Raw genomic sequence first — 56,637 nt, 5'->3', positions numbered from 1 at the left:
TTGTGCACACTGGTGAAGTCGACCTTGTTCAGGCCGTTGCCGATGATCGCTACGCGGCCCTTGCGCTGCATCTGCATCAGCCGCGGAAAAATACTGGCGTCACCGGCCCCGGTGACGAAGCGCGGGCGCAGCGCCAGCACCTCCAGGCCGAACTCCTGGGCACCGAACACCTTCTGCTCGGCGAGGTACTTGGTCTGCGCATAGTGATCGTGGAAGCGGCGCGGCACCTGGTCTTCACGGATATCCACACGCGACCGGCCGTTGAAATAGATCGACGGCGAGGACAAGTGCACCAGGCGGCGCACATGTTCCTTGAGGCAACCCTCGACGACGTTCTCCGTGACCACCACATTGCCTTGGTGAAAGTCCTGATAACGCCCCCAGTTACCCACCGCGCCGGCGCAATGCACCACGGCCTCGACGCCTTGGCACAGGCGTCGGGCCAGCTCGGCATCACCCAGGTCGCCGGGAATGAACTGCGCGCCGCGCTTGACCAGGTGCTCCACCCCCTCGGCGCGTCGGCCGCTGACCCGCACGTCCAGGCCCTGCTCCAGGGCAAAACGCGCAAAGCGCCCGCCAATGAAGCCGCTTGCGCCAGTGACCAGAATTCGCATGTATGACTCCGCCTTGATTTCAGATGCAACAGACGCCAGCTGCGGCTACAAGGGCACCAGCCAGTGCCGGGCCGTGTGCCGCAGGTGCTCGGTCAATTGCGCGAGCAGATGGCCACCGTTGCGCCAATGATGCCAGTACAACGGCACGTCGATGGGCGTATCGGTGCAGATTTCCACCAGTAGCCCGTTCGCCAGCTGCTCGCGGGCCTGCAACTCGGGCACCAGCCCCCAGCCGAGGCCGGCCTCGGTCATGTGCAGGAAACCTTCGGACGACGGGCACAGATGGTGCAGGAAGCCGTCCTGTATGCCCAGCGATGCTAGGTAACGGTGCTGCAGGAAATCGTCCGGGCCGTAGACAATGGCGGGTGTGCGGGCCAAGCGCTTGACCTCGAACCCCAGTGGAAAATACCGCGCCATGAACCCGGGACTTGCCAGGGCACGGTAGCGCATGGCCCCCAGCGGCAGGCTGCGTGCCCCGGCCACCGGCCGCTCGCTGCCGCACAGGCAGGCCGCCACTTCACCGGCACGCATACGCTTGAGGCCGACCTCCTGGTCTTCCACCACCAGGTCAGTCAACAACTGATGCTCGGCGCAGAACACCCCGACCGCACCCGCCCACCAGGTCGCCAGGCTGTCGGCGTTGAGGGCGATGCGCAAGCGCTCGGGCATGCCTTCCTCATCCAGGGCCGGCACCTGGCGCTGCAAGTCGCGCTCAAGCAGACGCACCTGCTGCACATGGTTGAGCAACTGACGGCCAACCTCGGTCGGGCTCGGCGGTGTTGCACGCACCAGCACGGGTTGGCCGACCCGCGCTTCGAGCAGCTTGATGCGCTGCGAGATGGCCGATTGCGACAGCCCCAGCACCTGCGCGGCACGCTCGAAACCGCCTTGCTCGATCACTGCCGCGAGGGCGGCCAGCAGCTTGTAGTCGAACATCGATTTTCCTAATGACGGATCAGCTTTATTTGTTTTTCTTATACAGCGCCAATCCGCACAATGGCCAGCATCTTCTTGGGAGTATCTGCCATGTGGCAAAGCTATCTGAACGGCATGTTGGTGGCCTTCGGCCTGATCATGGCCATTGGCGCACAGAACGCCTTCGTCCTGGCCCAGAGCCTGCGGCGTGAACATCATCTGCCGGTGGCGCTGCTGTGCATTGTCTGCGACGCCCTCCTGGTGGCGGCCGGGGTGTTCGGGCTGGCCACGGTGCTGGCACACAACCCGACCCTGCTGGCCATTGCCCGTTGGGGCGGCGCTGTGTTTCTGCTCTGGTACGGTGCCAAGGCGCTGCGCAGCGCTTGTTCCAAACAGAGCCTGAAGCACCAGGAAGGCCAGGGCATGCGCTCGCGTCGCGCGGTGCTGATGAGCGCCCTGGCAGTGACCCTGCTCAACCCCCACGTGTACCTCGATACCGTGCTGCTGATCGGCTCGCTTGGCGCCCAGCAGACCGTGCCCGGCGCCTATGTGGCCGGTGCCGCCAGTGCCTCGGCGCTGTGGTTCACGACCCTGGCGATCGGCGCGGCGTGGCTGGCACCCTGGCTGGCACGTCCGACCACCTGGCGCATGCTCGACCTAATGGTGGCGGTGATGATGTTCGCCGTGGCTGCGCAGTTGATCTTCAACTGACCTCAAGGGCCCTGTCGCCGGCAAGCCGGCTCCCACTCGTGCAGCCAGCGCGGTCGTTGTGGGAGCCGGCTTGCCGGCGATGGGGCCACACCGCCGGTCGGCAGCCGACAACCACCGCGGAACCTCTATTCCCTATGTTTGTTGCGTGGTTATGCGCGGGGGCTGATGCTATGATCGACCTCTTGCGTCGCAAAGAGTACAAACTCGCCGACGCACATAGGGCCGCCCGTGATCGGCCTTGCGCAAACCGCGAACTAGACCTGAATCAGGAGATCCACCATGGCTTTTGAATTGCCGCCGCTGCCGTACGCCCACGATGCCCTGCAGCCGCACATCTCCAAGGAAACCCTGGAGTTTCACCACGACAAGCACCACAACACCTATGTCGTGAACCTGAACAACCTGGTCCCAGGCACCGAATTCGAAGGCAAGACCCTGGAAGAGATCGTCAAGACCTCTTCGGGCGGCATCTTCAACAACGCCGCTCAAGTCTGGAACCACACCTTCTACTGGAACTGCCTGGCACCAAACGCCGGCGGCCAGCCTACCGGTGCTCTGGCTGATGCCATCAACACCGCTTTCGGTTCCTTCGACAAGTTCAAGGAAGAGTTCTCCAAGACTTCGATCGGTACCTTCGGTTCCGGCTGGGGCTGGCTGGTGAAGAAAGCTGACGGTTCCCTGGCCCTGGCCAGCACCATCGGCGCCGGCTGCCCGCTGACCAGCGGCGACACCCCGCTGCTGACCTGCGACGTCTGGGAACACGCCTACTACATCGACTACCGCAACCTGCGTCCGAAGTACGTCGAGGCGTTCTGGAACCTGGTCAACTGGACCTTCGTTGCCGAACAGTTCGAAGGCAAGACCTTCAAGGCCTGAACCCTCGAGCCTTGAACAGAAAACCCGGCCTTGAGCCGGGTTTTTTTATTGGATGGCCGACCTCTTGGCGGCAAATGCCACACCCGCGGCCAACGCTCTTGCTCACCCGGCATAGCACGCTAACATCAAACATCTGGACATTCGCTACAGCGCACTCAAGTTGCAGGCTGAGGTAACCGATACACTGCTCAGGAGAGCCGCACCGGCCGATAGTGTATTGCCTATGATGATGGCAAAATGATGCCGCGCGCATGGATTAAGGAAACCCCATTGAAGCTGGAATTGCGGAACAGCTTATCGGTCAAGTTGCTCAGGGTCGTGCTCCTGTCGGCGCTGGCGGTCGGTGTCGTCCTCAGTTGCGCGCAGATCGTCTACGACACCTACAAGACCCGCCAGGCCGTCAACAACGACGCCCAGCGCATCCTCGACATGTTCCGCGACCCTTCAACCCAGGCGGTGTACAGCCTCGACCGGGAGATGGGCATGCAGGTGATGGAAGGCCTGTTCCAGGACGAATCGGTGCGCCAGGCTTCCATCGGCCATCCCAACGAAACCATGCTTGCCGAGAAGTCGCGCCCGCTGCAGGACATGTCCATGCGCTGGCTGACCGACCTGATCCTCGGCCAGGAACGCACCTACACCACCGAACTGGTCGGTCGCGGCCCCTACAGCGAGTACTACGGCGACCTGAGCATCACCCTCGACACCGCGTCCTACGGTGAAGACTTCCTGATCAACGCCATCATCATCTTCATCTCCGGGGTGCTGCGTGCCCTGGCCATGGGCCTGGTGCTGTACCTGGTCTATCACTGGCTGCTGACCAAGCCGCTGTCGAAGATCATCGAGCACCTCACCCAGATCAATCCCGATCGCCCCAGCCAGCACCAGATCCCGCTGCTCAAGGGCCACGAGAAGAACGAGCTGGGTATCTGGGTCAATACCGCCAACCAGCTGCTGGCCTCGATCGAACGTAACACCCATTTGCGCCACGAGGCCGAGAACAGCCTGCAGCGCATGGCCCAGTACGACTTCCTCACCGGCCTGCCCAACCGCCAGCAGCTGCAGACGCAGCTCGACAAGATCCTTGCCGACGGTGGTCGCCTGCAGCATCGCGTGGCCGTGCTGTGCGTGGGCCTGGATGATTTCAAGGGCATCAACGAGCAGTTCAGCTACCAGGTCGGCGACCAGTTGCTGCTGGCCCTGGCCGACCGCCTGCGGGCCCACAGCGGTCGCCTGGGAGCCCTGGCGCGCCTGGGTGGCGACCAGTTCGCCCTGGTCCAGGCCAACATCGAGCAGCCCTACGAGGCCGCCGAGCTGGCCCAGAGCATCCTCGACGACCTCGAAGTGCCGTTCGACCTCGACCATCATCAGATCCGCCTGCGCGCCACCATCGGCATCACCCTGTTCCCGGAAGATGGCGACAGCACCGAAAAGCTGCTGCAGAAGGCCGAACAGACCATGACCCTGGCCAAGGCTCGTTCGCGCAATCGCTACCAGTTCTACATCGCCAGTGTCGACAGCGAAATGCGCCGGCGCCGCGAGCTGGAAAAAGACCTGCGCGAAGCCCTGCCACGCAACCAGCTGTACCTGGTCTACCAACCGCAGATCAGCTACCGCGATCACCGCGTGGTCGGTGTCGAAGCGCTGCTGCGCTGGCAACACCCGGAGCTGGGCATGGTCCCGCCGGACCAGTTCATCCCGCTGGCCGAGCAGAATGGCAGCATCATCAACATCGGCGAATGGGTGCTCGACCAGGCCTGCCGGCAACTGCGCGAATGGCACGACCTTGGCTTCAGCGAACTGCGCATGGCCGTCAACCTGTCCACCGTGCAGCTGCACCACAACGAGCTGCCGCGGGTGGTCAACAACCTCCTGCAGGCCTACCGCCTGCCTCCGCGCAGCCTCGAGTTGGAAGTGACGGAAACCGGCCTGATGGAAGACATCAGCACCGCCGCGCAGCACCTGCTCAGCTTGCGCCGCTCGGGTGCAATGATCGCCATCGACGACTTCGGCACCGGCTACTCGTCGCTGAGCTACCTGAAATCGCTGCCGCTGGACAAGATCAAGATCGACAAGAGCTTCGTCCAGGACCTGCTCGACGACGATGACGACGCCACCATCGTTCGCGCCATCATCCAGCTGGGCAAGAGCCTGGGCATGCAGGTGATCGCCGAAGGGGTGGAAACCGCCGAGCAGGAAGCCTACATCATTGCCCAAGGCTGCCACGAGGGTCAGGGCTACCACTACAGCAAGCCGCTGTCGGCGCGCGAACTGACCCATTTTCTCAAGCAGGCACAGCGCAATCAGGTTTCCGCGCTGTAGCCCCTGCTCCGCGTGTTTACAGACCATGACGCACATTTGCATGAATTGCGTGCCGGCCTCTTTACAGCAAATGCAAATCTTTCGCATGATGTTGCGGTTTCGCGTGCCACGGCGCACGGCTTAACCCCTTGGTCCAACCACACGACGCAGGAAAACCAATAATGATTCGAATGCCTCTGGCCTCCGCCAGTCTGCTGGCCATCGCCATCGCCCTCGCCGGTTGCGGCGAAGGCAAGGACGACAAGGCCGCCGCCCCGCAAGCACAGGCACCTGCTGCTGCCAGCACCCCCGCCGCGGCGCCTGGGGCTGTCGACGAAGCGGCCGGCAAAGCCGTGGTCAAGCATTACACCGAGATGGTCTACGCCGTGTACAGCGACTCGCTGAGCACTGCCAAGACCCTGCAGAGCGCCATCGACGCATTCCTCGCCAAGCCTAGCGACGACACCCTGAAAGCCGCCAAGGCCGCCTGGGCCGCCGCACGCGTACCGTACCTGCAGAGCGAGGCGTTCCGCTTCGGCAACACCATCATCGACGACTGGGAAGGCCAAGTGAACGCCTGGCCCCTGGACGAAGGCCTGATCGACTACGTCGACAAGAGCTACGAGCACGCCCTGGGCAACCCGGCAGCCAGCGCCAACATCATCGCCAACACCGTGGTTCAGGTCGGCGAAGAGAAGGTCGACGTCAAGGACATCACGCCCGAGAAGCTGGCCAGCCTGAACGAACTGGGCGGTTCCGAAGCCAACGTCGCCACCGGCTACCACGCCATCGAATTCCTGCTCTGGGGCCAGGACCTCAACGGCACCGGCCCAGGCGCGGGCGCCCGCCCGGTTTCCGACTACCTCGAAGGCAAAGGCGCCACCGGTGGCCACAACGACCGTCGTCGCGCCTACCTGAAGGCGGTGACCGACCTGCTGGTCAAGGACCTCGAAGAGATGGTCGGCAACTGGGCACCGAACGTCGCCGACAACTACCGCGCCACCCTGGAAGCCGAGCCTGTGGCCGACGGCCTGCGCAAGATGCTGTTCGGCATGGGTAGCCTGTCGCTGGGCGAACTGGCCGGTGAGCGCATGAAGGTGTCGCTGGAAGCCAACTCGCCGGAAGACGAGCAAGACTGCTTCAGCGACAACACCCACTACTCGCACTTCTACGACGCCAAGGGTATCCGCAACGTCTACCTGGGCGAGTACACCCGTGTCGACGGCACCAAGCTGACCGGTCCGAGCCTGTCGTCGCTGGTGGCCAAGGCGGACCCTGCCGCCGACGCTACCCTCAAGGCCGACCTGGAAGCCACCGAGGCGAAGCTTCAGGTGATCGTCGATCACGCCCTCAAGGGTGAGCACTACGACCAGCTGATCGGCGCCGACAATGCTGCCGGCAACCAGATCGTGCGTGACGCCATTGCCTCGCTGGTCAAGCAGACCGGTGCCATCGAGCAAGCTGCAGGCAAGCTGGGCATTGCCAACCTGAACCCGGATACCGCCGACCACGAATTCTGATTCGGGCGGTTGTGGTTCTGAAAATGAGGCGGCCTTCGGGTCGCCTTTTTTCTTTCAGGTTTACACGCCCCCTGTAGGAGCGGCCTTGTGTCGCGAAAGGGCCGCGCAGCGGCCCCAGCGATTTCGACGATGATGCTGAAACCCTGGGGCCGCTGCGCGCCCCTTTCGCGACACAAGGCCGCTCCTACACCAATTTCATGTAGCAATTGCAAATTGCTCTTATTCAAACTTCCATGGCCTGCTAAGCTTGCACGCCGGTTTTTCAGTCCTTCCACGCCCAGGATTTTGCATGTCCTTGTCGCTGTCCCGACTCTCCCCTCTGCTGCTGGCCCTTGCCCTCGCCGCCTGTGACGACGCCCCGCGTTTCACCCAGGCCGAGCCCGGCGAAGCGTTGTCAGCTGGCCAGGCGACCGTCCAGCGCAGTGACCGCAATGCCTTTTCCCTGCCCTCGGCCAACCTGTCGCCCGAGCGGCGCGTGGACTTCGCCGTCGGCAACAGTTTCTTCCGCAACCCCTGGGTGATCGCCCCGTCCACCACCACCGCGCGCGACGGTCTGGGCCCGTTGTTCAATACCAATGCCTGCCAGAACTGCCATGTGCGCGATGGCCGCGGCCATCCGCCGGAGCCTGACGACAGCAACGCGGTATCGATGCTGGTGCGCCTGTCGATTCCCGACCAGCCGTACCTGGCCAAACAGATCGAGCGCCTGGGCGTGGTCCCCGAACCGGTCTATGGCACCCAACTGCAGGACATGGCCATCCCCGGCGTGCCCCCCGAGGGCAAGGTGCGGGTGAGCTATGACCACGAGACCGTCACCTTCAAGGACGGCCACCCGGTCGAACTGCGCCGGCCCACGCTGCAGATTACCCAGCTCGGCTACGGCCCGATGCACCCCGACACCCGCTTCTCGGCCCGCGTGGCACCGCCGATGATCGGCCTTGGCCTGCTCGAAGCCATCCCCGAAGCCGCCATCCTGGCCAACGAAGACCCCGATGACCACAACCGCGACGGCATTCGTGGCCGCGCCAACCGGGTCTGGGACGATGCCCAGGGCAAGACCGTGGTCGGCCGCTTCGGCTGGAAGGCCGGGCAGCCCAACGTCAACCAGCAGAACGTGCATGCCTTTGCCGGTGACATGGGCCTGACCAGCACCCTGCAACCGCAGGATGACTGCACGCCGGCTCAAACCGCCTGCCAGGCCGCAGCCAATGGCAACGGTGCCGGCGACGAGAAGGAAGTCAGCGACAACATCCTGCGCCTGGTCACCTTCTACACCCGCAACCTCGGCGTACCGGCCCGGCGCGATGTCGGCGCCCCGCAAGTGCTGGCCGGCAAGAACCTGTTCTTCCAGGCCGGCTGCCAGGGCTGCCACACCCCGCAATTCACCACCGCCACCGACGCCGTCGAACCCGAGCTGGCCGGGCAACTGATCCGCCCCTACAGCGACCTGCTGCTGCACGACATGGGCCCGGGCCTTGCCGACGAGCGCACCGAATTCGCCGCCAACGGCCAGGACTGGCGCACCCCTCCCTTGTGGGGCATCGGCCTGAACGAGGCGGTCAGTGGCCACACCCAGTATCTGCACGACGGCCGCGCCCGCAACCTGCTCGAAGCCGTGCTCTGGCACGGCGGCGAAGCACAGGCGGCGCGCGACCAGGTCTTGACCTTCAATGCCGAGCAGCGCGCTGCGCTGCTGGCGTTCCTGAACTCACTTTAAAACGCGCAAGGAGCCGGGCATGTTCCGACCCAAACTGTTGTTCACCAGCCTCGCCGCACTCGCTCTCGGCGCGTGCTCGCCGCAGGACCCGCAGGCCGTGACTTCCGCCGCCATCGCCAAGCAGGTGATCCTGCCGACCTACAGCCGCTGGGTCGAAGCCGACCGCCAGTTGGCCAGCAGTGCCCTGGCTTACTGCGAAGGCAAGCAGAGCCTGGAAACCGCGCGTGCCGACTTCCTCAATGCGCAAAAGGCCTGGGCCGAACTCCAGCCATTGCTGGTCGGCCCGCTGGCCGAAGGCAACCGCGCCTGGCAGGTGCAGTTCTGGCCCGACAAGAAGAACCTGGTCGGCCGCCAGGTCGAGCAACTGGTCAACAGCGACAAGCCGGTCGACGCCGCCTCTCTGGGCAAGGCCAGCGTCGTCGTACGCGGCCTGTCGGCCTACGAGTACATCCTGTTCGACAGCAAGCCGGACATCGCCAGCGCCGAGCAGAAAGCCCGCTACTGCCCGCTGCTGGTCGCCATCGGCGAACACCAGAAGGCCCTCGCCGAAGACATCCTCAAGGGCTGGAACAGCACGGACGGCATGCTCTCGCAGATGACCAAGTTCCCTAACCAGCGCTACGCCGACTCCCACGAAGCGATCGCCGACCTGCTGCGCGCCCAGGTCACCGGCCTGGACACCCTGAAGAAGAAACTGGGCGCGCCGATGGGCCGCCAGAGCAAGGGCATCGCCCAGCCACTGCAAGCTGAAGCCTGGCGCAGCCATTCGTCACTCAAGAGCCTGGAAGCCAGCCTCAAGGCCGCCCAAGCGGTCTGGGTCGGCGTCGACAACCAAGGCCTGCGCGGCCTGCTTGGCAGCGATCAGAAAGCCCTGGCGCAAAAAATCGACGACGCCTACGCTAGCGCCCTCAAGCTGCTGGCCGACAACCAGAAGACCCTGGGCGAGCTGCTGGCCGACGACGCTGGCCAACAGAGCCTGAACCAGATCTACGACGCGCTCAACGTCGTCCACCGCCTGCACGAAGGCGAGCTGGCCAAGGCGCTGAACATTCAACTGGGCTTCAATGCCAACGACGGTGACTGATGATGCTGCGACGCCAGGCGATCAAACTCGGTAGCGTATTGCTCAGCGCCCTGACCCTGGGCGGCTGGAGCCTGCTGCGCAACAAAGGCAGCGAACCCCTGCTGCTGTCGGCGCGTGACGATGGCGACGGCAAGCATTACGCGGTCGGGTTCCGCCTGGACGGCACCCAGGTGTTCAGCACCCAGGTGGCCCAGCGTTGCCACGCCATCATCAATCACCCCAGCCTGCCGATTGCCCTGTTCGTCGCGCGCCGCCCCGGTACCGAAAGCTATTTGGTCGACCTGCGCGACGGGCGCTTGCTGCAAACCGTCAGCTCGCAGCCGAACCGTCACTTCTACGGCCACGCGGTGATCCACAACGGCGGTGAATGGCTGTACGCCACCGAGAACGACACCACCGATCCCGGCCGTGGCGTACTGGGCGTCTACCGGTTCGAAGGTGAGCGCCTGGTGCACACCGGCGAAATCCCGACCCACGGCATCGGCCCGCACGAAGTGGCCTGGCTGCCCGACGGCGAAACCCTGGTGGTGGCCAACGGCGGCATCCGCACCGAGGCCGAGAGCCGGGTCGAGATGAACCTCGACGCCATGCAGCCCAGCCTGGTGCTGATGCAGCGCGACGGCACCTTGCTGAGCAAGGAAACCCTGGCCCAGCAGATGAACAGCGTGCGCCACCTGGCCGTGGGCAGCGACGGCACCATCGCCGCTTGCCAGCAGTTCATGGGCGATGCCGATGAAACCGCCGAACTGCTGGCGATCAAGCGCCCGGGCGAGCCGTTCAAGGCCTTCCCAGTGCCAGAGCGGCAGCTGCAGTCGATGGCCCAGTACACCGCCAGCGTGGCCATCCACAGTGACCTGCGCCTGGTGGCGCTGACCGCGCCGAGGGCCAACCGGCTGTTCATCTGGGACCTGGACAGCGGCGCGGTGAAGCTCGATGCGCCGATGCCGGACTGCGCCGGGGTCGGGGCGGTGGAGGATGGCTTCGTGGTGACCTCCGGGCAGGGGCGTTGCCGGTTCTATGATTGTCGCAAGGCGGAGCTGATCGGGCAGCCGATGAACCTGCCTTCCGGGTTCTGGGATAACCATCTGCATCTGGCCTGACACTCAGGCGATAGGCCCGCACAGACAATCCATTTCCCCCCCAGCCAAAAACAGTCAATACTTCCCCCATCCGCACGTGGGCAGGATCGCCCGTTGTCGTGTCAAAACGAATAACAACCACGTATCCAAGGAACCGGACTTATGCTGCGCCGCCGCATGCTCATCATGTTGGCCGTCGTTTTGCTGATCGTGCTGGCCCTGGGGGGTTACAAGGCATTCTCGATCTACCAGCAGATCCAGATGTTCTCTGCCCCAAAGCCGCCCATCACCGTGGCCGCAGCCCTGGCCGAAGAGCGCCAGTGGCAGGAGCGCCTGCCCGCCGTCGGCAGCCTCAAGGCCCTGCAGGGCGTAGAGCTGAGCCTCGAAGTGGAAGGTATAGTCAAATCCTTGCACTTCGACTCTGGCCAGAAGGTCAAGGCCGGGCAACTGCTGCTGCAATTAAACGACGACCAGGAAACCGCCTTGCTCGGCACCGCCCAGGCCGACCTGGGCCTGGCCAAGGTCGACTTCGGCCGTGGCAGTCAACTGGTGGGCGACTCGGCCATCTCCCGTGGCGAGTACGATCGCCTCACCGCCCAGTACCGGCGCAACCAGGCCGTGGTCGATCAGCTCAAGGCGTCGAAGACCAAGAAAAGCATCAGCGCCCCGTTCAGCGGCACCATCGGCATCCGGCAGGTGGATGTCGGCGACTATTTGGCCGCCGGTACGGTGATTGCCACCTTGCAGGACCTCTCCAGCCTCTATGTCGACTTCAACGTACCGGAACAGGCCCTCCCCCACCTGAGCCTCGGCCAGCAGGTACAAGTACAGGTGGCCGCGTATCCGGGCCAGACCTTCTCCGCCAGCCTCAGTGCAATCAACCCCAAGGTCGAGGAAAGCACGCGCAACTTGCTGGTGCGCGCGACCATGGCCAACCCCGACGGCAAGCTGCTGCCGGGCATGTTCGCCAACCTGCTGGTGCTGCTGCCTGACCCTCGCCCGCAGGTGGTGGTGCCGGAGAGCGCCATCACCTACACGCTGTATGGCAACTCGGTGTACGTTGCCACGCCCAGCAAAGACAAGGACGGTAACCCGCAACCCGATGACCAGGGCCAGGCGCAGCTGACCGCCGAACAACGCACCGTGCAGACAGGCGAGCGCCGCGATGGCGTGGTGGTGGTCGCCAAGGGGCTCAAGGCCGGTGAGCAGGTGGTGACCGCCGGGCAGCTCAAACTCACACCCGGCGCGGCCATCCGCATCGGCCAGGACACCGTGCAGGGGCCTGAACAGGGCACCCCGCGCGCGGACTGACCAGGAGGCAGGCATGGCGTTCACCGATCCCTTCATCCGCCGCCCGGTACTGGCCAGCGTGGTCAGCTTGCTGATTCTGCTGCTCGGCTTCCAGGCCTGGAGCAAGCTGCAGATCCGCCAGTACCCACAGATGGAAAACGCCTTGATCACGGTGACCACCGCCTATCCGGGAGCCAACGCCGAAACCATCCAGGGCTACATCACCCAGCCGTTGCAACAGAGCCTGGCCAGCGCCGAAGGCATCGACTACATGACCTCGGTGAGCCGGCAGAACTTCTCGATCATCTCCATCTACGCGCGCATCGGTGCCGACAGCGACCGACTGTTCACCGAGCTGCTGGCCAAGGCTAACGAAGTGCGCAACCAGCTGCCGCAGGACTCCGAAGACCCAGTGCTGAGCAAGGAAGCCGCCGATGCCTCGGCGCTGATGTACATCAGTTTCTACAGCAAGGAAATGAGCAACCCGCAGATCACCGACTACCTGTCACGGGTGATCCAGCCGAAGCTGGCCACCTTGCCGGGCATGGCCGAAGCGGAAATCCTCGGCAACCAGGTGTTCGCCATGCGCATCTGGATCGACCCGGTGAAGCTGGCCGGTTTCGGCCTCTCGGCCGTCGATGTGACCAATGCCGTGCGCCGCTACAACTTCCTCTCCGCAGCGGGCGAGGTGAAAGGCGAATACGTGGTCACCAGCATCAACGCCAGCACCGAGCTCAAGTCGGCCGAGGCCTTTGCCGCGCTGCCGGTCAAGACAGCAGGCGACAGTCGGGTGCTGCTGGGCGATGTGGCACGGGTCGAGATGGGCGCGGAGAACTACGACACGGTCAGCTCGTTCGACGGCATCCCGTCGGTCTATATCGGGATCAAGGCCACCCCTGCCGCCAACCCGCTGGAGGTGATCAAGGAGGTTCGGCGGATCATGCCGGAGCTGGAGAGCCAGTTGCCGTCGGCGCTCAAGGTGTCGATCGCCTATGACGCCACGCTGTTCATCCAGGCTTCCATCGACGAAGTGATCAAGACCCTCGGTGAAGCGGTGCTGATCGTCATCGTGGTGGTGTTCCTGTTCCTCGGTGCCCTGCGCTCGGTGCTGATCCCGGTGGTGACCATTCCGCTGTCGATGATCGGCGTGCTGTTCTTCATGCAGATGATGGGCTACTCACTCAACCTGCTGACACTGTTGGCGATGGTGTTGGCCATCGGCCTGGTGGTGGACGACGCCATCGTCGTGGTGGAGAACATTCACCGCCACATGGAAGAAGGCAAATCACCGCTCGACGCAGCCCTGGAGGGCGCCCGGGAAATCGCCATGCCGGTGGTGTCGATGACCATCACCCTGGCAGCGGTGTATGCGCCGATCGGCTTTCTCACCGGGCTCACCGGCGCCTTGTTCAAGGAGTTCGCCTTGACCCTGGCTGGGGCAGTGATCATCTCTGGCATCGTCGCCCTGACCTTGTCACCGATGATGTGCGCCCTGCTGCTGCGCCAGGAGCAGAACCCCAGCGGCCTGGCCCATCGCCTGGACCAGCTGTTCGAACGCCTCAAGGAGCGCTACCAGCGCCTGTTGCATGCCACCCTGGACAGCCGCCCGGTGGTGCTGGTGTTCGCCGTGATCATCCTGTGCCTGATCCCGCTGCTGCTCAAGTTCACCCAGAACGAGCTGGCGCCCAACGAGGACCAGGGCGTGATCTTCATGATGAGCAACGCGCCACAACCGGCCAACCTCGACTACCTCAATGCCTACACCGACCAGTTCACGCCGCTGTTCAAGGCCTTCCCCGAGTACTACTCGTCGTTCCAGATCAATGGTTTCAATGGGGTACAAAGCGGTATCGGCGGCTTTCTGCTAAAGCCCTGGAACGAGCGCGAGCGCACACAGATGGAGCTGTTGCCGGCGGTGCAGGCCAAGCTCGAGGAAATCGGCGGCCTGCAGATCTTCGGCTTCAACCTACCGTCGCTGCCAGGCACCGGCGAGGGTCTGCCGTTCCAGTTCGTGATCAACACCGCCGGCGACTACCCGGCCCTGTTGGAAGTCACTCAACGGGTCAAGGAACGCGCCCAGGCCACGGGCAAGTTCGCCTTCCTCGACATCGACCTGGCCTTCGACAAGCCTGAGGTGGTGGTGGATATCGACCGGGCCAAGGCGGCGCAGATGGGCGTGTCCATGGACACCCTGGGCGGTACCTTGGCGACCTTGCTGGGCGAGGCGGAAATCAACCGGTTTACCCTGGAAGGCCGCAGCTACAAGGTGATCGCCCAGGTCGAACGGCCTTACCGTGACAACCCTGGCTGGCTCAACAATTACTACGTGAAGAACGATCAGGGCCAGTTGCTGCCGCTGTCGACCCTGATCACCCTCAGCGACCGCGCCCGCCCGCGCCAGCTCAACCAGTTCCAGCAGCTCAACTCGGCGATCATCCAGGGCGTGCCGATGGTGAGCATCGGGGAAGCGCTGCAGACCGTGGCTGATATTGCCCGCGAGGAAGCACCCGAGGGGTTCTCCTTCGATTACGCCGGTGCCGCGCGCCAATATGTCCAGGAAGGCAGTGCGCTGTGGGTGACCTTCGGCCTGGCGCTGGCGATCATCTTCCTGGTGCTGGCGGCACAGTTCGAGAGCTTCCGTGATCCACTGGTGATCCTGGTGACGGTGCCGCTGTCGATCTGCGGGGCACTGTTGCCGCTGTTCCTGGGCATCTCCAGCATGAACATCTACACCCAGGTAGGGCTGGTAACGCTGATCGGGCTGATCAGCAAGCACGGCATCCTGATCGTCGAGTTCGCCAACCAGTTGCGTGAGGAAAAAGGCCTGAGCGTGCGAGACGCTATCGAGGAAGCGGCGGCCATTCGCCTGCGGCCGGTGCTGATGACCACGGCGGCAATGGTATTTGGCATGGTGCCGTTGATTCTGGCGACCGGCGCCGGGGCAGTGAGCCGATTCGATATCGGCACAGTGATTGCGACAGGGATGTCGATCGGGACCTTGTTCACATTGTTCGTGTTGCCGTGCATTTACACGCTGTTGGCGCATAAGACAGCAAGCAAGGAGCCTGTGGTTGCCTGACCTGGCCTCATCGCCGGCAAGCCGGCTCCCACAGGTATTGCGGTGCTGCTTACCCGGTGGGAGAAAGCAAAAGGCCCCGCAATGGCGGGGCCTCTTGTGCTCGAACCAGGTTCAGCCGGAAGACCGTAACCCTTGGTGCATGCCGAACAGGAACAACAACAGGTCCTGGTCAGGCCGGGCCTGTGCCTGGTGTTGTTTCACGACCCGCGGCAGTGCGCACTGGTCTGCCATCTCAGCCTTGCTGAAGACCACCGGCCGCGGCTCTTCCCAGGCAGCTACCGCTACCGTCGTCACGGCCAAGCCAGCTACCAGAAACAAAGCTCGAGCGATTTCTAGTTTCATTGCCCTAACCCTTTGACAGCGCTGCCAAACGCCATCTGGTAAAAATAGAGCAGCGACTGCCATTCTGCTTCGGTGAACGACGAATGGCGGCGCAACTGGCGTAGGTCATTGCCCGCCGCACGCTGAGTGCTGATGCGCCGACGGCACTTCTCAAGATCGAGCAAGGCCACTTCGACACGGGCCTGTTCGCCCTCGCCGATCACCTTGATGAACACGTGCTTGCCATACAGGCAACCATGCTGCCAATGCCCCAGGTGCATGCGCGCCAGGTTGTCGGCCAAATCCTTGAGCATGCGCTCGTGCACCACTTGCGGATAACGCTCGCGCGCGCCCTCGGCGTGCCAGGTATCGAGTTCGACGAAGCCATCCAGCGCCTCGCTGACCAGCAGCGCGCGCCATTGATGATCGGCATCGCGCTCGGCACCACAAAAGACAATGCGCGGCACGCGTACGCCCAGCTGTTCGAAGCTGTTCAGTGCGTCGAGTTCACGCAGTACGGTCGGCCGCCCGAACGGGTGCAGCAGGCTGCGATAGATATGTCCGACCTGGCGCTTTGAATACAGCAACTTGCCGTTGCCATCGCTCAGCCGTTGCACACCACTTTCACCACCACGACGCTGGTTGGGTTCCTCGACCCATTCGCCCTGCTGGCGCCAGTAAAAATCGAACTGCGACTCCCCACGCTGGGCTACAGCCATCAAACATTACCCCTTACGCAATACATAAACCCGCCACATGGCATAGAACGGCAGGAAGTCGAGGCGTTCCTGGATTCTGAAGCCGGCGGCCTTGAACTCTTGTTCAACCGTCTCAACCGGTAACACAAAACGGTTCTGGAAACTGTCCTGCTCGGCTTTGACACTGCGGCGTTCCTCGAGTTTCTTGCGTCGCCAGGCCTTGAAGTTGCCGTCCACCCACAATGACAGGATTACGCTGTCGCGGCTAACCCTTTGAAACTCAGACAGAATTGCCTTGCGGTGAGCGGACTCGCCAATGTGGTGAAGCAGCCGCATGCAGAAGATGCTGTCGACCGAGTTGTCCGGAAGATCGATGTCGAACGCCGAAGTCTGCAAAGGGCGTACCCGCGCCACCACCTCCGGCGGTTGCGCGGCACAGGCTGTCGCGATCATCGCCTCGGAGTTGTCGGCACCAATGATCACCCGGTTCGGCTTTTCCGCCAGCAGGGGCCAGAAGCGGCCTGCGCCGCAAGGCAGGTCAAGCACCAACCCCGGTTCTCCGGCCAGCGCCAGGGCACGGCGTGCCAGCTGTTCGTCGCGCTTGTGGGACATGCGACGAGCCAGGCCATCCTGGTGCTTGAGGAAGTACTCTTGAGCATGTTGCTGGTCGTACTTCTCGGAAAATTCGAGTTTGATCGGGCTGCGCATTGGGCATCTCCTGGCTTCCAGTGCGCTGAATGTAGGTAACGAAGCGTGGGAAACAGGTTATGCCAATGTGAAAAAATTGTTATCCGCCCAACAACATGTTTCAGCGAATTTCTAAAGCGCCGTGGGGTCGATTTTCTCCGCACTCCGGCTCAAGTCGACCTGGAAGCGGCATCCATGCGGTGCAGTCGAGGTCAGCGTCACACGCCAACCCTGGTCGTCACAGATCCGTTGCACCAGCGACAGCCCCAGCCCAAGGCCCTCGCCGCGCCGCTCGTCACCGCGCACGAAGGGCTGGAACATCGCCTCGCGCTGCTCTTCAGGGATGCCCACGCCACTGTCTTCGACACTGAAGCCGTTGGGCTGCAGGCTCAGCCGGATATAGCCGCTGTCCGTGTAATGCGCGGCGTTGCGTAGCAGGTTGCCCATCACCGATTGCAGGAAGGTTGCGTTGTACAACAGAGGCCCAGCGCTGACCCGACCGTCGTAATACAGTGCCAGTCCCTTCTGTTCGATAGTGTCGCGCCACACCCCGATCAGGTCATCGGCCACTTCCCGCAAGTTCGCCTGGGAGGCCACAGCCCCTTGGTCGCGCTGGGCGCGGGCGAGCATCAGGAAGGTCTTGACCAGCTCGCGCATTTCTTCAGTGGCACGGGCGATCCGCTCCACCTGGCTGCGCGAACGCGTATCCAGGTTGGGGTTCTCGATGAGCAGCTCGCATGAGGTGGCCAGCACCATCAGCGGCGTGCGCAACTCATGGCTGACATCACTGGTGAACAGCCGCTCGCGGGTCAGTGCGTCGCGCAGCCGGCCCAGGGTATCGTCGAAGGCCACGGCCAACTGGCCGACTTCGTCCGCTGCGTAATCCGGCGCCAGCGGCGGGGCCAGGCCGAGCAACTGGTCGCGATGACGCACCTGGCGGGCCAGGCGGATCACCGGTGCCATCACCCGACGGGCCAGCAGCCAGCCCAGCACCACCGCCAGCACCAGGCTGAGCACGAAGCCAACCACGACCACGGCGAACAGCACCCGCTCGCGCTCTTCGAAATCGCTCTGGTCCTGCAGCAGCACGTAGCGCCGGCCATCCACGATCTCGACCATGGCGTGATAGGACAGCTGGTCGCGAAACACCTCATGAAAGCCCTCACTGAGGTGACGCAGGTCCTTGGGCAGCTCGAAGTCGTCACGCCCACCGCTGAAGTAGAACAGCTGGTCGGGGCGTGGCCGGTGGCTCCAGTCGCTGACGCTGTCCATGCGCAACAGACGTTGCAGGTCGCCCCCCAACACCGAGGAAATCAAGCGTTCCTCGACCAGGTGGACAGTGGCGACGATACCAAAGGCGAAGGCCCCTGCCACCAGCGCGCTCATCAGCGCAAAGGCGATGATGATGCGCTGCGCAAGGCTTTGCTTAAACTCCATCGCGACCCTCGGCGAGGCGATAGCCGACGCCATGGACGGTATGCAACAGAGGCTTTTCGAAGGGTTTGTCGATCACTTGGCGCAACTGGTGCACATGGCTGCGCAGGCTGTCGCTGTCGGGGCAATCGTCTCCCCACAGGGCTTCTTCCAGCACTTCGCGACGCAGCACATGCGGGCTCTTCTGCATCAGCACGGCAAGCAGCTTGAGGCCGACCGGGTTGAGCTTGAGCAGGCGGCCCTGACGGGTGACTTCGAGGGTGTCGAGGTCATAGCTGAGGTCCGCGACCTGCAAGGTGCGGCGCCCACCTCCCTGGGCCCGGCGCAGTACCGCTTCGATACGCGCGGCCAGCTCCGAGAGGGCGAACGGCTTGAGCAGGTAATCGTCGGCACCGGAGCGGAAACCCTGCAGGCGGTCGTCCAACTGGTCACGGGCGGTCAGCATGATCACCGGGGTGTCGCGACGGGCATCTTCGCGCAGGCGCTTGCACAGGGTGTAGCCATCGATGCCGGGCAACATGATGTCGAGCACGATCAGGTCGTAGTGTTCAGTGGCAGCCAGGTGCAAACCGGACAGGCCGTCCTGGGCACAGTCGACGGTGTAGCCTTTCATGCCAAGGTAGTCGGCGAGGTTGGCGAGGATATCGCGGTTGTCTTCAACCAAAAGAATGCGCATCGGGTTCTCCTGTGCGGCGCTTCGCGTGGGTGCGCGGCAGGCGCAGCTTAAGGCCATCGCCCGGCCTGTACCAGCCCCACGGTTAATTCAGCGAAGTTGACAGTTTTTTCACTGATCCTTCACGGACACAGGATAGCGGGCACTCGACAATGCCCCGTCTTATTCGTGCCCTGGAGCCGTCATGCATCCTCCCCTTCGACCTCGTCCGATCAACACCTGGCTGTACCTTGGCATTCCGCTGGCCCTCGCAGTGGCCTTGATCCTGCTAGAACTGACCTCGGTCGACATGGACTTGGCCAACCTGTTCTTCGATCAGGCGGCCGGCCAATTCATCGGCCGCCATAGCTACCTGCTGGAAAACATTCTGCATGACCGCGTCAAGCAAGGGGTGATTCTGCTCGGACTGCTGTCAGTGGTCGCCTTTGCCGCGAGCTTTTTCTGGAAACGCCTGTTCGGCTGGCGCCGCGAGCTCGGCTGCCTGGTACTGGCGCTGAGCGTGTCCACAGCCTTCGTCACACCCCTGAAGAAGGTTACCCAGGTGCAGTGCCCATGGAGCCTGACCCAGTTCGGCGGCAAGGAAACCTACAGCAAGCTGCTGGAGCCGCGTCCGGCTACCAACAAGCCTGGGATGTGCTGGCCAGGTGGGCATGCGGCGACCGGCTTCTGCCTGTTCGGCCTGTTCTTCATGCTGCGTGACCGGCGGCCACGGCTGGCGCGGGTGGCGTTTGCGGTTGCCTTGGTGGCCGGCGCGGTGCTGTCGGTGGGGCGGATGATGCAGGGCGCGCATTTTCTTTCGCACAACGTGTGGACGGCAGTGTTCTGCTGGTTGATCGGGTTGGGGTCGTATTATCTGGTGCTGTATCGCAAGAGGATGGCTGAAGTGCCAGCCGCCGAGCGCAGCGTGGCCTGAACGAGGGGCCGCTTTGCGGCCCATTGGCCCTCACAGGAAAACGAAAAAGCCCCGCACTAGGCGGGGCTTTTTCTTGGTGCAGGGAGTAAGGCTGGCTTACATCATGCCGCCCATGCCACCCATGCCGCCCATGTCTGGCATGCCGCCGCCAGCTGGGGCTTCGCTCGGAGCGTCAGCAATCATGGCTTCGGTGGTGATCATCAGACCGCCGATCGAAGCAGCAGCTTGCAGGGCCGAACGGGTGACCTTGGCTGGGTCCAGGATGCCCATCTCGATCATGTCGCCGTATTCGCCGGTAGCAGCGTTGTAACCGAAGTTACCCGAACCTTGCTTGACCTTGTCAGCGACAACGCTTGGCTCGTCGCCGGCGTTGGCAGTGATCTGGCGCAGCGGCGCTTCAACAGCGCGACGCAGCAGGGCGATACCGACGTTCTGGTCTTCGTTGTCGCCTTTGAGGTCGATGATCGCGTTCAGGGCGCGAACCAGGGCAACACCGCCGCCAGGCACCACGCCTTCTTCAACGGCTGCACGGGTAGCGTGCAGGGCGTCTTCAACGCGGGCTTTCTTCTCTTTCATTTCAACTTCGGTGCCGGCACCGACCTTGATCACGGCAACACCGCCAGCCAGCTTGGCCAGACGCTCTTGCAGCTTCTCACGGTCGTAGTCCGAGGACGTTTCTTCGATCTGGGCACGGATCTGCTTGACGCGCGCCTGGATGTCATCTTCAACGCCAGCGCCGTCGATGATGGTGGTGTTTTCCTTGGACAGGATGACGCGCTTGGCGTTACCCAGGTGCTCCAGGGTAGCGGTTTCCAGGGACAGGCCGATTTCTTCGGAGATGACCTGGCCGCCGGTCAGGACAGCGATGTCCTGCAGCATGGCCTTGCGGCGGTCGCCGAAGCCTGGAGCCTTGACCGCTGCAACCTTGACGATGCCGCGCATGTTGTTGACTACCAGGGTAGCCAGCGCTTCACCTTCAACGTCTTCGGCAACGATCAGCAGTGGGCGGCCGGCCTTGGCAACGGCTTCCAGCACTGGCAGCAGCTCACGGATGTTGGAGATCTTCTTGTCGACCAGCAGCAGCAGCGGGCCTTCCAGCTCGGCAACCATGGTGTCCGGCTTGTTGACGAAGTACGGCGACAGGTAGCCACGGTCGAACTGCATGCCTTCAACGACGGACAGTTCGTTATCCAGGCCCGAGCCTTCTTCAACGGTGATCACGCCTTCTTTACCGACTTTTTCCATGGCTTCGGCAATGATGTTGCCGATGGAGTCGTCAGAGTTGGCGGAGATGGTGCCTACCTGAGCGATGGCCTTGGAGTCGGCGCATGGCTTGGACAGGTTCTTCAGTTCGGCGACAACGGCGGCGGTAGCCTTGTCGATGCCGCGCTTCAGGTCCATCGGGTTCATGCCGGCAGCGACGGCTTTCAGGCCTTCGTTGACGATGGCCTGAGCCAGAACGGTAGCGGTGGTGGTGCCGTCACCGGCAGCGTCGTTGGCCTTGGAAGCAACTTCCTTGACCAGCTGGGCGCCCATGTTCTCGAAGGCGTCTTTCAGCTCGATTTCTTTGGCGACGGAAACGCCGTCCTTGGTGATGGTCGGCGCGCCGAAGCTCTTGGCCAGTACCACGTTACGGCCTTTCGGGCCCAAGGTCGCTTTTACCGCGTCAGCCAGAACGTTGACACCAACCAGCATTTTCTTACGAGCGGAATCGCCGAATTTTACGTCTTTAGCAGCCATGATCGTTTAATCCTTGAAATTCTTTGGAGTAACGGGAAGTCGGAGAAATCAGCCTTCGATAACGGCGAGGATTTCGTTCTCGGCCATGACCAGCAGGTCTTCGCCATCGACTTTCACGGTGTTGCTGCCCGAGTAAGGGCCGAAAACCACTTTGTCACCCACTTTCACGGCCAGCGCACGTACTTCGCCGTTGTCCAGGATGCGACCGGTGCCGACGGCTACAACTTCGCCGCGGTTTGGTTTTTCAGCGGCCGAACCCGGCAGGACGATACCGCCAGCGGTTTTCGATTCTTCTTCGCTGCGACGGATGACTACGCGGTCATGCAGAGGACGAAGCTTCATTGTCGATCTCTCCCAAATTGTGGTTTTCATCGGCCGGTATCGACCGGCGGGTTGATTCGGTCCGGCGTTGCCGGGGGTGGCCCGCAGTGTGCGAACCACCTGTGTCATGTCTGGTGTTGCCACCAGAAACCTTGCGGTGACCACATACATGAGGCCGGCATATTCAATTACAAGGGCTTGGCATGGAAAATTTTTCACTGCCTGAAAAAGCCTGGGGCCGCTTGAGCGGCCCCAGGGTATTCACTTGTCGCGGCGCTCGTACTCGCCTTCGATCACATTGGGCCGGTGGCCGCTGTCGCGTGGCTGCGCCTGGAACGGGTCATCCTCAAACGCCCGCTGGCGCATGGCCTGTGCTTCGGCACGCTGGCGCAACTTGCGCGCGGCCAGATGGCGGGTGAATGGCAGCAGGCAAAGCACGCCCAGCACGTCGCTGATGAAGCCCGGCAGCAGCAGCAGGCCACCGCCGACCGCCAGCATCAGGCCCTGGAACATGTCCTCGGCGGGCAGTTCGCCACGCTGCAGGCTTTCGCGGGCACGCAGGGCCGTGGCCAGGCCGGCCACGCGCATTACCAGCACACCCAGAGCGGAGCCGGCGATGATCAGCAGCAGCGCCGGGAAGAACCCGATGGCCGCGCTGACCTTGACGAAGACGAACAGCTCCAGCACAGGGAAAAGGAGAAATAGCAGTAGAAAAGCACGCATCAAAGCAATCCTCGATGGAAGACAACCTTCCTCTAAGACCATCACATGGATGCGTGCATTCGCATTTTCAAGCTTCGACTTCAGTCGCACTCGGCCATTGGTCGGCGCGCGCCAGCAAAACCAGGGCTTCGCGAACTTGTGTCGGCGTATTGCAAATAGCTGGGAAGGGCAACCAGTAGACGCCCTGGCCGATACGCAGGTGCATGCCTTCGCTGTCGATGCCGACCATCTGCGCCGGCGCGCTGCGCGGCAGTTCGCTCAACTCGACGTAGTGGGCAATGGCATTGGCGTGATCGCTGTTCATGTGTTCGATCATGCTGGCTTCGGCCTTGCCCGCAAACGGATTGGCCAGGGTCACCTGATCGAGCCAGTGGATCGCGCCGAAGCCGCCGATGTAGCGATGACGTACCGGCTGCAGCACCCAGAAATCGAAGTCGTGGGCCTTGTGGTAGTTGGCCGCATCGGGGAAGTAACGGTAGTAGCGCTCGGCCGCCGCCTCGACAGCGGCTTCATCGACCAGCTTGTGTGCCTCGGCCATCACGGTGAGACGACCGACGGCCTGCACGTCCTCGGCTTCGCGCTCACCCACCAGCAGCGAGCACTTGGGGTCTTTCTGCAGGTTGTGGGTGTGCTGGGCGATGCGGCTGATGAGGATCAGCGGGTTGCCGTCGGCATCGAGGCAGTACGGCACCACGGAGCCGAACGGGAAGCCGGGCATGGACTTGGAGTGAGTCGAGAGCACGCCTCGGTATTCCTTGAGCAGCAGTTCCCGAGCGGGGCGGATGGCGGTGGTACTCACTGAGGGCGCTCCTGGCGGCGGAATGGATGGGTGACAAGATAAGCATTATCACCCAGCACTGCCACTGGTGGCCCAGCTGCCGCCCTTCTTTACCAGGTCACGCCGAAGCCGGCGGTATAGCGGGCCTTGTCCAGGTCGCTTTCGGGTGTGCCGCTGATGATGTCCTTTTCCGCCTTGAGATTCAGCGAAGCCCATTCGGTGACCTTGTAGCGCAGCCCCACCTCGGCATCGAGGGAGTAGTTGGCCACGCCTCCCAGCGGCTTGGCGAGCTCGCCGTTGGTGAACAACTGGACTTTCTTGCCGATCAGGTAGCGGGTGTAGTCCCACTTGACGGCCGCCGAATAGAAGTTGTCCTTGGCGCCATCCCGGTACTCGAAGTCGGTGCGGTTGATCAGCGAACCGAGGGAGAAGGCGCCCAGTTCGTCATCCCAGAACTGGTAGCCAGGGCCGGTACCCACGGTACGCTGGCGCGCCAGGTCTTCGATATGGTCGCGCTTGTACTCGAGCCGCCCCTGCCAGAACCACTTCTCGGTGATGAAGCGGTCGAGCGCATATTCGGCGCTCCAGTTGTTGGTGGTGGTTTCGTCGTCCTTGGACTCGCGGTTGTATTCGCCCTCGGCATTGTGCCGCCAGCGGCCATGCCGGGCAGTGGTCTTGAAATCGATGTCGTAGTCGTCGCTGTCGCTCTCGGCGCGCTGGTAATCCATCGCCACGTCGACATTGCCCTTCCAGATCATGTCCTCGACCACAGGCTTGGGCTTCATGATCTGCTGGATGCTGGCCAACTCGACGGTCTTGGGTGCATCGCCGTTGGCCAGCGTCACCTTGCCGGCCTCGGCGGCCTTCAGGGATTTGGCCCTCTCGCCGTTATAGGCGTCCTGCTTGACCAGCAGTTCCTGGTCGCTCTCCAAGGTCTGAACCTGTTTCCAGTCCAGCGAGATCGAACCACCGTAGGGGGTTTCCAGAAGCAGTTTGCCACCGTCGAACACGCGAATCTTGCCGCTCAGGCGATCACCGTTCTTCATCCACACGGTGTCGGCGAAAGCGGGGGTGGCGCACAGGCTGGCGGTCAACAGGCACAACAAGGATCTAGAATACATAAGTGGACTACGGGTTCGATTCGACGAAAAAAGCCGGGCATTATCCAGATGCCGACGACCAGAGCAAGGAAAGACCGACCAGCATGCCATCGAGTTCAACGCTGATTTGCCGCGACCACTCGTCCGGTTTCACTTCAGGCCAGGGCTGCTCTGATGTCTGAGCGATATGAGCATGCCCTGGAAACGCCCGCAGCCCGACGAACGGCCCTGTATTCGGTGCTCGGCCAAGTGCCTGAGGGCAAGGTCGTCAGCTACGGGCAACTTGCCGAACTGGCAGGACTGGGCCGCGCGGCACGATGGGTCGGCCGCACCCTCGGCCAACTGCCCGGCGACACCCGCCTGCCATGGCACCGGGTACTCGGCGCGGGTGGGCGCCTGAGCCTGGCACTGGGTACGCCTGCGGGCGATGAACAGCGGGCACGACTACGTGCAGAGGGCGTGAATGTAACCAATAATCGAGTGGATATGACGCGCCATGGCTGGCGCCCAATGGAGCACAGCGGTTAGAGTGCGCGCTTTGTTTTCGCAAATTTGAGGCAGATGTTGGCCCATGCCCCGTAAAACCTGGCGCGCTGCGCTTGCCGCCTATGCCAGCCCGTCAACCCTGGTACTTCTGCTGCTGGGCTTCGCCGCCGGCCTGCCCTACATGCTGGTGTTTTCGACCCTTTCAGTGTGGTTGCGAGAAGCGGGCGTGGCCCGTGAGACCATCGGCTATGCCAGCCTGATTGGCCTGGCCTATGCCTTCAAATGGGTATGGTCGCCCCTGCTCGACCAATGGCGCCTGCCGCTGCTGGGCGGTCTCGGTCGCCGTCGTTCGTGGCTGTTGCTTTCGCAGTCGTTGGTGGTGATCGGCCTGGTCGGCATGAGTCTGTGCGACCCGCAGCAACACCTGTCGTGGCTGATCGCCCTGGCCGTGCTCGTGGCCTTCGCCTCGGCCACTCAGGACATCGCGGTCGATGCCTATCGCCTGGAGATCGCCGACGATCAGCGCCAGGCGGCACTGGCCGCCAGCTACATGGCCGGTTACCGGATCGCCGCCCTGCTCGCCACCGCCGGCGCGCTGTTCTTCGCCGAATGGTTCGGCTCGACCGGTTTCAGCTATCTGCACAAGGCCTGGGCAGGCACCTATGTGCTGTTCGGTGTGCTGATGCTGCCTGCGGTGTTCACCACCCTGATCATGCGTGAGCCACCGGTGCCGATGCGCACCCAGTTGTCGGCAGCGCGCTATGGTCTGGTCCATCAGATGGCCTCGGTTTTCGTGCTGATCATCCTGCTGGTGTCGGTGCCCGCCAGCTTCACCCAGATGTTCAACACCGGCTGGGCCAGCGTCATTTCCGGCGACGCCAGCCCGCTTGACCTGCTGCTCGAAGACCGTGCGTTCCTGCGCCTGATCCTCTACGTACTGCTGAGCTGGGCATGCTTGTCGAGCTTGGGCCGACGCGGCCTGGCACCGGTGCTGACGCCGGTCAACGACTTCATCGCCCGCTACCGCTGGCAGGCCCTGCTGCTGCTAGGACTGATTGCCACCTATCGCATGTCGGACACGGTGATGGGCGTGATGGCCAATGTGTTCTACATCGACATGGGCTTCACCAAGGACCAGATCGCCAGCGTCAGCAAGATCTTCGGCCTGATCATGACCCTGGTCGGCGCAGGTATCGGCGGCCTGCTGATCGTGCGCTTCGGCATCCTGCCGATCCTGTTCATCGGCGGTGTGGCCTCGGCGGCGACCAACATCCTGTTCCTGATGCTGGCCGACATGGGGCCGAACCTGGAAATGCTGGTGGTGACCATTTCCCTGGACAACTTCAGTTCAGGGCTGGCCACCTCGGCCTTCGTCGCCTACCTGTCGAGCCTGACCAACCTTAAGTTCTCGGCCACGCAATATGCGCTGCTGAGCTCGATCATGCTGCTGTTGCCGCGCCTGATCGGTGGTTATTCGGGGGTGATGGTGGAGAAGTTCGGTTATCACGACTTCTTCCTGATTACTGCGCTGCTGGGGGTGCCGACGCTGATTCTGATTGCCTTGCACTGGCGTCAGGAGGTTGGCCGAGGCAAACAGGTACCCGTGGAGAATTCGGCGGCCGAGCGGCCCTGAATGACTGCACTGGCCCCATCGCCGGCAAGCCGGCGATGGGGCCAGCACTGCCACTACTGAGCCACAGCCCCTTCCCCAGACCGCCCACCCACCACGAACCACAGCGGCCACAGGGCAAGCGCCCCGGCCACACTCGCCGCCACGGCAAAGTGCAACAGGCTGGCCCCCGCCCCGATCATCGCCATCACCGCTCCGCCAAGCCCCAGCAAGGCGATGGTGATCATCCCCAACATGGCCGACACCAGCCCTTTGCTCTGCTCGCTGGAGAACAGCGTCATGCGGTACAGCACCGCATTGGCAACACCCAGGCCCAACGCGTACAGCGACATGCCCGCCACCACACTGGTCACCGACGGCCAGTACCAGGTCGCCATTACCAAGAGGCACAAACCGGCGAGATAGGGCCAAAGGGCCCCACGTACCAGCGTCGCCAGCGGGTAGCGATCGGCAATGCGGTTGATGATGAGATTGCCGAGGATCAGCCCGCCGAATACCGGCAACTGCCACAGCGCATACACCATCGTGCTCAGGCCTTCATCGTGAATCAGCAACACCGGCGACAGGCCGATCCAGCCGATCAGCGGCAGGCCAACCAGGCCGAGTGCCGCACTACCGGCGACGAACTTGCGGTTGGTCAGCAACTGACCGTAACCGGCGAGCAGCGGCAGCAGGTGAATCGGCGTGAATGGCAGGCGCGAACCGTCCCGGCGTTCCACACCCAGGGTTTCCGGCATCAGGCGATGCAGCAGCACCCAGCACAGCACGGCACCCACGGCGAATGCCACGAACAGCCAGCGCCAGTCCAGCCACTGCAGCATCAAGGTGCCTACCAGTGGGCCCAGCAAAGGCGACAGCAAGGCGATGTTGGCCAGCAGCGCCATCATCCGCACCGCGTCGGCTTCACTGAACGCTTCGTTCAGCGCCGGGTAGCTGACCGTCACCACGAACCCCAGGCCGATGCCCTGCAGCAGGCGCAGCAGGTTGAACACGCCAATGTCCTGCACCCAGTAGGTCGCCAGGCAAGCCACGCCGAAGAAGGCACAACCTGCCAGCAGCAGGGGCCGACGGCCATAGCGGTCGGCCAACGGGCCGATCAGCCACTGCAAGACCACGCCACCGAGCAAGTACAGGTTGAGCGCGTGGGGGATGTACTCCGGGCTGGCGTTCAGGTGCTCGACCACCACAGGCATGGCCGGCATGACAGCATCGCTGGCCAAGTACGTCAGCAGTTCGAACAGGGCAAGGGTCAGGCCAAACAAGAGGGCCCTGAAGGGCGTGATATACAGCAGTGGCTTCATGATGGGTTTCAGGCAGAGGCAGGTGGGGTCAGGCTATATGCCAGAAATGGCGGGGTTTGGCTGTGAACAAGTGTAAAAACAAGGGGCCGCTTCGCGCCCCTTTCGCGACACAAGGCCGCTCCTACAGAACATCGCGCTTTACTGTAGGAGCGGCCTTGTGTCGCGAAAGGGGCGCGAAGCGGCCCCCGATTACAACGCGGTGCTACTACGCAGCGGTTTCCTGCACCACGCGAATCACCCGCTGCGGAAACGGAATATCAATGCCTTCGGCCTTCAACCGGTCACGCGCATGTTCGTTGAGCATGAACATCACATCCCAGTAGTCACTGGTCTTGGTCCACAGCCGCAGCGAAACAGTGATCGAACTGTCGCCCAGGGTGGCGACCACCGCCTGCGGCGCCGGGTCGGGCAACACACGTGGGTCCTTCGCCAGCTCCAGCAGCACATTGCGCGCCTTCTGCAGGTCGGCCTCGTAATCCACGCCTACGTCGAACACGACCTTGCGCGTCGGCTGGCGGTTGGTGTTGGTGATGATGCCGTTGGACAGGCTGCCGTTGGGCATGATCACCGTCTTGTTGTCGCCGGTGCGCAGCACGGTGTGGAAGATCTGGATACTGTCGACGGTCCCCGCTACCCCCTGGGCTTCGATCCAGTCGCCGATACGAAACGGGCGGAACATCAGGATCAGCACACCACCGGCGAAGTTCGCCAGGCTACCCTGCAGCGCCAGGCCGATGGCCAGGCCGGCGGCACCGATGGCTGCGACGAACGAGGTGGTCTCGATGCCGATCATCGACGCCACGCTGACCAGCAACAGCACCTTGAGGATGATGTTGGCCAGGGTGCTGATGAAGCTCTGCAACGCCACGTCGGCGCGCAAGCCAACCACCTTGCCCAGGCGCGCGCTGAGCTTGTTGATCAACCACCAGCCGATGGCCAGTGTCAGCAACGCCAGCAACAGGCGGCTGCCGTATTCCATGATCAACGGGATCCATGTCTGCGACTGGCGGACCAGCTGATCGACCTCAGCGTTCAAATCCATATTTATCTCCTGATGCCGAACGGCAAGTACACGGTAAATCGGGCCGCGCACATTTGCGCGGCCATGGTCCCCATGGACATCATTGCGCCATCGGGGTTCCGGACAGCGCTTCGATCAGTCGCGGAAGTTGTTGAACTGCAGCGGCATGTCGAATTCCTTGGCACGCAAGGCAGCAATGGCTTCCTGCAGGTCGTCACGCTTCTTGCCGGTAACACGCACCTGCTCACCCTGGATGGCGGCCTGGACCTTGAGCTTGGCGTCCTTGATGTGGGCGACGATCTTCTTCGCCAGCTCCTTGTCGATGCCTTCACGGAACTTGGCTTCCTGCTTCATTTCCTTGCCGGAAGCGTAGGCGTCCTTGGTTTCCAGGCATTTGACGTCGATCTTGCGCTTGACCAGCGCCAGACGCAGGATTTCGATCATCGCCTCGAGCTGGAACTCGGCTTCGGCGGTCAGCAGCACGGTCTGCTCCTTTTCCTTGAACTCGAAGCTACCCTTGCCCTTGAGGTCATAACGGCGATCGAGCTCCTTGATGGCGTTTTCGACGGCATTCTGCACTTCGTGCTTGTCCAGTTCCGATACCACGTCGAACGAAGGCATGGTTGATCTCCCAAAATAAAAGCGCGCTCGGCGTGATGATGGAGCGCGCGGGGTTTGACGGTTAAAATGCGGACTCATTATAACGGGTTGCGAAACGCAGATGAGCAGCACCTGGCATATTCTCGGCGCCGGCAGCCTCGGCAGCCTCTGGGCCTGCCGCCTGGCACGGGCGGGCAAGGCAACACGTCTGATCCTGCGCGATGGGCAGCGGCTGCAGGCCTATCAACAAGCTGGCGGCCTGACCCTGGCCGAACAGGACCAGACCACCCGCTTCGCGATCCCCGCCGAAACGGCCGACGCCAGCGGGCCGATCCACCGCCTGCTGCTGGCCTGCAAGGCTTATGACGCCGCGCCTGCTGTCGCGCGCCTGGCCCCACGCCTGGCCGAGGGCGCGGAAATCGTGTTGCTGCAGAATGGCCTGGGCAGTCAGGACGAAGTCGCCGACCAAGTGCCCCACGCCCGTTGCATCTTCGCCTCCAGCACCGAAGGCGCGTTCCGCGAGGACGACTGGCGGGTGCGCTTTGCCGGGCAAGGTTTCAACTGGCTGGGCGATGCAGCCAATCCCGCCGTACCCGAATGGTTCGACGACCTGCAGGAAGCCGGCATCCCCGCCGAATGGACGGTGGACATCCTCACCCGTCTGTGGCGCAAACTGGCGCTCAATTGCGCGATCAACCCATTGACCGTGCTGCACGACTGCCAGAACGGCGGCCTGCTCGGACATTTGGATGAAATCGACGGCTTGTGCACGGAGCTGGGCCAATTGCTGCAGCACTGCGGCCAACCCAAAGCCGCCGACGACCTGGGTGAGGAAGTGCAACGGGTAATCCTTGCCACCGCAGCCAACTACTCTTCCATGTACCAGGACGTGCGCGCCGGCCGGCGTACAGAGGTGCATTACCTGCTCGGCCACGCCTGCCGAACGGCGGCGCGGCACGGCGTGGCGCTGCCACAGCTGGAACACCTGCACCAGCGCCTGGTCGATAACCTGCGAGCGCGCGACTTGCCCAGCGCCTGACGCGGCCCCTACAACCGGATACGGACATTGCCTTGCCCATGACCTTGCGCCAACGCCTGGAAAACCTCCCGGTCGGGCAGAAGCTGCTGGCCGCCTTACTGGTGCTATTGGTGACCATCCTGCTGGTAGCCAACCTGACCTTCATCAGCGCCGCCTACTGGATCACCCAGGAGAGCATGGCGCCCCAGGCCTTGCAGACCATCGGCCGCCTGGTGGCCAACCCACAGCTGTCGGCCCGCGCGGGTGACAATGCAGAAAACGCCACTGCCCTGCTCAAGGAGCTGGACAGCTACACGCCCCTGCGCGCAGCGGCCCTGTATGGCGGCGACGGGCGCATGCTGGCGCAGTTGCAGCACGGCGAACCGCTGGCCCTGCCCAAGCGCTACCGCAACATCGATGGCTGGCGCCTGATGGAGTTTCGCAGTACCCAGTTGATTCGCATCCCCCGCGACGCCAGCCCACCCGCGCACCTGCTGCTGGTGGCCAGCAGCGAACTGCCGACCGCCTTCTACACCGGCACGCTCAGCGCCAGCCTGGCGATCCTGGTGTTCAGCGTGCTGCTGTGGCTGGTGATCGCCCGGCAGATAAAACGCCTGATCACCCAGCCGATCAATCAGCTCGAAGAGCTCAGCCGCCAGGTCACCCGTGAAGAGAGCTACGCCCTGCGCGCCACCCGCGGCAACGACGACGAGATCGGCAGCCTGGCCCAGGCGTTCAACACCATGCTGTCGCGCATCGAAGCCCGCGAGCAACAGCTCAAGCGCACCCGTGACGAGTTCCAGATGGCCTTTGACCAGGCCCAGGGCCTGGCCGAGGAAACCCGCCATACCAACCGCAAGCTGGAGCTGGAAGTCCAGGTGCGCAGCAAGATCGAGAAGAAGCTGACGGGCTTCCAGAACTACCTCAACAGCATCATCGACTCCATGCCGTCGGCGCTGATCGCCCTCGACGAGCAGCTCTACGTCACCCAATGGAACCACGAGGCCACGGTGCTCTCCGGGACACCGTTGGACGAGGCGCTGAACCAGCCGATATTCATCGCCTTCGAACCGCTCAAGCCGTTTCTGCCGCAGCTCAAGGAAACCGTGGAGAAACATCGGGTGGCGAAGATCGAGCGGGTCACCTGGCCCAAGGACGACGACCTGCGCCATTACGCCTTGACCTTCTACCCGCTGATGGGCGGCGGCGGCCGAGGCGTGGTCATCCGCATCGACGACATCACCCAGCGCCTGTCACTGGAAGAAATGATGGTGCAGTCCGAGAAAATGCTCTCGGTCGGTGGCCTGGCAGCCGGCATGGCGCACGAAATCAACAACCCGCTGGGGGCGATCCTGCACAACGTGCAGAACATCCGCCGGCGCCTGTCGCCGGAGCTGCCGCGCAATCAGGAGCAGGCCAGCGAGATGGGCATCGACCTGCCCAGCGTCAGCCGCTACCTGGAAAGCCGGGAAGTGCCGCAATTGCTCGACGGCATCCAGCAAGCCGGCGCCCGGGCAGCCAAGATTGTCACCCACATGCTCAGCTTCAGCCGCCGCAGCAACCGCCAACTGGCGCCTTGCGACCTACCGTCGCTGATCGACCAGGCAGTGGAGATCGCCAGTAACGACTTCGACCTGGCTATCGGCTTCGACTTCAAGGGCCAGGCCATCATCCGTCAGTTCGACCCCAGCCTCGGGCCTGTGCCCTGCACGGCCAACGAACTGGAGCAGGTGCTGCTCAACCTGCTGAAAAACGCCGCCCAGGCTATCCACCAGCGGCCACAACCCAACGAACCCGGACGCATTATCCTGCGCACCCGGCTCAACCCACCCTGGGCTGAAATTCAGGTCGAGGACAATGGCGTCGGCATGCCCGAAGCGGTGCGCAAGCGCACCTTCGAGCCATTCTTCACCACCAAGGAAATCGGCCAGGGCACCGGGCTTGGCCTGTCAGTGTCGTACTTCATCATCACCAACAACCACAAGGGGCAGATGGAAGTGCAGTCCACGCCCGGCCAGGGCACCTGCTTCACCCTGCGCCTGCCCCTCGGCCAGCCGGCAACGGCCGCGCCGAACACCACGGAGGCATGACATGGGCTATCGCCTGTCGAAGATCTACACCCGCACCGGCGACAAGGGCGAAACCGGCCTGGGCGATGGGCGCCGGGTGCCTAAGGACCATCCACGGATCGAAGCGATTGGCGAGGTGGATAGCCTCAACAGCCAGCTTGGATTGCTGCTGGCGGGCCTGGCCGAGCAAGGGTTGGAAGAAGTAAGCACGGTTCTGGCGCCGTGTCAGCACCGCTTGTTCGACCTCGGCGGTGAGTTGGCGATGCCCAGCTATCAGGCATTGAACCAGGCCGAGGTAGAGCGCCTGGAGGGCGCCATTGACGTTTGGAATGAGGAACTGGGGCCGCTGAAGAACTTCATCCTGCCCAGTGGTTCGGCATTGATCGCCCAGGCGCATGTGTGCCGAAGCCTGGCGCGCAGTGCCGAGCGGCGGTGTCAGCAGTTGAATGCCGTGGAGCCGCTGGAGGGGGTGGGGTTGGCGTATATCAATCGGCTATCCGACCTGCTGTTCGTGGCGGCGCGGATCATCGGGCGGCGGCAGGGGGTTGCAGAGGTTCTGTGGGAACCTGCTGAGAAACCTCGCGGCTGAAATCGCAGGGGCTGCTTTGCAGCCCTTTCGCGACACAAGGCCGCTCCTACAGGAGATCGCGCTCACTTGTAGGAGCGGCCTTGTGTCGCGAAAGGGCCGCACAGCGGCCCCAACCACTCAGATCTCCGGCCAGAACGCCCGAATCCCGGCTACACCCTGAGCCCCAGCTTCCCAGGCCTGCTCCCGGTCACACGGCCCAACGCCACCCAGCAAGAACACCGGGTGAGTGAACCCGGCAATCAACCGCTGCGCCTCATCCCACCCCAGCGGCTGCGCCTCTGGATGGGTCTGGGTCGCCTGTACCGGCGACAAGGTGACGAAATCCACCCCCATCTGCTCGGCCAACGCCAGTTCCTCGGCGCTGTGGCAGGACGCCGCCAGCCACCGATCTTTCGGGAACGGCCGCCCCTTGGCCGCATATTTGCGCAGTTGCGCGGCAGTCAGGTGCCAACCGGCCGACGGGAAGTCGCCCAGCCACTCCAGCGGCCCCTTGAGCATCAGCTGCGCCTTGCCCGCACACAGGCCCGCCGCATCCACCGCAACGTCGCGGTATTTAGGGTCGTACATGTCCGGTGCACGCAGCTGGATCAAGCGAATGCCCGATGCCACCGCCTTCTGGATACCCTTGAGCAGCGCAGGCACTTCCAGGCCGTCCGGGGTAATCAGGTACTGGTCCGGCAGGCGCGCTGCGGCGACGATCGGCTTGTTGGCCTCAGGAAACGCGTATTGCGCCAACTCCCGGGGTGCCACCCAGGCCAGTGGCTGGCCTTCGGCGCCATGGGGCTCGCCCGTGAATGCCTCGACCTCGCGAACGTCCAGCAGGACCTGTTTGTCCGGGTAATCGTGACTGACCTTGATCAGCGCCCTGGATCGGGTCACTTCAATACCGAGCTCTTCGCGCAGCTCACGGGTCAAGGCTGCTTCGACGCCCTCGCCCTCCTCCACCTTGCCGCCGGGGAACTCCCACAGGCCGCCCTGGTGCTGGGTATCCGCGCGCCGGGCAATCAGGATACGGCCGTCGGTGCCGCGAATGACGGCTGCTACTACATAAATCCGTTTCACCCTTCACGCTCCGCCAGGCCTGCTTGCTGCCAGGCCTTGAAGGCCGGCCACTGGTAAATGGTCTCGATATAGGTCGCCGCCGCAGCGGGCACCTCCACGCGGTAGGTGCGCAAGCGCACGGCCACGGGGGCGAAGAAGGCATCGGCCAAGGTTGGCCTGCCGAACAGGAACGGCCCGCCGTCCTTGGCCACCAGACGGCATTCGGACCACAGCGCAACGATACGGTCGATGTCCACCTGCACATCCAGCGGCACGTCTTCAAGCGCCTGGTCACGGGACAGGTCGAACGGCATGGCCCCGCGCAAGGCGAAGAAACCACTGTGCATCTGCGCGCAGGCCGAGCGGGCCTGGGCACGCGCTGCCACGTCGGCAGGCCACAGTTGCGCTTCGGGGTGCTGTTCGTTGAGGTATTCGGCGATGGCCAGGGAATCGGCGATCACGCCGTGCTCGGTCTTGAGCAGCGGCACCTTGCCGGTGGCGGAGAAAGCGAGAAGGCGCTGGCGGGTGTCGGGCTGGTTCAGCTTGATCAGGGTTTCTTCGTAGGGCACGCCAGCCAGTTCAAGGGCCAGGGCGCCGCGTAGCGACCAGGAGGAATACAGCTTGTCGCCGATGATCAGGTGATAGCTCATGGGTCGGCTCCATTTGTTTGGGGTTTTGGGGCTGCTTTGCAGCCCATCGCCGGCAAGCCGGCTCCCACAAGAAGAGCAGTGCAAAACCTGTGGGAGCCGACTTGCCGGCGATGAGGCCCTTGAATCAGGTACGGTATTCGGCGTTGATCTTCACGTATTCGTGGGACAGGTCAGTGGTCCAGATGGTTTCGCTGCACTGGCCACGGCCCAGCTCGATACGGATGGTGATCTCTTCCTGCGCCATCACCGCCGAACCTTGGGCTTCGGTGTAGCTCGGGCTGCGCCCGCCCTTGCTGGCGATGCAGACGCTGTCCAGGTACACGTCGATCAGGCTGACATCCAGCTCCGGTACGCCGGCACGGCCCACGGCCGCCAGGATACGGCCCCAGTTCGGGTCAGAGGCGAACAGCGCGGTCTTGATCAGCGGCGAGTGGGCCACGGCGTAACCGACATCCAGGCACTCCTGGTGGTTGCCGCCGCCGTTGACCTGCACGGTCACGAACTTGGTGGCGCCTTCGCCGTCACGGACGATGGCCTGAGCCACTTCCATGCACACTTCGAACACCGCCTTTTTCAGCGCTTCGAACAGCGCGCCGCTGGCTTCGGTGACTTCCGGCAGGTTGGCCTTGCCGGTGGCGATCAGCATGCAGCAGTCGTTGGTCGAGGTGTCGCCATCGATGGTGATGCGGTTGAAAGACTTGTTGGCACCGTCGAGCATCAGGTCCTTGAGCACAGCCGGGGCGACTTTGGCGTCGGTGGCGATGTAGCCGAGCATGGTCGCCATGTTCGGGCGAATCATGCCGGCGCCTTTGCTGATACCGGTCACGGTGACGGTCACGCCATCGTGCTGGAACTGGCGGCTGGCACCCTTGGGCAAGGTGTCGGTGGTCATGATGCCGGTGGCGGCTTCGGCCCAGTTATTTTCCGAAAGGTTGTCGAGCGCGGCCTGCAGGGCGCCTTCGATCTTCTCGACAGGCAGCGGCTCACCGATTACGCCGGTGGAGAACGGCAGCACTGCCTCGGCAGGTACACCGGTCAGTTCCGCCAGCTTGGCGCAAGTACGCTCGGCGGCGGCCAGGCCCGGCGCGCCGGTACCGGCGTTGGCGTTGCCTGTGTTGGTCAGCAGGTAGCGCACGGTGCCCTGCACGCGCTGCTTGGAGAGGATCACGGGCGCGGCGCAGAACGCGTTGAGGGTGAACACGCCAGCAACGCTGGAGCCTTCGGCACAGCGCATCACCACTACGTCCTTGCGCCCTGGGCGCTTGATGCCCGCAGAGGCGATGCCGAGTTCAAAACCCGGAACCGGGTGCAGGGTGGGCAAAGGACCAAGACCAACAGCCATTAGAGCGCTCCTAGAAAACCGTGAATATGGAAAAAGGGGGCCGCAATGCGGCCCCCAGGTTTGTCACGATACAACAATCAGGTCAGATCACTCGATTTGACCATGGCAATGCTTGAATTTTTTGCCCGAACCACACCAGCACGGCTCGTTGCGGCCCAGCTTCTGCTCGTTGCGCACCGGGGCAGCGGCCACGGCCACTTCGGCGCCCTCCTCGCTCAGCTGCTCGCTTTCAAGGCCTGGCGCGGCGGCATGCTGGAACTGCATGCGGCTGGCCAGCTCTTCGGCTTCGCGGCGCAGACGGGCTTCCTCTTCGGCCGGATCTTCGCGACGTACCTGAACGTGCGAGAGCACGCGGATGGTGTCGCGCTTGATCGACTCGAGCAGTTCCTGGAACAGGCTGAACGACTCGCGCTTGTACTCCTGCTTCGGGTTCTTCTGCGCATAACCGCGCAGGTGGATGCCGTGGCGCAGGTGGTCCATGGTCGACAGGTGGTCTTTCCACAGGTCGTCCAGCACGCGCAGCAGGATCTGTTTCTCGAAGGTACGCAGGGCGTCGATGCCGGCCTGGTCTTCCTTCTCGGTGTAGGCGTCGGTGATTTCCTTCAGCAGCTTCTCGCGCAGGGTCTCCTCGTAGAGGTGGTCGTCCTCGTCGAGCCACTGCTGGATCGGCAACTTGATGGCGAAGTCGCTGGACAGCGCTGCTTCCAGGCCGGCCACGTCCCACTGCTCAGGCAGCGACTGCGGCGGGATGTGCTGGCTGATGGTGGCATCGAGCACTTCCTTGCGGAATTCCTCGATGGTGTCGCCGATGTTCTCGGCGGCCAGCAGGCTGTTGCGCATGTGGTAGATCACCTTGCGCTGTTCGTTGGCCACGTCGTCGTATTCGAGCAGCTGCTTACGAATGTCGAAGTTGCGACCTTCGACCTTGCGCTGTGCTTTCTCGATGGCGTTGGTGACCATGCGATGCTCGATGGCCTCGCCGGACTGCATGCCAAGGGCCTTCATGAAGTTCTTCACCCGGTCGGAGGCGAAGATACGCATCAGGCTGTCTTCCAGCGACAGGTAGAAACGGCTGGAGCCTGGGTCACCCTGACGGCCGGAACGGCCACGCAGCTGGTTGTCGATACGGCGCGACTCGTGGCGCTCGGAAGCGATCACGTGCAGGCCACCTGTCTCGATCACCTGCTGGTGACGCTTCTGCCAATCGGCCTTGATCTGGGCGATCTGCTCGGCGCTCGGGTTTTCCAGGGCCGCGACTTCAGCTTCCCAGTTACCGCCCAGCAGGATGTCGGTACCACGGCCGGCCATGTTGGTGGCGATGGTCAGCGCGCCCGGGGCACCGGCCTGGGCGATGATCTCAGCTTCCTTCTCGTGGTACTTGGCGTTCAGTACCTTGTGGTCGATACCTTCCTTCTTCAGCAAGTTCGACATGTGCTCGGAGGTTTCGATGGTCGCCGTACCCACCAGCACCGGACGGCCCAGGGTCATGCTTTCCTTGATGTCGGCGATGATCGCGGCGTATTTCTCATCGGCGGTCAGGTACACCAGGTCGTTGAAGTCCTTACGCGCCAACGGCTTGTTCGGTGGGATGACCATGACGTTGAGGCCGTAGATCGACTGGAACTCGAACGCTTCGGTGTCGGCAGTACCGGTCATGCCGGACAGCTTGGTGTAGAGGCGGAAGTAGTTCTGGAAGGTGGTCGACGCCAGGGTCTGGCTTTCGGCCTGGATGTTCAGGTTCTCTTTTGCCTCGATGGCCTGGTGCAGGCCTTCGGACAGGCGGCGACCCGGCATGGTCCGGCCGGTGTGTTCGTCGATCAGCAGGACCTGACCGTCCTGGACGATGTACTCGACGTTGCGGTGGAACAGCTTGTGTGCGCGCAGGCCGGCGTAAACGTGGGTCAGCAGGCCCAGGTTGTGCGCCGAGTAGAGGCTCTCGCCTTCGGCCAGCAGGCCGGCCTGGGTCAGCATCTCTTCGATGAACTGGTGACCCAGCTCGTTGAGCTCGACCTGGCGGCTCTTCTCGTCGATGGTGAAGTGGCCTTCCTGGGTGACCTGGCCTTCGACCTCTTCGATGTGCTGGGTCAGGCGCGGGATCAGGCGGTTGATCTCGATGTACAGCTTGGAGCTGTCTTCGGCCTGGCCGGAGATGATCAGCGGAGTACGGGCTTCGTCGATGAGGATCGAGTCGACTTCGTCGATTACGGCGAAGTTCAGTTCACGCTGGAACTTCTCTTCCTGGCTGAATGCCATGTTGTCGCGCAGGTAGTCGAAGCCGAATTCGTTGTTGGTGCCGTAGGTGATGTCGGCGGCATAAGCGGCGCGTTTTTCTTCCGGCGGCTGGAAGGCCGAGACGATGCCCACGGACAGACCGAGGAATTCGTACAGGGGACGCATCCAGTTGGCGTCACGGCGGGCCAGGTAGTCGTTGACCGTGACCACGTGCACGCCTTTGCCGGACAGCGCATTCAAGTAAACAGCCAGGGTACCGACCAAGGTCTTGCCTTCACCGGTACGCATTTCTGCGATCATGCCTTCGTGCAGGGTCATGCCGCCGATCAGCTGCACGTCGAAGTGGCGCATGCCCATCACGCGCTTGCCGGCTTCGCGGGCCACGGCAAAGGCTTCGGGCAACAGTTGGTCCAGTGTCTCGCCTTTGGCCAGGCGCTCCTTGAACTCTGCGGTCTTGGCGCGCAGTTGCTCATCGGAGAGGGCGACCATTTTCTCTTCGAAGGCATTGACGATGTTCACCGTCTTGAGCATGCGTTTGACTTCACGCTCGTTCTTGCTTCCAAAAAGTTTCTTTAACAAAGGCGCAAACATATCGGCAGGATCTTCCACACGTAGGGATGGAGGGCGGCCCCATGAGTCGCCCGTGCAGCCCTGAGGCCGCATGCGAACGAGCATTCTACCCGGAAACGATGGTGAGGAAAGTGGTGGATGTCCACGATGCTGGCACAGCGTTTAGGGGGGGCGTTTCTAAGATAAGGGCATTTTCCCTGAGTTCAACCCAGAGCGTGATGAAACGTATCGAGAATGGCTCGTATTCTTTATTGCCTGCACCGGCCCTATCGCCGGCAAGCCGGCTCCCACAGGAATATCCACCGACTTCAGCCCTGCGCAGCACCTGTGGGAGCCGGCTTGCCGGCGATAGGGCCGGTACCGTCACCAGAGATGTTAAACTGCCAATCTTGTAACCTCATGCGTACCCCCATGGCCTTCAAACCCTCCCCTGCCCAGCCGCCCTCCGCCCTGTTGCGCCAGGTTCGCCCATTGCGCCTGCTGCTCAACCAGGCCGAACGCCTGGCCCACCTGCAACGCCTGCTGGAAAGCCAGCTGCAACCGGCTGCCCGCGAGCATTGCCATGTGGCCTCCTGGCGTGATGGCACCTTGTTGCTGGTGGTCACCGACGGGCACTGGGCCACTCGCCTGCGCTACCAGCAGAAACGCCTGATGCGCCAGCTCCAGGCCCTGGAAGCGTTCGGCAACCTGCAGCGCATCCTGTACAAGGTGCAGCCGCCGCTGGTGCCGGCCAAGCGTGGCGGCAACACCACGGCGTTGTCGGTCAATGCCGCCGAAAGCATTCGCGATTCCGCCGAGGGCATTGCCGACCCCAAGTTGCGCGAAGCCCTTGAACGCTTGGCCGCCCACGCCAAGGGCAGCCAATAAAAAAGGCCACCCGAAGGTGGCCTCAATGAACTAGAGAGTGTTCGAACTTACACGGCCGCAACAGGGCGCATGTACGAGATCGGTGCCGTGCTGGCATCTTCGAAAGTGACCACTTCCCAGGCATCGGTTTCAGCAATGAGCTTGCGCAGCAGCTGGTTGTTCAGCGCGTGCCCGGACTTGTAGCCCTTGAACTCGCCGATCAAGCTGTTGCCCAGCAGGTAGAGGTCGCCGATGGCGTCGAGGATCTTGTGCTTGACGAATTCGTCTTCATAGCGAAGGCCGTCTTCGTTCAACACGCCGTCTTCGTCGACCACGATGGCGTTTTCGACACTGCCGCCCAGCGCAAGGTTGTGCTTGCGCAGGTACTCGATGTCACGCATGAAACCGAAGGTACGAGCGCGGCTGACTTCCTTCACGAACGAGGTGCTGGAAAAGTCGACGCTGGCACTCTGGGTACGGCCGCTGACGACCGGGTGATCGAAGTCGATCTCGAAGCTCACCTTGAACCCTTCGAAAGGCAGGAAGGTAGCGCGCTTGTCGCCGTCCTCCACCGTTACTTCGCGCAGGATGCGGATGAACTTCTTGGCTGCGTCCTGTTCTTCCAGGCCAGCAGACTGAATCAGGAATACGAAGGGACCGGCGCTGCCATCCATGATCGGCACTTCCGAGGCGGAGAGCTCGACGTAGGCGTTATCGATGCCCAGGCCCGCCATGGCGGAAAGCAGGTGCTCGACCGTATCGACCTTGACGTCACCGTTGACCAGCGTGGTGGACATGGTGGTCTCACCGACATTGGCGGCGCGCGCCGGGATTTCGACCACAGGGTCGAGGTCGGCGCGACGGAAAACAATGCCGGCATCGACAGGCGCAGGCTTGAGGGTCAGGTAGACCTTCTCCCCGGAGTGCAGGCCGACGCCTGTGGCACGGATGGTATTCTTCAGGGTGCGTTGTCTAATCATGGCATTGGCCGCTTCAGCGCTAATTGCGAACAGGTATCAACAAAGGCTAGGGATGATAACAGACCCGGCCTTTGCTGAATACCAATCACCCTTATACCCCTGATAAATTCCATTAATCGGCCTGACGACGCAGGAAGGCCGGGATATCCAGGTAGTCCAAGTCATCCTGAGGGTTGAGTTTAGCTGCCGCAGCTGCACCTGCATGCGCCTGGTTGCGCATGACGGTCGGACGCTCCAGGTCACGGTAGTTGACTGCTGGCTGCTCCTGGCGGGACGGGGCCGGGTTAGAGGCCTCGTAAGCCTGCTGAGCGGTCTGCAGGGTGTTGTCGACTACCTTGACAGGCTTCTCGATGCGCGCGCCCAGACCAGTGGCTACCACGGTCACGTGCAGTTCGTCGCGCATGTCCGGGTCGATCACGGTGCCGACCTTGACCATCGCGTGGTCGGAGGCGAAGGCTTCGATGATGCTACCCACGTCGGAGTACTCACCCAGCGACAGATCAGGGCCTGCGGTGATGTTCACCAGGATGCCGCGGGCGCCCTGCAGGTTGACGTCTTCGAGCAGCGGATTGCGGATCGCAGCTTCGGTGGCTTCGCGAGCACGGTTCGGGCCGCTGGCGCAACCGGTACCCATCATCGCCATGCCCATCTCGCCCATCACGGTGCGCACGTCGGCGAAGTCGACGTTGATCATGCCCGGGCGCTTGATGATGTCGGAGATACCGCGAACGGCACCGGCCAGCACATCGTCAGCCTTGGCGAAGGCGGACAGCAGGCTGGCATCCTTGCCCAGGATGGTCAGCAGCTTCTCGTTGGGGATGGTGATGAGCGAGTCGACGCTCTCGGCCAGCATGCGGATGCCTTCATCGGCGATCTGCATACGTTTGCGACCCTCGAACGGGAACGGACGGGTCACCACCGCAACGGTGAGGATGCCCATCTCCTTGGCCACTTCGGCGATGATCGGCGCCGCACCGGTACCGGTACCGCCACCCATGCCGGTGGTGATGAACACCATGTTGGTGCCCTGCAGCACCTCGGCGATGCGCTCACGGTCTTCCAGCGCGGCTTGGCGGCCGACTTCCGGATTGGCACCGGCACCCAGACCTTTGGTCACGCCAGTACCCAGTTGCAGGATGGTGCGTGCGCCGATGCTTTTCAGCGCCTGGGCATCGGTGTTGGCGCAGATGAATTCGACGCCTTCGATGCTGCTCTTCACCATGTGGTTGACGGCGTTGCCGCCGCCACCGCCGACGCCGATCACCTTGATGACCGGGCTTTGCGGGACGTTGTCTACGAGCTCGAACATTTTCCCTCTCCTTACAGTTCTCTAGTTGTCGCGCCTACCACTACTGCTTTGAAACTTAGAAGTTGCCCTGGACCCACCGCTTGAAGCGTTCAAGCACTGGGGCCTTCGGTTCATCGCCATAGCTGTTGTTGCTGCTGTTGCTGTTACCGGTCAGTACCAAATCCTCGGACTGCTTCAGCAGGCCGTAGGTGAGCAGGCCCACACCGGTGGAATAGATCGGGTTGCGCACCACGTCGCTCAGCCCCCGAACGCTGTGCGGTACGCCGAGGCGTACCGGCATGTGGAAGATTTCCTCGGCCAGTTCCACGGCACCTTCCATCTTCGCGGTGCCGCCGGTGAGGACGATGCCGGCTGGCACCAGGTCCTCGTAGCCGCTGCGGCGCAGCTCGGCCTGGATCAAGGTGAAGAGCTCGTCGTAACGAGGCTCGACCACCTCGGCCAGGGCCTGGCGCGACAGCTCGCGCGGCGGACGGTCGCCTACGCTCGGCACCTTGATGGTTTCACCGGCACCGGCCAGCTTGGCCAGGGCGCAGGCGTAACGGATCTTGATTTCCTCGGCATACTGGGTTGGCGTACGCAGCGCCATGGCGATGTCGTTGGTCACTTGGTCGCCGGCAATCGGGATCACCGCGGTATGGCGGATGGCGCCTTCGGTGAAGATGGCGATGTCGGTGGTACCGCCACCGATGTCCACCAGGCACACGCCCAGTTCTTTTTCATCGTCGGTCAGCACCGAATAGGCCGAGGCCAACTGCTCGAGGATGATGTCGTCGATTTCCAGGCCGCAGCGGCGCACGCATTTTTCGATGTTCTGCGCAGCATTGACGGCACAGGTCACCACGTGGACCTTGGCTTCCAGGCGCACGCCGGACATGCCCAGCGGCTCGCGCACGCCTTCCTGGTTGTCGATCACGTAGTCCTGCGGCAGGGTGTGCAGCACGCGCTGGTCGGCCGGAATGGCCACGGCCTGGGCGGCGTCGAGTACGCGCTCCAGATCCGCCACGCTGACCTCGCGGTCGCGGATGGCGACGATGCCGTGGGAGTTCAGGCTGCGAATGTGGTTACCGGCAACACCCACGAACGCCGAGTGGATGCGGCAGCCGGCCATCAGCTGGGCTTCTTCCACCGCACGCTGGATCGACTGCACGGTCGACTCGATGTTCACCACCACCCCCTTCTTCAGGCCACGGGACGGATGGGTACCGATCCCCACGATCTCCAGGGTGCCGTCTTCGCCCACTTCACCCACCAGCGCCACCACCTTGGAGGTGCCGATGTCCAGCCCGACGATCATTTTGCCGCTATGCGCGTTTGCCATGGTCCTGTCTCTCTCTAATTCTTCGCAACGGCGGGTTGGGCCGTCGTCGGTGCGTTCGGTTCCCGCCAACCAACGGCAAGTCCGTTGGAATAACGCAGATCAATGCGGGCGATGTTGGTGATCTGCTCTTTGAGTGTCTTGTCGTAAATGGCAATGAAACGGCGCATCTTCTCCACCAGATGGTCGCGCCCCAACAGCAGCTCGATACCCGGCCCGGCACTGCTTGCGCCGGTGGTCAGGAACCAGCTGCCCCGCTCGCGCAGCTCCAGGCGAGCGATGGAAAAGCCCATGGGGCGCAGCATCTGGCTCAATACCTGATACTGCTGCATGACTTGTTGCTGAGCGCGCTGCGGCCCGGCCAGCTGCGGCAGGTGCTCGTAGTTGGCCAGCTCGCGCGGGGTGAAGGCCTCGCCCTGGTTGTTGAGCAAGGCCTCGTCACCCCAGCGCGCTACCGGCAACTGTTCTTCCAGGCGGATCACCACCTCGTCCGGCCACACCCGGCGCACTTCGGCGTGGGCGATCCATGGCATCTGCTCGAGCTCTGCGCGCATCGCCGTGAGGTCGACGCTGAAGAAGCTCGCCGCGACATAGGGCGCGATCCGCTGCTGCACCGACTGCTGGCTGATGTAGCTGAGGTCGCCCTGCACGTCGATCTTGTTGATGGGCCGGTCGGCGTAGGGCATCAGCCGGATAGCGCCCTCGTAGGCACCAAAGCCGGCCGCCACCAGCAGCACCGGCCACAGCAGGCGCTTGAGGCCACCCAGGCTTGGCCGCGGCAGGCGCGCCGATACGGGCTCGTCAGCCACCAGTCGGCTGGCACCGCGCGGCACCGGCTTGCTACGGCCGGTAACGGGTTGCTGCTGACGTATCATTGCGCCTTGCATGGTTCGTTAACCTCGCGTCGCTACGCTGTCGGCCAGGATCGCCAGCACCAGTTGCTGGAAGTCCAGGCCGGCCGCGCGGGCCGCCATGGGCACCAGGCTATGATCGGTCATGCCGGGTGCGGTGTTGACTTCGAGCAGCCAGAACCGGCCCTGCTCGTCCTGCATCACGTCCAGCCGGCCCCAGCCTTCGATGCCGATGGCATCGCAGGCGCGGGCGGTCAGGGCGATCAGTTCCTGCTCTTTGGCACTGTCCAGGCCGCACGGGATGCGGTACTGGGTGTCATTGGCGATGTACTTGGCGTCGTAGTCGTAGAACACGTGCGGCGTACCCAGGGCGATCGGCGGCAGCACCTGGCCTCGCAGAACGGCGATGGTGAACTCCGGGCCGTGAATCCATTGCTCGACCAGAACTTGCGAATCGTACTTGGCGGCATCCTTCCAGGCGGCGACCAGCTCTTCCACGCTGTTCACCTTGGCCATGCCGATGCTGGAACCTTCATGGGCTGGTTTGACGATCAACGGGAAGCCCAGTTCCGCGCCAGCGGCAATACAATCGTGCTCGCTGGCCAGCACCGCGTGACGCGGGGTCGGAATGCCCAAGCTCTGCCACACCTGCTTGGTGCGCAGCTTGTCCATGGCCAGGGCCGATGCGAGGATGCCGCTGCCGGTGTAAGGGATGCCCAGGCACTCGAGCAGGCCTTGCATGCTGCCGTCCTCACCGCCACGGCCGTGGAGGATGATGAAGGCGCGGTCGATCTTCTCGCTTTGCAGGCGGGCCAACAGGTCGTCGCCCACATCGATGGCGACAACGTCGACACCGGCGGTGGTCAGTGCGTCGATCACGGCGGCGCCGGATTTCAGCGACACCTCACGCTCGGCACTCTTGCCTCCGTAAAGCACGGCAACGCGGCCGAAGGCTTTCGCATCGAGGGTGGAATGCAGCTTGTCGTAGGCGCTGGTCATTTCGACTTCTCCTGCTTGGCGCCTGCGAACAGCGGGCTTTTCATCAGTTGCGGGGCCAGGCCACCGACGTCACCGGCACCCTGGCACAGCAGGATGTCGCCGGCGCGCAGCAGCGGCTGGACCAGCGGCGCGAGCTCCGCGCCACGTTCGATATAGATTGGGTCGAGCTTGCCGCGCTGGCGGATGCTGTGGCACAGCTGGCGGCTGTCGGCGCCCGGAATCGGCTCTTCGCCGGCCGGGTACACCTCCATCAGCAGCAGCACGTTGGCATCGCCCAGCACCTGCACGAAATCGTCGTACAGGTCGCGGGTGCGGCTGTAGCGGTGCGGCTGGTAGACAATGACCAGGCGGCGGCTCGGCCACCCGCCACGCACGGCCTTGATCACTGCCGCCACTTCGGTCGGGTGGTGGCCGTAGTCATCGACCAGCATCACGCTGCCGCCTTCGACCGGCAGCTCGCCGTAGACCTGGAAGCGTCGGCCGACGCCCTGGAAGCCGGACAGGCCCTGGACGATGGCTTCGTCGCTGATGCCTTCGTCGGTGGCGATGGCGATGGTAGCCAAGGCATTGAGCACGTTGTGGTTGCCGGGCATATTCACCGAAACGTCCAGCGGCTCACGGTCACGGCGCAGCACGGTGAAGTGGGTCTGCATGCCCTGCTGACGCACATTGATGGCGCGGATGTCGGCCTCATCGCTGAAACCGTAGGTGACGGTAGGGCGCTTGACCTGTGGCAGGATCTCGCGCACCACCGGATCGTCCAGGCACATCACGGCCAGGCCGTAGAACGGCAGGTTGTGCAGGAACTCGACGAAGGTTTTCTTCAGCTTGTTGAAGTCACCTTCGTAGGTGGCCATGTGGTCGGCGTCGATGTTGGTGACCACGGCAACCATTGGCTGCAAGTGCAGGAAGCTGGCGTCGCTTTCATCGGCTTCGGCGATCAGGTAGCGGCTGGTACCCAGCTGCGCATTGGTGCCGGCAGCGGTCAGGCGGCCACCGATGACGAACGTCGGGTCCAGGCCGCCCGCAGCGAACACCGAGGCAAGCAGGCTGGTGGTGGTGGTCTTGCCGTGGGTACCGGCTACCGCCACGCCATGGCGATAGCGCATCAGTTCGGCGAGCATCTCGGCGCGCGGCACCACCGGAATACGCCGCTCAAGGGCGGTGGCGACTTCCGGGTTGGCCGGGTTGATGGCGCTGGATACCACCAGCACGTCGGCGTTGGCAGCGTTCTCGGCACGGTGGCCGACGAAGATCTCGGCGCCGAACGACTCCAGGCGCTCGGTGACCGGCGAGACCTTGAGGTCGGAACCGGACACTTCATAGCCCAGGTTCAGCAACACTTCGGCGATGCCGCACATGCCCACGCCGCCGATACCGACGAAGTGGATGCGACGGATGCGGCCCATCTTCGGCTGGGGCATGGCTTTCTGACTTTCAACCATGGGCCACCTCCAGGCAGATATCGACCACGGTGCTGGTTGCGGCAGGTTTGGCCAGGCGCCTTGCGGTGCCGGCCATGGTGTTGAGTTTCTCGGGTTGCATCAGCACCTCGTTCAGGCGTTCAGCGAGTTGCGCTGCGCCAGTTGTCGCTTGTGGCATGAGGAAGGCGGCGCCTTCCCGAGCCAGATATTGGGCGTTGTGGGTCTGGTGGTCGTCGATCGCATGGGGCAAAGGCACCAGCATCGAAGGCAGGCCAGCCGCCGCGAGTTCGCTGACGGTCAGGGCACCGGCACGGCACACCACCATGTCGGCCCAGCCATAGGCGTGGGCCATGTCCTTGATGAACGGCTCTACCTGAGCCTCGACGCCCGCTTCGTGATAACGCTCGGCGGTGATCGGCGCGTGGTTCTTTCCGGCCTGGTGGAATACCTCGGGACGCAAGCCTGCAGGCACCTCGGACAGGGCCTTAGGCAACAATTTGTTCAATGGTTCCGCACCGAGGCTGCCGCCCATGACCAGCAGGCGAGCACGGCGCTCGGCCAAGGGCGCGCGCTGCGCGTCCATGAACAGCTCCGGGCGCACTGGATTGCCAGTGGTACGCAGCTTGTCGCTGGCCTGGAAAGTGCCGGGGAAAGCTTCGCAGACTCGCGCCGACAACGGCACCAGCAGCCGATTGGCGGTACCTGCGCGGGCATTCTGTTCGTGAATCACCAGCGGCACGCCACACAAGCGTGCAGCCACGCCGCCGGGGCCGGTGACGTAGCCGCCGAAGCCCACTACGCAGGCCGGCTTGAGCTGGCGAATGATGCGCCGCGCCTGCAGTACGGCCTTGACCAGGGTGAACGGCGCCTTGAGCAGCGACAGCTTGCCCTTGCCACGCAGGCCGCTGACCTGGATAAGGTGCAGCGGCAGACCTGCCTGGGGCACCAGTTCGTTCTCAATGCCTCGTGGCGTGCCCAGCCAGTGCACGCTGTAACCGCGGGCCTGGAATTCACGGGCGCAGGCCAGGGCTGGGAACACGTGCCCCCCAGTACCGCCGGCCATGATCAGTACGTTCTTGCCGTCAGCGGCCATGACTGGTCTCCTCGGCAAAATCACTTTCCTTGAATTCGTGTTCCTCGCTGCCCAAGTGCGTGCGACTTTCCCACTCGATGCGCAGCAACAAGCCCACGCAAGCGCAGCAGATCACCAGCGAACTACCGCCGTAGCTAAGGAACGGCAGGGTCAGGCCCTTGGTCGGCAGCAGGCCGACGTTCACGCCGATGTTGATCAGGAACTGGCCGATCCACAGGAACGCCAGACCAAACGCCATGTAGGCAGCAAAGAACTGCTTGGCCTTCTCGGCCCACAAGCCGATATACAGGGCGCGCACGGTGACGAAGACGAACAGCCCGACGGTCACCAGCGAGCCGACCACGCCCAGCTCTTCGGCCAACACCGAGAACACGAAGTCGGTGTGCGCTTCAGGCAGGTAGAACTGCTTCTGTACGCTGTTGCCCAGGCCTACGCCCAGCCACTCGCCGCGACCGAAGGCGATCAGCGCCTGGGTCAATTGATAGCCGGAGCCGAACTGGTCGGACCAGGGATCGGTGAAGGTGATCAGACGCGCCATTCGGTAGGGCTGCGCCTGGACCAGGACGAACACGGCGACCACCGCCAGCACCACCATCAGGCTGAAGCGGAACAACCCCACCCCGCCGAGGAACAGCATGGCCGCCGCGGCGCCCATCATGACTACGGTGGCACCGAAGTCAGGTTCCATCAGCAGCAGGCCCGCCATCGGCAGCAGCACGATGAACGGCTTGAAGAAGCCCATCCAGCTTTCGCGCACCTCGGTCTGCCGGCGAACCAGGTAGCCCGCCAGGTAGATGACCACGAAGACCTTGGCGATTTCCGAAGGCTGAACGTTGAAGAAACTGAAACCGATCCAGCGCATCGAGCCGTTCACTTCACGGCCGATGCCGGGTACCAGTACCAGCACCAGCAGGCCGAAGGCGCCGACCAGCATCATGAAGCCCATGCGTTGCCAAGTGGCGATCGGCACCAGCATGGTGGCGCCGCAAGCGACCAGCCCGATGACCACGTAAACCAGGTGGCGGAACATGTGGTACAGCGGGTTGCCGGACTGTACCGCGGCCACTTCCGAGGACGCCGAGGTAATCATCACCAGGCCCAGGCCGAGCAGCGCCAGGCAGCCAGCCAGGAAGGCGAAGTCGAGGTCGATGCCACGGCCGCTGATCAGCGGTGACGGGTAGGGCTTGAGGATGCCGAAAATCATGCCAGCCCTCCCGCCGCCTGGGCGAACAAGCGCCCACGCTCTTCGAAGTTCTTGAACATGTCGAGGCTGGCGCAGGCTGGCGACAGCAGCACGGCGTCGCCCGGCTGGGCCAGCTCGGCGCATTGCTGTACGGCCTCATCCAGGGTCTGGACCCGAACCTGCGGCACGCCATCGCCCAGCGCTTCGGCCAGGCGTTCGGCATCACGGCCAAGCAGTACCACGGCGCGGCAGAAGCGTGCCACCGGCTCGTGCAGGGCCGCGAAATCGGCGCCCTTGCCGTCACCACCGGCAATCAGCACCAGCTTGCCTTCGATATCTGCGCCCAAGCCTTCGATAGCCGCCAGCGCGGCGCCCACATTGGTGGCTTTGGAATCGTCGTACCAGTTCACACCGTTGCGCTCACGTACCCACTGGCAACGATGGGTCAAGCCACCGAACTCGCGCAGGGCTTCGAGCATCGGCGCGAACGGCAGGCCGGCAGCATGGCCCAAAGCCAGGGCGGCCAGCGCGTTGCTCTGGTTGTGCGCACCGCGGATCTTCAGCTCGCGGGCCGGCATCAGGGTCTGGAACTCGAAAGCCAGGTGTTTCTCGCCATCGACTTCGCGCAGGCCAAAGGCCTTGAAGTCGGGTGCATTGAGACCGAAGGTCCAGCACGGGCGGCCTTCAACTGGCAGCGGCCGGCTCAGCGCGTCCTGACGGTTGACCACCACCTGACGGGCACCCCGGAAGATCCGGTGCTTGGCCAGGTGATAAGCGGGCAGGCCGCTGTAGCGGTCCATGTGGTCTTCGCTGATGTTCAGCACGGTGGCCACTTCAGCGTTTAGCTGATCGGTGGTTTCCAGCTGGAAGCTGGAAAGCTCCATGACATACAACTCGACATCATCCGCGAGCAAGTCCAGGGCTGGCGTGCCCAGGTTGCCGCCGACGGCCACGCGCTTGCCAGCCTTGGCTGCCATCTCGCCGACCAGGGTGGTCACCGTGCTCTTGGCGTTGGAGCCGCTGATGGCAATGATCGGGGCCTTGGCATGGCGGGCGAACAGCTCGATGTCGCCCGACAGCTTCACGCCGCGTGCCGCAGCCTGCTGCAAGGCCGGCGTGGCCAGGGCCAGGCCGGGACTCACGTACAGCTCGTTGGCGCGGCACAGGAAGTCCACGTCAAGTTCCCCACAACGCACTTCCACCTGCGGGTAATCACGGCGCAGGGTTTCCAGTTCCGGCGGTTGCTCGCGGGTGTCGGCGACCGCAAAGGCAATGCCCCGGTTCGCCAGGAAGCGAACCAGGGACATGCCGCTCTTGCCGAGGCCGACAACGATGCGGAATTGGTCGGAAGCGATCAGTGACACGCTCGTCTACCTCAGTTTCAGGGTTGCAAGGCCGATCAGCACCAGGGTCACGGTGATGATCCAGAAACGGACGATCACGCGTGGCTCGGGCCAACCCTTGAGTTCAAAGTGGTGATGGATCGGCGCCATGCGGAACACGCGCTTGCCGGTCAACTTGAAGGAGGCGACCTGAATCACCACCGACAGTGTTTCCACAACGAAGATGCCGCCCATGATGAACAGGACGATTTCCTGACGCACGATCACCGCGATGGTGCCCAGCGCGGCGCCCAGTGCCAGCGCACCGACGTCACCCATGAACACCTGGGCCGGGTAAGTGTTGAACCACAGGAAGCCCAGGCCCGCGCCGATCAGCGCGCCGCAGAACACGATCAGCTCGCCCGAACCCGGCACGTAGGGAATCAGCAGGTATTCGGCAAATTTCACGTTGCCCGACAGGTAGCAGAAGATGCCCAGGGCGCCGCCGACCATCACCGTCGGCATGATCGCCAGGCCATCGAGGCCATCGGTCAGGTTGACCGCGTTGCTCGAACCGACGATCACGAAATAGGTGAGAACGACGAAGCCGACACCCAGCGGAATGGTGACGTCCTTGAGGAACGGCACGATCAGGGTGGTCTCGACGCTGGTCGGCGCAGTCATGTAGAGGAACACGGCAGCGCCCAGGCCGAAGACCGACTGCCAGAAATACTTCCAGCGGCTGGGCAGGCCACGCGAGTTCTTTTCGATCACCTTGCGGTAGTCATCGACCCAGCCAATGGCACCGAACAACAGGGTGACGATCAGTACGACCCAGACATAGCGGTTGCTCAGGTCGGCCCACAGCAGGGTACTGACACCGATGGCGGACAGGATCAAGGCACCGCCCATGGTGGGGGTGCCGGATTTGGACAGGTGCGATTGCGGGCCGTCGTTACGGACGGCCTGACCGATCTGGCGGATCTGCAGGGTACGGATCATCCACGGGCCCAGCCACAGCGCCAGTGACAACGCGGTCAGTACACCGAGAATCCCGCGCAGGGACAGGTACTGGAAGACCGCGAAGCCTTTATGGAACTGTTGCAGATACTCAGCCAACAGCAGCAGCATTAATGTTTCTCCCCGCTGGCACCGCACAATGCCGCCACGACGTTTTCCATCGCAGCGCTGCGCGAGCCCTTGATCAAGATAGTGGTGTCGCTGGCAGTCTCGGCCTGAACGGCTTCGATCAACTCAGCTTGTGTCGCGAAATGGCGGCCATTGGTGCCGAACGCTTTGACCGCGTGTGTCATGTTGCTGCCCACTGCGTACAGGGCGTCGACCTTGCCGCGTGCGTAATCACCCACCTGACGGTGGCCTTCTTCCGCCCACTGGCCCAGCTCGCCGATATCACCCAGCACCAGAACGGTGCGCCCGGAAAAGCCGGCGAGTATATCAATGGCCGCGCACATCGAGGTGGGATTTGCGTTGTAGCTGTCGTCGATTACTCGCACGCCATTGGCCGCAATCTGCGCCACGGTGCGGCCCTTGACCGGTTGCACGGCGTTCAGGCCGGCAGCGATGCCGCTCAGGCTCAGACCAACGGCATGGGCAGCGGCAGCGGCGGCCAATGCGTTGCTGACGTTGTGCTCACCCAGTACGTTGAGCTGGACATCCACCGATTCTCCGGCGCCATGCAGCGTGAACGACGGGCAACCCCGCGCATCGCGGCCAATATGGGTGGCGTAGAAATCGGCGCGCACGTCATTGCGGGCGAAACTGATGACCTTGTGCGTAGCGGCACGTGCCTTCCAGATTGCAAAGGCCTTGTCGTCCAGATTGAGGATGGCCATGCCGCCCTCTCCCAACCCTTCGAGGATTTCGCCCTTGGCCTCGACGATCTTCTCCGGGCCACCGAACTCGCCAACATGGGCGGTACCGGCGTTATTGATGATGACCACCTGCGGCTGGGTCAGGCCGACGGTGTAGCGAATCTCGCCGATGCGCGAAGCGCCCAGCTCGATCACTGCGGCGCTGTGCTCCGGGGCGATTTCCAGGAGGGTCAGTGGCGCACCAAGGTCGTTGTTCAAGTTGCCACGGGTCGCATGCACCAGACCGCGGGTACGCAGGATGCTGGCGAGCATTTCCTTGACCGTGGTCTTGCCGCTGGAACCGGTGATGGCGACGACATGCTTGTCAAAGGCGGCGCGGTTCAAGGCACCAAGCTGGCCGAGGGCCAGGCGGCAATCGGCAACCACCAGTTGCGGCAGATCGACGTCGGCAACTTCGCGCTCGACCAGCGCGGCTACGGCGCCTTTGCCTTTTACATCGGCCAGGTAATCGTGGCCATCGAACCGTGGGCCAGCCAGGGCAACGAACAGCTGCCCGGCGGCAACACTGCGGCTGTCGATACTGACGCCGGTGAAGTTGACGTCGGCGCCGACCTGACGAGCACTCAGTGCCGTTGTCAGCTGGCTGAGTGTCATGGGTTTAAGCATGTGGAGCCTCCCAGGCTGCAAGTGCCTTCTCGGCTTCGACCAGATCGGAGAAATCATGGCGTTCGCCATTGATCTCCTGGTAATCCTCGTGCCCCTTGCCGGCCAGGACGATCACATCGTCAGCCGCGGCAGAAGCAATAAGGTGTGCAATGGCCTGGCCGCGGCCGGCGACGAAATCGACGTCGGCAGGCTTGGCGAAACCAGGGCGGATATCCGCGAAGATGCCTTGGGGGTCTTCGGTACGCGGGTTGTCGTCGGTGACCAGCACGCGATCGGCCAGACGCTCGGCCACCTGGGCCATCAGCGGACGCTTGCCGCGATCGCGGTCGCCGCCGCAACCGAACAGGCACAGCAACTGGCCATGAGCGTGCGGGCGCAGGGCTTCGAGGACCTTTTCCAGCGCGTCGGGCGTGTGGGCGTAGTCGACCACCACGAGCGGTTTTTTTCCGCCGCCCAGGCGCTGCATGCGGCCTACCGGCCCTTGAAGCTGCGGCGTGACCCTGAGGATTTCATCCAGCGAATAATCCAGGGCCAGCAGCGTTGCCACGGCTGCGAGCATGTTGCTCAGGTTGAAGCGGCCTAGCAGCTGGCTGCGCAAGGTGCGCTCACCCTGGGCGGTAACGAGGACGGCGCGCACGCCATCGTCATCGAAACTGGCTTCACGGCAGTACAAGGATGCGTCCGGGTTTTCCAGGCTGTAGCTGAGCAGCCGGGTCTCGACATGATCGGCACTTGGGCGACGGGCAAAGTCTTCGGCCAGGCGGCGACCGAATTCGTCATCAAGATTGACCACCTGGCAGCGCAGGCTCGGCCAGGCAAACAGCTTCGCCTTGGCGGCCGCATAGGCCTCCATGCTGCCGTGGTAGTCGAGGTGGTCGCGGGACAGGTTGGTCATCACCGCGATATCGAATTCCAGCGCGGCGACGCGCCCCTGCTCCAGGGCATGGGACGAAACCTCCATGGCCACGGCCTTGGCGCCACCCTTTTTCAGGTCGTACAGGGTCGACTGCACCGCAATGGGGTCAGGTGTGGTCAAGCGGCCGCTCTGCAGCTCGCCATAGAAGCCCGTTCCCAGGGTGCCGATCAGGCCGCAACGCTGGCCAAGCGCGTCGAGCGCCTGAGCCACCAGCTGGGTGACGCTGGTCTTGCCGTTGGTGCCGGTCACGCCGACCAGGTTCAGCTGGCGGCTCGGCTCACCATAAAAACTGCCGGCGATTCGGGAAAGTTGCGAGATCAGCCCCTTGACCGGAATCAGCGGCGCATCCGTGATGGGCAGCACGCTGGCGCCCTGCTCTTCATAGGCAACGGCTGCTGCACCACGGGCCAGGGCGTCAGCGATATGGTCACGGCCATCGACCTTGGCCCCCGGCACGGCCAGGAACAGGTCACCCGGCCGCACGGCGCGGCTATCCAGAGTCAGTTCGCGGATCAAGGGATCGCGGCTGGCGTGGGCGAAAAGCTTGCTCAATGGCATTGTCATCATCCACGCCCTCCCTTGGCGGGTACTGCATTCACTTGTTGCTGCACGACTGGCGGCGGCAGGTTGTCTGGCGGCACGTTCATCAGGCGCAGGGTGCCCGACATGACCTTGCTGAACACCGGCGCCGAGACCAGGCCACCGAAGTAACCGCCCTTGCTCGGCTCGTCGATGACAACGACGATGGCGTAGCGCGGGTCGCTCATCGGACCGAACCCGGCGAACAGCGAGCGGTAGGCGTTTTCGGTGTAGCCCTTGGAACCGACGGTGGCTTTACGCGCGGTACCGGACTTGCCAGCCACGTGATAGAACGGCACCTGGGCGCGGAACACACCGCGAGGCGCTTCGATCACCTGCTGCAGCATGCTCTGAACGGTTTCGGCGGTTTCCTTGGGGATCGCCTGCACAGCCTCTGGCGCTTTGTCGACCTTGAGGATCGACAGCGGCACCATCTTGCCGTCGTTGGCCAGCGCCGCGTAGGCGTGCACCAACTGCAGGGCGGTAACCGATACACCGTAGCCGTAGGACAGGGTCGCGGTTTCAGCCTTGCGCCATTCCCGGTGGTTGGGCAGGTTACCAACGCGCTCGCCCGGGAAGCCCAGGCCTGTGTATTGACCCAGGCCAACCTGGGACATGACCCGGTAGATGGCCTCGCCACCGATATCGAAGGCGATCTTGCTCATGCCTACGTTACTGGAGTTGATCAGAATACCGGTCAGATCGAGGATCGGGCCTTCGCTCCTGGACACGTCCCTGATGGTGTAGCGGCCGATCTGCAGGGTGCCGGGGTACACCTCGACCTTGTCGGTGGGCTTCCAGCGCCCGCTCTGCAGGGCGGCACTCATGGTGATCGGCTTGACCGTGGAGCCCGGCTCGAACACGTCGATGATGGCCCGGTTGCGCATGGCCGCCGGGAACATGCTGCGACGGTTGTTCGGGTTGTAGGTCGGCTGGTTGACCATGGCCAGCACTTCACCGGTCTTGACGTCCATGATCACCAGGCTGCCGGCTTTGGCATCCTGTTCGGCGATGGCGTTGCGCAGCTCGCGGGTGGCCAGGTATTGCAGGCGCAGGTCGATGGACAACGCCAAGGTCTTACCGGCCTTGGCGTTCTTGGTAACCTGGATGTCCTTGATCAGCCGGCCACGCCGGTCCTTGATCACTTGCCGCTTGCCGGGCACGCCGGCCAGCCATTCGTCGTAGGCGAGCTCCACCCCTTCACGACCGTGGTCGTCGAGATCGGTGAACCCGACCATGTGTGCGGTGACATCACCGGCCGGGTAGAAGCGGCGGAATTCTTCCAGGCCGTATACACCAGGCACTTTCAGGTCGAGCACATGCTGGCCCTGCTCCGGGGTCAGGCCGCGGACCAGGTAGATGAATTCCTTGCTGGCCTGCTGCGTCAGGCGCTCGGTCAGTTGCTGGGCGTTCTGCCCCAGGGCGGCGGCCAGCTGCGGCCAGCGCTCCTTGGACGCCTGCATTTCCTTGGGGTTGGCCCACAGGGTAGTGACCGGGGTACTGACGGCCAGAGGCTCACCGTTGCGATCGGTAACCAGGCCACGGTGCGCCGGAATCGGAATGTGGCGCAGGCTGCGAGCATCACCCTGACCCTTGAGGAAGTCGCGGTCGACCACCTGCAAGTCGATGATGCGCCAGGCGATGGCACCGACCATCAGGGCCAGCAATCCGATCACGACGCGGAAGCGCCACGGGTAGAGTGCGCCTTCGAGCTTCATCATGGCGCCACCATCCGCACTTCGTCCGCTGCCGGCACGCGCATCTGCAGCTGCTCGGAGGCCAGGCTCTCGATACGGCTGGCGGCGGTCCAGGTGCTTTGCTCGAGAATCAGGCGCCCCCACTCGGCCTGGGCCTTGTCACGCTCGCTCAACTCACCGTAAAGGGTATTGAGCAGCTGGCGATTCCAATGCGCGCTGTAGGACACAGCAATGGCCGAAACGAGCACAGCGACAAACAGCAGAAGCATCAGGAAGCTTCCGCCTGGCAAAGGTTTGGCAAACAGCCGGCTCACCGAAGCTTCTCCGCCACCCGCATGACGGCGCTGCGCGACCGCGGGTTGGCTTTGAGCTCTGCCTCGGAGGCGAACTGCGCCTTGCCGATCAGACGGATCTTCGGCTCGAAGACCTTGTGCTGCACGGGCAGGTTGCGCGGCAGGTTATCGGCCTCGCCCTTGACCAGCTTGCGCATGAACAGCTTGAC

General features: G+C 63.3%; 50 protein-coding genes and 2 pseudogenes (2 of these 52 cut by a window edge). 17 read left to right on the top strand and 35 right to left on the bottom strand.

The genetic code is table 11. The features are described 5' to 3' along the window. Together ACIPZG_RS13605 and ACIPZG_RS13600 are read right to left on the bottom strand one after the other, a co-directional pair. Positions 1-614: the 5' portion of an NAD-dependent epimerase/dehydratase family protein gene (locus ACIPZG_RS13605; protein WP_400714408.1), read on the bottom strand. Its footprint begins 382 nt before the window's first position; 614 of the gene's 996 nt are visible here — the first part of the coding sequence; it begins with the start codon at positions 612-614; its stop codon lies beyond the left edge, outside the window. A gap of 45 nt (positions 615-659) precedes the next feature. After that, the gene (locus tag ACIPZG_RS13600) at positions 660-1,550 is read right to left on the bottom strand and encodes a LysR family transcriptional regulator ArgP (RefSeq protein ID WP_400714405.1); all 891 of its coding nucleotides are present in this window, start codon (positions 1,548-1,550) and stop codon (positions 660-662) included. 90 nt (positions 1,551-1,640) lie between these two features. On the opposite strand from ACIPZG_RS13600, the gene ACIPZG_RS13595 reads away from it, so the two are divergent. The 9 genes from ACIPZG_RS13595 (at position 1,641) to ACIPZG_RS13555 (ending at position 15,186) form a co-directional block, all read left to right on the top strand. Beyond that, positions 1,641-2,240, top strand: a complete 600-nt coding sequence (locus ACIPZG_RS13595) for a LysE/ArgO family amino acid transporter (protein WP_400714402.1) — start codon at positions 1,641-1,643, stop codon at positions 2,238-2,240. A gap of 279 nt (positions 2,241-2,519) precedes the next feature. Beyond that, positions 2,520-3,116, top strand: coding sequence for a superoxide dismutase (locus tag ACIPZG_RS13590; protein ID WP_400640624.1), 597 nt, complete (start codon positions 2,520-2,522; stop codon positions 3,114-3,116). A gap of 270 nt (positions 3,117-3,386) precedes the next feature. Further along, entirely contained in the window at positions 3,387-5,438 is a 2,052-nt protein-coding gene (locus tag ACIPZG_RS13585) for a putative bifunctional diguanylate cyclase/phosphodiesterase (RefSeq protein WP_400714399.1), read from the top strand. A gap of 161 nt (positions 5,439-5,599) precedes the next feature. After that, positions 5,600-6,937 carry an imelysin family protein gene (locus ACIPZG_RS13580; RefSeq protein WP_400714396.1) on the top strand — a complete coding sequence of 446 codons (1,338 nt, stop codon included), beginning with the start codon at positions 5,600-5,602 and terminating at the stop codon, positions 6,935-6,937. 289 nt (positions 6,938-7,226) lie between these two features. Further along, positions 7,227-8,654: a di-heme oxidoredictase family protein gene (locus tag ACIPZG_RS13575; protein ID WP_400714393.1), complete on the top strand. Its 1,428-nt coding sequence runs from the start codon at positions 7,227-7,229 to the stop codon at positions 8,652-8,654. Between the two features lie 19 nt (positions 8,655-8,673). Then, complete coding sequence (locus ACIPZG_RS13570) at positions 8,674-9,738, top strand: imelysin family protein (RefSeq protein ID WP_400640616.1); 1,065 nt, start codon at positions 8,674-8,676, stop codon at positions 9,736-9,738. Between the two features lie 2 nt (positions 9,739-9,740). Continuing rightward, on the top strand, positions 9,741-10,838 hold the full coding sequence (locus ACIPZG_RS13565) for a DUF1513 domain-containing protein (RefSeq protein WP_400714823.1): 1,098 nt from the start codon (positions 9,741-9,743) through the stop codon (positions 10,836-10,838). Between the two features lie 141 nt (positions 10,839-10,979). Beyond that, the gene (locus ACIPZG_RS13560; protein ID WP_400714390.1) at positions 10,980-12,128 is read left to right on the top strand and encodes an efflux RND transporter periplasmic adaptor subunit; all 1,149 of its coding nucleotides are present in this window, start codon (positions 10,980-10,982) and stop codon (positions 12,126-12,128) included. Positions 12,129-12,141: 13 nt separating this feature from the next. Next, positions 12,142-15,186, top strand: coding sequence for a multidrug efflux RND transporter permease subunit (locus ACIPZG_RS13555; protein WP_400714387.1), 3,045 nt, complete (start codon positions 12,142-12,144; stop codon positions 15,184-15,186). A gap of 111 nt (positions 15,187-15,297) precedes the next feature. On the opposite strand, the gene ACIPZG_RS13550 is transcribed toward ACIPZG_RS13555, so the two are convergent. The 5 genes from ACIPZG_RS13550 to colR all read right to left on the bottom strand — a co-directional run bounded on the left by ACIPZG_RS13550 (position 15,298) and on the right by colR (position 19,002). After that, positions 15,298-15,528 (bottom strand): hypothetical protein, encoded by a 231-nt coding sequence (locus tag ACIPZG_RS13550; protein WP_008096991.1) that lies wholly within the window; start codon positions 15,526-15,528, stop codon positions 15,298-15,300. Further along, a complete protein-coding gene (locus tag ACIPZG_RS13545; RefSeq protein ID WP_400714384.1) occupies positions 15,525-16,226 on the bottom strand; it encodes a lipopolysaccharide kinase InaA family protein in 702 nt (233 codons plus the stop codon). Before ACIPZG_RS13545 ends, ACIPZG_RS13550 begins: the two co-directional genes overlap by 4 nt. Before the next feature lie 6 nt (positions 16,227-16,232). Beyond that, on the bottom strand, positions 16,233-16,913 hold the full coding sequence (locus ACIPZG_RS13540) for a class I SAM-dependent methyltransferase (protein ID WP_400714381.1): 681 nt from the start codon (positions 16,911-16,913) through the stop codon (positions 16,233-16,235). A 111-nt stretch (positions 16,914-17,024) separates the two neighbouring features. After that, complete coding sequence (locus tag ACIPZG_RS13535) at positions 17,025-18,329, bottom strand: sensor histidine kinase (protein WP_400640602.1); 1,305 nt, start codon at positions 18,327-18,329, stop codon at positions 17,025-17,027. Further along, positions 18,319-19,002, bottom strand: coding sequence for a two-component system response regulator ColR (gene colR / locus ACIPZG_RS13530; protein ID WP_003255215.1), 684 nt, complete (start codon positions 19,000-19,002; stop codon positions 18,319-18,321). Before colR ends, ACIPZG_RS13535 begins: the two co-directional genes overlap by 11 nt. Positions 19,003-19,183: 181 nt before the next feature. On the opposite strand from colR, the gene ACIPZG_RS13525 reads away from it, so the two are divergent. Further along, on the top strand, positions 19,184-19,912 hold the full coding sequence (locus tag ACIPZG_RS13525) for a phosphatase PAP2 family protein (RefSeq protein WP_400714378.1): 729 nt from the start codon (positions 19,184-19,186) through the stop codon (positions 19,910-19,912). Between the two features lie 96 nt (positions 19,913-20,008). On the opposite strand, the gene groL is transcribed toward ACIPZG_RS13525, so the two are convergent. The 5 genes from groL to ACIPZG_RS13500 all read right to left on the bottom strand — a co-directional run bounded on the left by groL (position 20,009) and on the right by ACIPZG_RS13500 (position 24,595). Further along, positions 20,009-21,652, bottom strand: coding sequence for a chaperonin GroEL (gene groL / locus ACIPZG_RS13520; RefSeq protein ID WP_008096985.1), 1,644 nt, complete (start codon positions 21,650-21,652; stop codon positions 20,009-20,011). Positions 21,653-21,700: 48 nt separating this feature from the next. Next, entirely contained in the window at positions 21,701-21,994 is a 294-nt protein-coding gene (locus ACIPZG_RS13515) for a co-chaperone GroES (protein ID WP_003260750.1), read from the bottom strand. 240 nt (positions 21,995-22,234) lie between these two features. Next, the gene (locus ACIPZG_RS13510; protein WP_400714375.1) at positions 22,235-22,696 is read right to left on the bottom strand and encodes an FxsA family protein; all 462 of its coding nucleotides are present in this window, start codon (positions 22,694-22,696) and stop codon (positions 22,235-22,237) included. A gap of 67 nt (positions 22,697-22,763) precedes the next feature. Next, positions 22,764-23,495 (bottom strand): HugZ family protein, encoded by a 732-nt coding sequence (locus tag ACIPZG_RS13505; protein ID WP_400640597.1) that lies wholly within the window; start codon positions 23,493-23,495, stop codon positions 22,764-22,766. Positions 23,496-23,584: 89 nt separating this feature from the next. Continuing rightward, positions 23,585-24,595 (bottom strand): DUF481 domain-containing protein, encoded by a 1,011-nt coding sequence (locus ACIPZG_RS13500; protein WP_400714372.1) that lies wholly within the window; start codon positions 24,593-24,595, stop codon positions 23,585-23,587. A gap of 153 nt (positions 24,596-24,748) precedes the next feature. On the opposite strand from ACIPZG_RS13500, the gene ACIPZG_RS13495 reads away from it, so the two are divergent. Further along, positions 24,749-25,102 carry an MGMT family protein gene (locus ACIPZG_RS13495; RefSeq protein WP_400714369.1) on the top strand — a complete coding sequence of 118 codons (354 nt, stop codon included), beginning with the start codon at positions 24,749-24,751 and terminating at the stop codon, positions 25,100-25,102. Positions 25,103-25,145: 43 nt separating this feature from the next. Further along, positions 25,146-26,693 (top strand): AmpG family muropeptide MFS transporter, encoded by a 1,548-nt coding sequence (locus ACIPZG_RS13490; RefSeq protein ID WP_400714366.1) that lies wholly within the window; start codon positions 25,146-25,148, stop codon positions 26,691-26,693. Between the two features lie 53 nt (positions 26,694-26,746). Here the strand turns inward: ACIPZG_RS13490 and ACIPZG_RS13485 are convergent, their stop codons facing one another. The 3 genes from ACIPZG_RS13485 to ACIPZG_RS13475 form a co-directional block, all read right to left on the bottom strand. Then, positions 26,747-27,991: an MFS transporter gene (locus tag ACIPZG_RS13485; protein ID WP_400714363.1), complete on the bottom strand. Its 1,245-nt coding sequence runs from the start codon at positions 27,989-27,991 to the stop codon at positions 26,747-26,749. A 205-nt stretch (positions 27,992-28,196) separates the two neighbouring features. Continuing rightward, a complete protein-coding gene (locus ACIPZG_RS13480; protein ID WP_400714360.1) occupies positions 28,197-29,033 on the bottom strand; it encodes a mechanosensitive ion channel family protein in 837 nt (278 codons plus the stop codon). Positions 29,034-29,147: 114 nt separating this feature from the next. After that, positions 29,148-29,633 carry a YajQ family cyclic di-GMP-binding protein gene (locus ACIPZG_RS13475; protein WP_012312882.1) on the bottom strand — a complete coding sequence of 162 codons (486 nt, stop codon included), beginning with the start codon at positions 29,631-29,633 and terminating at the stop codon, positions 29,148-29,150. A 100-nt stretch (positions 29,634-29,733) separates the two neighbouring features. On the opposite strand from ACIPZG_RS13475, the gene ACIPZG_RS13470 reads away from it, so the two are divergent. Further along, positions 29,734-30,651, top strand: a complete 918-nt coding sequence (locus tag ACIPZG_RS13470) for a putative 2-dehydropantoate 2-reductase (protein WP_400714357.1) — start codon at positions 29,734-29,736, stop codon at positions 30,649-30,651. Positions 30,652-30,689: 38 nt separating this feature from the next. Next, positions 30,690-31,331: pseudogene (locus ACIPZG_RS13465) on the top strand (PAS domain-containing sensor histidine kinase); the annotation flags it as partial. Here ACIPZG_RS13465 and ACIPZG_RS13460 read toward each other — a convergent pair. Continuing rightward, a pseudogene (locus ACIPZG_RS13460) lies at positions 31,323-31,415 on the bottom strand (hypothetical protein); the annotation flags it as partial. The pseudogenes ACIPZG_RS13465 and ACIPZG_RS13460 sit on opposite strands and share 9 nt — an antisense overlap. Between ACIPZG_RS13460 and ACIPZG_RS13455 the strand changes: the two are divergent. Both ACIPZG_RS13455 and ACIPZG_RS13450 read left to right on the top strand, forming a co-directional pair. After that, positions 31,374-32,720 (top strand): ATP-binding protein, encoded by a 1,347-nt coding sequence (locus ACIPZG_RS13455; RefSeq protein WP_400714820.1) that lies wholly within the window; start codon positions 31,374-31,376, stop codon positions 32,718-32,720. The pseudogene ACIPZG_RS13460 and the gene ACIPZG_RS13455 sit on opposite strands and share 42 nt — an antisense overlap. Position 32,721: 1 nt before the next feature. After that, positions 32,722-33,288 carry a cob(I)yrinic acid a,c-diamide adenosyltransferase gene (locus ACIPZG_RS13450; RefSeq protein WP_400714354.1) on the top strand — a complete coding sequence of 189 codons (567 nt, stop codon included), beginning with the start codon at positions 32,722-32,724 and terminating at the stop codon, positions 33,286-33,288. A gap of 117 nt (positions 33,289-33,405) precedes the next feature. Here ACIPZG_RS13450 and ACIPZG_RS13445 read toward each other — a convergent pair whose 3' ends face one another. From ACIPZG_RS13445 to secA, 4 genes are all read right to left on the bottom strand, one after another. Next, positions 33,406-34,350 carry a Nudix family hydrolase gene (locus ACIPZG_RS13445; RefSeq protein ID WP_400714351.1) on the bottom strand — a complete coding sequence of 315 codons (945 nt, stop codon included), beginning with the start codon at positions 34,348-34,350 and terminating at the stop codon, positions 33,406-33,408. Then, on the bottom strand, positions 34,347-34,979 hold the full coding sequence (locus ACIPZG_RS13440; RefSeq protein WP_400714348.1) for a glutathione S-transferase family protein: 633 nt from the start codon (positions 34,977-34,979) through the stop codon (positions 34,347-34,349). Before ACIPZG_RS13440 ends, ACIPZG_RS13445 begins: the two co-directional genes overlap by 4 nt. A 124-nt stretch (positions 34,980-35,103) precedes the next feature. Then, the gene (gene argJ, locus ACIPZG_RS13435) at positions 35,104-36,321 is read right to left on the bottom strand and encodes a bifunctional glutamate N-acetyltransferase/amino-acid acetyltransferase ArgJ (protein ID WP_400714345.1); all 1,218 of its coding nucleotides are present in this window, start codon (positions 36,319-36,321) and stop codon (positions 35,104-35,106) included. Positions 36,322-36,408: 87 nt separating this feature from the next. Next, complete coding sequence (secA, locus tag ACIPZG_RS13430; RefSeq protein ID WP_400714342.1) at positions 36,409-39,144, bottom strand: preprotein translocase subunit SecA; 2,736 nt, start codon at positions 39,142-39,144, stop codon at positions 36,409-36,411. Between the two features lie 390 nt (positions 39,145-39,534). Between secA and ACIPZG_RS13425 the strand changes: the two genes are divergently transcribed. Continuing rightward, positions 39,535-39,990, top strand: a complete 456-nt coding sequence (locus tag ACIPZG_RS13425) for a DUF721 domain-containing protein (protein ID WP_400640572.1) — start codon at positions 39,535-39,537, stop codon at positions 39,988-39,990. Between the two features lie 47 nt (positions 39,991-40,037). Here ACIPZG_RS13425 and lpxC read toward each other — a convergent pair whose 3' ends face one another. The 15 genes from lpxC to rsmH form a co-directional block, all read right to left on the bottom strand. Continuing rightward, positions 40,038-40,949, bottom strand: coding sequence for a UDP-3-O-acyl-N-acetylglucosamine deacetylase (gene lpxC, locus ACIPZG_RS13420; RefSeq protein WP_008097600.1), 912 nt, complete (start codon positions 40,947-40,949; stop codon positions 40,038-40,040). A 112-nt stretch (positions 40,950-41,061) separates the two neighbouring features. Continuing rightward, entirely contained in the window at positions 41,062-42,258 is a 1,197-nt protein-coding gene (gene ftsZ, locus ACIPZG_RS13415) for a cell division protein FtsZ (RefSeq protein WP_008097598.1), read from the bottom strand. A 55-nt stretch (positions 42,259-42,313) separates the two neighbouring features. Further along, entirely contained in the window at positions 42,314-43,576 is a 1,263-nt protein-coding gene (gene ftsA / locus ACIPZG_RS13410; protein WP_261744857.1) for a cell division protein FtsA, read from the bottom strand. Between the two features lie 14 nt (positions 43,577-43,590). Beyond that, complete coding sequence (locus ACIPZG_RS13405; RefSeq protein WP_400714339.1) at positions 43,591-44,460, bottom strand: cell division protein FtsQ/DivIB; 870 nt, start codon at positions 44,458-44,460, stop codon at positions 43,591-43,593. A gap of 6 nt (positions 44,461-44,466) precedes the next feature. Further along, positions 44,467-45,423, bottom strand: coding sequence for a D-alanine--D-alanine ligase (locus tag ACIPZG_RS13400; protein WP_400640567.1), 957 nt, complete (start codon positions 45,421-45,423; stop codon positions 44,467-44,469). Further along, a complete protein-coding gene (gene murC, locus ACIPZG_RS13395) occupies positions 45,420-46,868 on the bottom strand; it encodes a UDP-N-acetylmuramate--L-alanine ligase (protein WP_008097588.1) in 1,449 nt (482 codons plus the stop codon). The genes ACIPZG_RS13400 and murC overlap by 4 nt, the downstream gene beginning before the upstream one ends. Then, positions 46,861-47,940 (bottom strand): undecaprenyldiphospho-muramoylpentapeptide beta-N-acetylglucosaminyltransferase, encoded by a 1,080-nt coding sequence (murG, locus tag ACIPZG_RS13390; protein WP_008097586.1) that lies wholly within the window; start codon positions 47,938-47,940, stop codon positions 46,861-46,863. The genes murC and murG overlap by 8 nt, the downstream gene beginning before the upstream one ends. Further along, positions 47,930-49,144, bottom strand: a complete 1,215-nt coding sequence (ftsW, locus tag ACIPZG_RS13385) for a putative lipid II flippase FtsW (RefSeq protein WP_400714336.1) — start codon at positions 49,142-49,144, stop codon at positions 47,930-47,932. Before ftsW ends, murG begins: the two co-directional genes overlap by 11 nt. Then, the gene (murD, locus tag ACIPZG_RS13380; protein WP_400714333.1) at positions 49,141-50,487 is read right to left on the bottom strand and encodes a UDP-N-acetylmuramoyl-L-alanine--D-glutamate ligase; all 1,347 of its coding nucleotides are present in this window, start codon (positions 50,485-50,487) and stop codon (positions 49,141-49,143) included. Before murD ends, ftsW begins: the two co-directional genes overlap by 4 nt. Before the next feature lie 6 nt (positions 50,488-50,493). After that, complete coding sequence (gene mraY, locus ACIPZG_RS13375) at positions 50,494-51,576, bottom strand: phospho-N-acetylmuramoyl-pentapeptide-transferase (protein WP_400714330.1); 1,083 nt, start codon at positions 51,574-51,576, stop codon at positions 50,494-50,496. Then, positions 51,576-52,943 carry a UDP-N-acetylmuramoyl-tripeptide--D-alanyl-D-alanine ligase gene (murF, locus tag ACIPZG_RS13370; RefSeq protein WP_400714327.1) on the bottom strand — a complete coding sequence of 456 codons (1,368 nt, stop codon included), beginning with the start codon at positions 52,941-52,943 and terminating at the stop codon, positions 51,576-51,578. Before murF ends, mraY begins: the two co-directional genes overlap by 1 nt. Beyond that, complete coding sequence (locus ACIPZG_RS13365; protein ID WP_400714817.1) at positions 52,936-54,423, bottom strand: UDP-N-acetylmuramoyl-L-alanyl-D-glutamate--2,6-diaminopimelate ligase; 1,488 nt, start codon at positions 54,421-54,423, stop codon at positions 52,936-52,938. The genes murF and ACIPZG_RS13365 overlap by 8 nt, the downstream gene beginning before the upstream one ends. Then, complete coding sequence (locus ACIPZG_RS13360) at positions 54,423-56,156, bottom strand: peptidoglycan D,D-transpeptidase FtsI family protein (protein ID WP_400714814.1); 1,734 nt, start codon at positions 56,154-56,156, stop codon at positions 54,423-54,425. The genes ACIPZG_RS13365 and ACIPZG_RS13360 overlap by 1 nt, the downstream gene beginning before the upstream one ends. Continuing rightward, the gene (gene ftsL / locus ACIPZG_RS13355; RefSeq protein WP_016395509.1) at positions 56,156-56,449 is read right to left on the bottom strand and encodes a cell division protein FtsL; all 294 of its coding nucleotides are present in this window, start codon (positions 56,447-56,449) and stop codon (positions 56,156-56,158) included. The genes ACIPZG_RS13360 and ftsL overlap by 1 nt, the downstream gene beginning before the upstream one ends. Next, on the bottom strand, positions 56,446-56,637 hold the final stretch of the coding sequence (rsmH, locus tag ACIPZG_RS13350; RefSeq protein WP_400714324.1) for a 16S rRNA (cytosine(1402)-N(4))-methyltransferase RsmH. It continues 756 nt past the right edge of the window; the window shows 192 of its 948 coding nt (coding positions 757-948); its start codon lies beyond the right edge, outside the window; its stop codon occupies positions 56,446-56,448. Before rsmH ends, ftsL begins: the two co-directional genes overlap by 4 nt.

The organism is Pseudomonas sp. NPDC089395, assembly GCF_044749525.1.
Lineage (GTDB): Bacteria > Pseudomonadota > Gammaproteobacteria > Pseudomonadales > Pseudomonadaceae > Aquipseudomonas.
Note: the sequence above shows the minus strand (reverse complement) of the source record. Positions and strands in the feature narration are given on the sequence as shown.

Excerpts from the sequence above, each read along its gene's own strand:
- ACIPZG_RS13560 (WP_400714390.1), top strand. The coding sequence starts at position 10,980 with ATGCTGCGCCGCCGCATGCTCATCATGTTGGCCGTCGTTTTGCTGATC.
- argJ (WP_400714345.1), bottom strand. The coding sequence starts at position 36,321 with ATGGCTGTTGGTCTTGGTCCTTTGCCCACCCTGCACCCGGTTCCGGGT.
- ftsA (WP_261744857.1), bottom strand. The coding sequence starts at position 43,576 with ATGGCAAACGCGCATAGCGGCAAAATGATCGTCGGGCTGGACATCGGC.
- ACIPZG_RS13500 (WP_400714372.1), bottom strand. The coding sequence starts at position 24,595 with ATGTATTCTAGATCCTTGTTGTGCCTGTTGACCGCCAGCCTGTGCGCC.
- ACIPZG_RS13470 (WP_400714357.1), top strand. The coding sequence starts at position 29,734 with ATGAGCAGCACCTGGCATATTCTCGGCGCCGGCAGCCTCGGCAGCCTC.
- ACIPZG_RS13450 (WP_400714354.1), top strand. The coding sequence starts at position 32,722 with ATGGGCTATCGCCTGTCGAAGATCTACACCCGCACCGGCGACAAGGGC.
- ACIPZG_RS13575 (WP_400714393.1), top strand. The coding sequence starts at position 7,227 with ATGTCCTTGTCGCTGTCCCGACTCTCCCCTCTGCTGCTGGCCCTTGCC.
- ACIPZG_RS13365 (WP_400714817.1), bottom strand. The coding sequence starts at position 54,423 with ATGACAATGCCATTGAGCAAGCTTTTCGCCCACGCCAGCCGCGATCCC.
- secA (WP_400714342.1), bottom strand. The coding sequence starts at position 39,144 with ATGTTTGCGCCTTTGTTAAAGAAACTTTTTGGAAGCAAGAACGAGCGT.
- ACIPZG_RS13440 (WP_400714348.1), bottom strand. The coding sequence starts at position 34,979 with ATGAGCTATCACCTGATCATCGGCGACAAGCTGTATTCCTCCTGGTCG.
- ACIPZG_RS13400 (WP_400640567.1), bottom strand. The coding sequence starts at position 45,423 with ATGACCAGCGCCTACGACAAGCTGCATTCCACCCTCGATGCGAAAGCC.
- ACIPZG_RS13540 (WP_400714381.1), bottom strand. The coding sequence starts at position 16,913 with ATGCGCAGCCCGATCAAACTCGAATTTTCCGAGAAGTACGACCAGCAA.
- ACIPZG_RS13600 (WP_400714405.1), bottom strand. The coding sequence starts at position 1,550 with ATGTTCGACTACAAGCTGCTGGCCGCCCTCGCGGCAGTGATCGAGCAA.
- ACIPZG_RS13525 (WP_400714378.1), top strand. The coding sequence starts at position 19,184 with ATGCATCCTCCCCTTCGACCTCGTCCGATCAACACCTGGCTGTACCTT.
- murF (WP_400714327.1), bottom strand. The coding sequence starts at position 52,943 with ATGCTTAAACCCATGACACTCAGCCAGCTGACAACGGCACTGAGTGCT.
- ftsW (WP_400714336.1), bottom strand. The coding sequence starts at position 49,144 with ATGATTTTCGGCATCCTCAAGCCCTACCCGTCACCGCTGATCAGCGGC.
- ACIPZG_RS13550 (WP_008096991.1), bottom strand. The coding sequence starts at position 15,528 with ATGAAACTAGAAATCGCTCGAGCTTTGTTTCTGGTAGCTGGCTTGGCC.
- ACIPZG_RS13405 (WP_400714339.1), bottom strand. The coding sequence starts at position 44,460 with ATGCAAGGCGCAATGATACGTCAGCAGCAACCCGTTACCGGCCGTAGC.
- groL (WP_008096985.1), bottom strand. The coding sequence starts at position 21,652 with ATGGCTGCTAAAGACGTAAAATTCGGCGATTCCGCTCGTAAGAAAATG.
- mraY (WP_400714330.1), bottom strand. The coding sequence starts at position 51,576 with ATGCTGCTGCTGTTGGCTGAGTATCTGCAACAGTTCCATAAAGGCTTC.
- murC (WP_008097588.1), bottom strand. The coding sequence starts at position 46,868 with ATGGTTGAAAGTCAGAAAGCCATGCCCCAGCCGAAGATGGGCCGCATC.
- ACIPZG_RS13490 (WP_400714366.1), top strand. The coding sequence starts at position 25,146 with ATGCCCCGTAAAACCTGGCGCGCTGCGCTTGCCGCCTATGCCAGCCCG.
- colR (WP_003255215.1), bottom strand. The coding sequence starts at position 19,002 with ATGCGCATTCTTTTGGTTGAAGACAACCGCGATATCCTCGCCAACCTC.
- ACIPZG_RS13590 (WP_400640624.1), top strand. The coding sequence starts at position 2,520 with ATGGCTTTTGAATTGCCGCCGCTGCCGTACGCCCACGATGCCCTGCAG.
- ACIPZG_RS13360 (WP_400714814.1), bottom strand. The coding sequence starts at position 56,156 with ATGAAGCTCGAAGGCGCACTCTACCCGTGGCGCTTCCGCGTCGTGATC.
- ACIPZG_RS13565 (WP_400714823.1), top strand. The coding sequence starts at position 9,741 with ATGCTGCGACGCCAGGCGATCAAACTCGGTAGCGTATTGCTCAGCGCC.
- lpxC (WP_008097600.1), bottom strand. The coding sequence starts at position 40,949 with ATGATTAGACAACGCACCCTGAAGAATACCATCCGTGCCACAGGCGTC.
- ACIPZG_RS13455 (WP_400714820.1), top strand. The coding sequence starts at position 31,374 with ATGCTGTCGCGCATCGAAGCCCGCGAGCAACAGCTCAAGCGCACCCGT.
- ACIPZG_RS13495 (WP_400714369.1), top strand. The coding sequence starts at position 24,749 with ATGTCTGAGCGATATGAGCATGCCCTGGAAACGCCCGCAGCCCGACGA.
- ACIPZG_RS13510 (WP_400714375.1), bottom strand. The coding sequence starts at position 22,696 with ATGCGTGCTTTTCTACTGCTATTTCTCCTTTTCCCTGTGCTGGAGCTG.
- ACIPZG_RS13480 (WP_400714360.1), bottom strand. The coding sequence starts at position 29,033 with ATGGATTTGAACGCTGAGGTCGATCAGCTGGTCCGCCAGTCGCAGACA.
- ACIPZG_RS13555 (WP_400714387.1), top strand. The coding sequence starts at position 12,142 with ATGGCGTTCACCGATCCCTTCATCCGCCGCCCGGTACTGGCCAGCGTG.
- ACIPZG_RS13545 (WP_400714384.1), bottom strand. The coding sequence starts at position 16,226 with ATGGCTGTAGCCCAGCGTGGGGAGTCGCAGTTCGATTTTTACTGGCGC.
- ACIPZG_RS13580 (WP_400714396.1), top strand. The coding sequence starts at position 5,600 with ATGATTCGAATGCCTCTGGCCTCCGCCAGTCTGCTGGCCATCGCCATC.
- ACIPZG_RS13595 (WP_400714402.1), top strand. The coding sequence starts at position 1,641 with ATGTGGCAAAGCTATCTGAACGGCATGTTGGTGGCCTTCGGCCTGATC.
- ACIPZG_RS13425 (WP_400640572.1), top strand. The coding sequence starts at position 39,535 with ATGGCCTTCAAACCCTCCCCTGCCCAGCCGCCCTCCGCCCTGTTGCGC.
- murG (WP_008097586.1), bottom strand. The coding sequence starts at position 47,940 with ATGGCCGCTGACGGCAAGAACGTACTGATCATGGCCGGCGGTACTGGG.
- ACIPZG_RS13475 (WP_012312882.1), bottom strand. The coding sequence starts at position 29,633 with ATGCCTTCGTTCGACGTGGTATCGGAACTGGACAAGCACGAAGTGCAG.
- ftsZ (WP_008097598.1), bottom strand. The coding sequence starts at position 42,258 with ATGTTCGAGCTCGTAGACAACGTCCCGCAAAGCCCGGTCATCAAGGTG.
- ACIPZG_RS13515 (WP_003260750.1), bottom strand. The coding sequence starts at position 21,994 with ATGAAGCTTCGTCCTCTGCATGACCGCGTAGTCATCCGTCGCAGCGAA.
- ACIPZG_RS13570 (WP_400640616.1), top strand. The coding sequence starts at position 8,674 with ATGTTCCGACCCAAACTGTTGTTCACCAGCCTCGCCGCACTCGCTCTC.
- ACIPZG_RS13535 (WP_400640602.1), bottom strand. The coding sequence starts at position 18,329 with ATGGAGTTTAAGCAAAGCCTTGCGCAGCGCATCATCATCGCCTTTGCG.
- ACIPZG_RS13485 (WP_400714363.1), bottom strand. The coding sequence starts at position 27,991 with ATGAAGCCACTGCTGTATATCACGCCCTTCAGGGCCCTCTTGTTTGGC.